Origin of the sequence: Rhizobium skierniewicense Ch11, assembly GCF_023757665.1 — a bacterium.
Classification (GTDB): Bacteria; Pseudomonadota; Alphaproteobacteria; order Rhizobiales; family Rhizobiaceae; genus Agrobacterium; species Agrobacterium skierniewicense.
This window is the reverse complement of the sequence record NZ_RXPG01000003.1, coordinates 57,672-115,218: the sequence shown is the minus strand read 5'-3', so window position 1 is coordinate 115,218 and position 57,547 is coordinate 57,672. Positions and strand designations below refer to the sequence as shown.

The window sequence follows — 57,547 nt, the reverse complement described above, 5'->3', positions numbered from 1 at the left end:
TGTACTCCCGCGTCAAAGTATGTCTTACGACCCATGATTCACAGGGCGTTACAGAGCGTGACATCATGCTCGCTGGTGCGATGCAGAAGGCCGCAGGCGGACGCGGCGATTGAAGATAAGGCGTGAGGCCTTATATTATCGGTTATGACCACAGGACACACGACCATGGATGATGTGAAGATCGGTGAGATTTTGCTGCCGGGCGAACCCGACAGGCAAGAAGAGACCGAACGTCAGGTGCGATCAAAATTCTGGCCAAAGATGAAGCGGGTGGCCAGCAAAGTGCCGTTTGCACGAGACGCGGCTGCCGCCTATTATTGCGCCATGGACCGCGAGACACCGTTCCGCGCAAAGGGCATCCTTCTGGCAGCACTCGGTTATTTCATTTTGCCGATTGATGTCGTACCCGATATCTTCGCGGTTGTCGGCTTTACCGACGACATCGCAGTTTTGACGGCAGCCCTGGCCATGATCCGGGCCCATATCAAGATGGAACATTATGAAGCGGCCGATGCGGCCATTGAAAGGCTTCAGCAGGAGTAACGGCTCTGTGATTGCCTGTTTTCGACCCTGTTGGGCGCTGACAAATTCTTGCCTGAATTCTTGTGTCATTGCTCATGAAACGAGCACGTAAGTGTTCGCGGGCTGGCGCTGGGAGCCGCCGATCTGTTACATCTTGATGCAAATTTCGAATTTTCGCATTGGTGTTGACGGTTTGGTAACCGATCTTTAGCCAATATCAGCATGACGGACTTCACCTAGCATCGGCCCGGCGCAGCCGTTCGGCCAACTGGAAGACAATAAACCCGGCAGGAAATTCAATGTTTGTAAGAAGTGTAGCAACCGCAGTCGCCATTTTGCTGACCAGTGTCGGCATTGCCTCTGCACAGTCGCCCACGCGCATCCAGCAGTTCAATGCATGGGGTGCCTATTCGTACAAGTCGGGTAACAGCACCGTTTGCTATGCTCTCTCCATTCCAACCTCCAAGGAGCCGGCGAGCGTCGAGCACGGCGATATCTTCTTCATCGTCTCGCAGCGTCCTGGACAGAATATTTCTTACGAGCCACAGGCAATGGTAGGATACAGCCTTCGCGAAGGATCCAAGGTCAATGTGACCATCGACAGCAAGACCTTCGTGATGTTTACCAAGGATAAGGCCGCATGGGTCGAAAATGCTGCAGAGGAGCCAGCGCTCGTTGCAGCGATGAAGGGCGGCAAGTCGATGACTGTAAAGGCCACATCCGCCCGCGGCACCGCCACCAGCTACGCCTACTCCCTTTCGGGAATTTCGGCTGCGCTGAAGCAGGTCGAAAGCTGTAAATAGGCATAGCCGAAATGTGTCTTGTAATGGCCGGTCCTTGACCGGCCATTTGCGTTTTTGCTGCTTTGATGCTAAAGGCGCGTCAACAAGATAGGCGGATGCGCGAAAAGCGCTTCGCCTTTGATTTTTCACCACATGCAGACCACAGTCCGCCGCTTTGTTTGCGCGGTTTCTCTCTGCAATGGCTGATGGGATGAAGCAATGTCCGTACTGGAAGCAAGCGCCGGTCTGGTGATCAAGAAACCGATGGTTGCCAATATCGATCTGTTGGATGGCAAACCGTCATTGATCGGCATCACGCGCGAAGAGATGGCCGAAGCGCTGATGGATATCGGCGTGCCGCAGAAGCAGGCTAAAATGCGCGTCAGCCAGTTGTGGAACTGGCTTTACGTGCGCGGCGTCTCCGACTTCGACCACATGACCAATGTGGCCAAGGACCTGCGCGAAAAGCTGAAGACCCATTTCACCATCGCGCGCCCCGAAATTGTCGAGGAGCAGGTTTCCAACGATGGCACCCGCAAATGGCTGATGCGTTTTCCGCCGCGTGGCGCCGGCCGTCCTGTCGAAATCGAAACTGTTTACATTCCCGAAGAAGGTCGCGGTACCCTCTGCATTTCCAGCCAGGTTGGCTGCACGCTGACCTGTTCCTTCTGCCACACCGGAACGCAGCGTCTGGTGCGCAATCTAACGGCGGAAGAGATTTTGGCGCAGCTTCTGGTCGCCCGTGATCGCCTTGGTGATTTTCCAGACCGCGAAGCGCCGCAGGGCACGATCATGCCAGCCGAAGGACGCAAGGTGTCCAACATCGTGATGATGGGTATGGGCGAGCCTCTCTACAACTTCGAGCATGTCAAAACAGCTTTGCTGATCGCGACCGATGGCGATGGCCTATCGCTCTCCAAGCGCCGCGTGACGCTGTCCACATCCGGTGTCGTGCCGGAAATCTTCCGAACCGGCGAAGAGATCGGCGTGATGCTGGCGATTTCGCTGCATGCCGTGCGCGACGAGTTGCGCGACATGCTGGTGCCGATCAACAAGAAATACCCGCTGAAAGAGCTGATCGACGCCTGCCGCAACTATCCCGGCGTGTCGAACGCCCGCCGCATCACCTTCGAATATGTGATGCTGAAGGACGTCAACGACAGTCTGGAAGACGCCAAGATGCTGACGCAGCTGTTGAAGGGCGTTCCCGCGAAAATCAATCTCATTCCGTTCAACCCATGGCCGGGCACCAACTATCAGTGTTCGGACTGGGAGCAGATCGAGAAGTTCGCCGATTTCATCAACCATGCGGGTTACGCCTCGCCGATCCGTACCCCGCGTGGGCGCGATATCCTGGCGGCATGCGGTCAGTTGAAATCGGAATCCGAGCGCATGCGCAAGACCGAGCGCATGGCATTCGAGGCGATGATGATCGCCAATCACGGCGCGGACGACTGACCAAAAAAAGAATTGATGGGTCTGTCAGGCTTCCCCGATTGATTTCGTTTTAACGCTTTCTTAAAGAGGGCCAGAAAAGCGAAACAACCGGAGGAATACCCCATGCGCGCACTCGTTCTGGCGCTCGCCGCCGCAACCGCTCTTGCCCTGCCTGCGAAAGCGCAAGACGTGACCGTTGCCGTGACCGCAATCGTCGAACACCCGGCGCTGGATGCTGCGCGTGATGGCGTAAAGGCAGCACTTGCGGAAGCTGGCTACAAGGAAGGCGAAAATCTGAAATTCGTCTATCAGTCCGCACAGGGCAACCCCGGTACCGCGTCGCAGATCGCCCGCCAGTTCGTCGGCGACGCGCCTGACGTCATCGTTCCGATTTCCACACCGTCTGCCCAGGCTGTCGTTGCCGCCACCCGCGATATTCCCATCGTCTTCACGGCCGTCTCCGATCCTGTGGGAGCCCAGCTGATCAAGTCCATGGAAAAGCCCGGCCGCAACGTGACGGGCCTTTCCGACAGGTTGCCGGTTGCCGAGCATCTGGCCCTGATCAAGGAAATCACGCCAAACGCCAAAACCATCGGCTATATCTACAATTCTGCCGAGGCCAACTCTGTTTCGACGCTCGATCTTTTGAAGGCCGAAGCGGAAAAGGCAGACTTGATGGTCGTGGAATCCGTTGCCACGAAATCTGCCGAAGTGCAGGGTGCCACCCGCGCGCTAGTGGGCAAGGCCGACGTGATCTACGTTCCCACAGACAACACCATCGTCTCAGCCTTCGAAGCCGCTGCCGGTGTTGCGACAGAGGCCAAAATTCCACTGTTTGCCGCCGATACGGATTCCGTGGCGCGCGGTGCGATCGCGGCACTTGGCTTCAACTATTTTGACGTGGGCAAGCAAACCGGTGCCGTCGTCGTTCGCATCCTGAAGGGTGAAAAGCCCGGCGATATACCAGCGACCGTTGCCGTTGGCACCGATCTCGTTCTCAACAAAACGGCCGCTGCAAAGGCTGGCGTGACGTTTCCTGAGAGCGCAACAAAGCGCGCGACAAAGATCATCGAATGAAAGACCATCTGCCCTCTCCATCATCCTCGGGCCTGTCCCGAGGATCTACCGGCGTTCAGTGACAGTTGAACGGCGCCAGATGCCCGGGACAGACCCGAGCGTGACGAAGGAGAGATTGGCGGGCGAAATGGCAGTCTGACGACTGTTTCAATTGCAGCTCACTGCAAGGCGGGCGACAAATCAAGGACTTATCTCGTGAGCCAAATCGCATTCTGGGGTGCCGTCGAACTGGGGCTGGTTTTCGCCTTCGTCGCTATCGGCGTTTATCTCGCATTCCGCGTGCTCGACTTTCCCGACCTGACCGTGGACGGTTCGTTTCCGCTGGGTGCTGCCGTGGCTGCGGTATTGATTGTCGCTGGTTTTAATCCATGGGTCGCAACAGGCATTGCCATGGTCGCGGGTGCGTCTGCCGGTCTGGTGACGGCAGTTCTGAACGTACGGTTCAAAATTCTTAATCTTCTCGCCTCGATCCTGACCATGATCGCGCTGTTTTCCGTGAACCTGCGCGTCATGGGCAAGCCGAATATCGCACTGCTCAATCAGGAAACAGTCATTGAACCCTTCTACGGGCTCGGGATCGCCGAATATCTGCTGCGTCCGCTCTTCGTCGGCGTGCTGGTGGTGATCGCCGTTATTCTCGTCTGGCGTTTTCTGGAAAGCGATGCGGGCCTTGCCATGCGCGCCACCGGTGCCAATGCCCGGATGGCGCGGGCACAGGGCGTAAAGACCGGCAACCAGATCTATCTCGGCATGGCGCTCTCCAACGCGTTGGTCGCGCTTGGCGGCGCGCTGTTTGCCCAGACCAATGGGTTTGCCGATGTGACCGCCGGTGTCGGCACTATCGTCGTTGGCCTAGCCGCCGTTATCATCGGCGAGACGCTGTTCGGTTCACGCGGCATTCTGATCGCCCTCATCGGCTGCGTGCTCGGTTCCATCGCCTATCGTCTGGCGATCCAGTTGGCTCTGTCCAGCGATGCACTTGGCCTGAAAGCCTCCGACCTCAATTTCGTGACAGCCGTGCTGGTCGCCGTAGCACTCATTTTGCCGCGCCTGCGCCGTGGAGGAGCATCGTCATGATTTCCCTGTCCAATATCGAGGTCGTCTTCGGACGCGGTACGCCGCTGCAAAAGCAGGCACTGGCCAAGATCGATCTGACCATTGAAGATGGCTCCTTCGTCACCGTCATCGGTTCCAATGGTGCTGGAAAGTCCACCCTGCTCGGCGTTCTCGCTGGCGATGTTTTGCCCACAGCGGGCAAAGTCACCATCGGCGACGTGGACGTGACGCGCAAACCAACGGCCAACCGTGCCGGTCAGGTCGCCCGCGTGTTTCAGGACCCGCTGGCGGGCAGCTGTGGGGCACTGAGTATCGAAGAGAACCTCGCGCTTGCCGCAGCACGTGGCAAGACCCGGGGGCTTCTGCCTGCCCTTGGCAGCGGACGACGAGCGTTCTTCAAGGAGCGTATCGCGTCCCTCAACCTTGGTCTGGAAAACCGCCTGAAGGACCGCATGGACCTTCTGTCCGGTGGCCAGCGTCAGGCCGTTTCACTGGTCATGGCCACTTTGGCCGGATCTGACGTCCTGCTGTTGGACGAACATACGGCGGCACTCGACCCCGGCATGGCTGAATTCGTCATGCAATTGACCCAGACGGTCGTCGAAGAGCGCAAGTTGACGACGCTGATGGTCACGCACTCCATGCGTCAGGCGCTGGATTACGGCAACCGCACCATTATGCTGCATGCGGGGGAAATCGTGCTGGATGTATCAGGTGAGAGCCGCAAGGGCTTGCAGGTTGAAGACCTGATCGAGATGTTCCGCAATATACGCGGCCAGACATTGGATGACGACGAATTGCTGATAGGTTAGAATCGCCATAGAAAAACGCCGTGCGCCTGGGGTAGCACACGGCGTTTCATTGCACCGAAAAATTACATTTTCGGCAGCAGAACCTTGTCGATGACATGAATGACGCCGTTAGATTGCTTGACGTCCGCAATCGTGACATCGGCTACGTTGCCGCTCTCGTCGGTCAGCGTGATCTTGTTCATGCTCTGCTTGGCTTTCAGAATGCAGCCACCGACCGTTTTCACATCATGTGTGCCGCCATCGTCCTTGATCATCTTTTCGATGGCTGTCGACATCGCGTCAGCAGCGACGACATGGCATGTCAGGATTTTGGTGAGCTTTGCCTTGTTCTCAGGCTTCAGAAGCGTTTCGACGGTGCCCTTTGGCAAAGCGGCAAACGCTTCATTGGTAGGAGCGAAAACGGTGAAAGGGCCTTTGCCCTGCAACGTTTCGACCAGACCGGCAGCCTTCACGGCAGCGACCAGCGTGGTGTGATCCTTGGAGTTCATGGCGTTTTCGACGATGTTCTTGTTTTCGGACATGGCGGCCCCACCCACCATCGGGTTCTTGGCTTGGGCTGCGAATGCGACGGTCGAAACGGCTGCGGCTAGCGCGATCATGCGCAGGCTGGACTTCATCATGGCGTTTTCTCCTCTGGTTCCGCCAATCGCCACCGGCGTTTTTGCAGGTGACGTATCCGGTTACAGGGAGACTTACGGGTGATGTTCAGACGAAGTTTCAGCCGTGGTGGTTTTTTCTTAAAAAAATAACGATTTTTTAAATTCAGAGCTGCCGCGTTGTCCCGCTAGCCAGAACCGGGCCGGTTGGTTTGCCAGTGGGTGAGCCTCCATAAGGCTCAAGGCTGACAGCCAGCGTCATGCCATCTTTAAGCTGGTCTCGCATCTTGACGGGAACGACCATTTCCGCGTCCTTGTGGGGATCGACCACGCCCAGCGAATGCGGTGTTCCATCGGCATTCACCAGCCAGAGCTCAAGCGACTTTTGCTGATTTTCACCGGCGGCCATCGGCGTCAGGACCATTTTTCCCGAGTGCGCGTTGTAGGCAACCATCACCGCCATAGGAACATCCGGTGAGGACAGTTCGGCCATATAAGACATGCGTGTGGGTTGCTCAGGTGTCCGCACATTGAAAGCGCTGACGAGGACAACCAGTGCAGCGGCGGCACTGGCCATGGCTGTCATGCCGCGCCAGAATGCGAGCGAACTCCACAGCCCCGATATCGATGCTTTTGATTGATGCGGTGTACCGAACAATCTCTTTTCTATCTTCGCCAATGTTGCGGCAGGCGGGGTGTCGGGTTCATAAGCACTGTTCAGGCCAGAGAAATGCGTCTCCCAGTTCTGTACCAGACGTGCAAACGCATCATCCGTCAGAATGCGCGTTTCGACCTTCTTGCGGTCAGTAAACGACAGTACGCCCAGAACATATTCTGCGGCAATCGCGTTATCGCGGGGGGCGTCCCCCTTATTTTGCTCGGATGCCGTCATCTCTCCATGCACTCTTTGAGTTTGATAAGGCTACGCCTCAACCATGTCCGCATCGTATTCAGGGGTACAGCGTAATGTTCTGCAAGCTCCAGATAGCTCATGCCATCCAGATATGCGCGCTTTACGGCATCTGCACGGGTGTCTTCCAGTTCCGCCAGACACAGGTCTATCGTCCGACCAGTGTCCTTGTTCAATGTCGCCTGTTCCGGGTCAGGTGAACCGTCAGTCAGATCAGGCACGTCATCCAGTTCACTCGCAACAGGTTTGCGCACGCGAATCATATCGATCGACTGATTGCGCGCAACCGTGGCCATCCAGCCTTCCGGCGTTCCTGCCATGGCCGAAAACAAGTGCGCACGCTGCCAAATCTTGACGTAGACCTCTTGCAACGCCTCATCGGCGTCTGTCCGGTCTTTGAGTATACGCAGGCAGATGGAAAAAAGTTTCGGGCTCGTCTGTTTATAGAGCAAAACAAATGCATTGCGATCCGACAATGCAACGCGGCCGATTAAAGTACCAAGGTCTTCATGCCGCATCATGCCATCCCGCCAAAGCCCATAGGTACGCCATGCCGCTATTTAGCCTGAGCAAAGAAAATCTTGAAGGCGAAAAGCGAAAACACACCGGCAATCGTATAATCCAGCCCGCGCAGGACCTTGCGATTGCTTTGCAGCCAGCCTGAAAGCCGATCCGCAGCAATGACGATAGCGATGCCGATCGGTAACGCGACGATGATCGACCAGAGACCGAGGAAAATCAGCTTTCCTGTGACGTGGGGGTCGGAGGCGCTGACGAATTGCGGCAGGAACGTCATGAAGAAGATGATGACTTTCGGGTTGAGCAGATTGACCCAGATACCGTTCAGCAGTGCAGACGTCAGCGAAGCCTCTGCCTTCTGCTCCTTCGGGCGCTCCATGACGAAATTCGAGCCTTTGCGGATGGCCTGAATCGCCAGCCAGACGAGATAGGCCGCCCCACCCGTTTTCAAAACCAGAAAGGCCGTGGGAGACGCAACGATGAGGGCCGCAACGCCGAAGGCAACAAGCATCGTATGCACTGTAATGCCGAGATTGGTGCCGACCAATGTCATGAAGCCGGACGCCCGACCTTCACGCAGGGACCGGCTGATCCACAGCGTCATGTCAGGACCCGGCGTCACCGCCAACAACAGAATGGCGACGGTAAAGGCAATCAGGGTAGGCAGGCTGGGTATGAAATCCACGGCGGCACCACATTTTGGAAAGTTGGATACGCGTTCATAACGCCGTTTCCAGAGCCTGCCAAGCCAGAGAAGGCAAGACCGCGCCCGAAGGCGCGGCAGGTATATCAGCTATTGAGAAAAGACTTGAAATCGTCGCTGTAATCGTCGTGCCAGCGCGACAGTGGCGGGCGGTTTTGAACGATGTCGTTGGCCGCCCAGAGGATACGTTTCTCGTCCGTTCTGCGATCCACATCGCCATCCGGGCACAGAATGTAAAAATCGCCGTTGCCGATGCTGTCGACCATGAAATCGACCGTCTGTTCGCTGGTCCATGCACCAGATGGCTTTTCGGTTCGGCCATTGGCGGTAAGACCGGTAAAGACAAAGCCGGGGATGAGAAGATGCGCGAAAATTTTGCTGTTCGGTGTGTTCCGCAGTTCGTGCTGCAAGGCTTCGGTAAAGGCCTTCACGCCGGCTTTGGAAACATTATAGGCGGGATCGCCTGGTGGCGTGGTGATGCCCTGCTTGGAGCCTGTGTTGATGATGAGGCCCTGTTCGCCATGGGCCAACATGCCCGAACCGAATACCCGGCTGCCGTTGACGACGCCCATCAGGTTGACACCGAAAATCTTGTCCCAGTTTGCCTGCGGCCCGAAGATGGCGCTGCCGGGCTGTACGCCCGCATTGTTCATTAGCACATGCACACGCCCGAAACGCTGAATGACGGCGCGCTCCAGCGCTTCCAGTTCATCGAGTTTCGAAACATCGGTGGGAATGGCGACGATCTGCGCCTCACCACCGTCGGAAATCTGCGCAATCTCGCTTTGGGCGTTGCTTAGCTTTTCACCGTCGAGATCGACCAGCACGACGCTCATGCCGAAGCCGGCGAACTTGCGGGCGGCGGCAAGGCCGATACCGGAGGCTGCGCCTGTCACCACGGCGACATTGTCTTGCACGAATGCAGGGTGAAGTTTTGTCATTGGTTTCTCCTTTTCGCTGACGCTTTAAAAGTTCGGCAGCGATGTCCCGTGGAACCATGCGCTCTCGTAACGCTGCCCACAGTCTAGTCCTATCGGCTCGCCAAGTCACATGAAGATGAGCCCGTTCCAACTTTGGACGATTTTGCATTTTTGTTGCACCAGCCGATAAACTCGCTAAAAGTGCCGAAATCCCAAGGAAATGGCGATATCCTGACGTCGCCGACACGCAAATGGATTTCACTGATGGCTCTTCCAAAAGACGTAAAGAAAGTCGTTCTCGCCTATTCCGGCGGACTTGATACCTCGATTATCCTCAAATGGCTCCAGACCGAACTGGGTGCGGAAGTCGTGACCTTCACGGCAGACCTCGGCCAGGGCGAAGAGCTTGAGCCGGCCCGCAAGAAAGCCGAGATGATGGGCATCAAGGAAATCTATGTTGAAGATGTGCGCGAAGAATTCGTTCGCGATTTCGTGTTTCCGATGTTCCGCGCCAACGCCGTTTATGAAGGCGTCTATCTGCTGGGCACCTCGATTGCCCGCCCGCTGATTTCCAAACACCTGATCGACATCGCCAAGAAGACCGGCGCCGACGCCATCGCGCATGGCGCGACCGGCAAGGGCAATGATCAGGTTCGCTTCGAGCTGTCCGCCTATGCGCTCAACCCCGACATCAAGATCATCGCGCCTTGGCGCGACTGGGATTTCAAGAGCCGTACGGATCTTCTGAACTTCGCCGAACAGCACCAGATCCCGGTTGCCAAGGACAAGAAGGGCGAGGCTCCTTTCTCCGTCGATGCCAACCTGTTGCACTCCTCATCCGAAGGCAAGGTTCTGGAAGATCCAGCGGTCGAGGCACCTGAATACGTGCATATGCGCACCATTTCCCCGGAAGCAGCGCCAGACAAGGCAACCATCATCAAGGTCGGCTTCCGCAAGGGTGATGCCTGCTCTATCAATGGCGTCGAGATGTCACCTGCGACAATCCTTGCCACGCTGAACGATTACGGTCGCGACAACGGCATCGGTCGTCTCGATCTTGTCGAGAACCGTTATGTCGGCATGAAATCGCGCGGTGTTTACGAAACACCCGGTGGCACGATCCTGCTGACGGCCCACCGCGCCATCGAATCCATCACGCTCGACCGGGGTGCAGCCCACCTCAAGGACGAGATCATGCCGCGCTATGCGGAACTCATTTACTACGGCTTCTGGTTCTCGCCAGAGCGTGAAATGCTACAGGCGCTGATCGACAAGAGCCAGGAGCATGTCGATGGTGAAGTCACGCTGAAGCTCTACAAGGGCAATGTCATGGTCATCGGCCGAGAAAGCGACAAGTCGCTCTATTCCGACACGCTGGTTACCTTCGAAGACGATCAGGGCGCTTACGACCAGAAGGATGCGGCAGGCTTCATCAAGCTCAACGCCCTGCGCCTGCGCACTTTGGGCAAGCGCAACCTTGGCAAGTAAGTCTGTTCAGATATGATGTCAAAAGCCCCGGTCTCCGGGGCTTTTTCATGTCCGCCTGCGCGACATGATCGCAAAAATGACGTAGCTGGCCACGGCACTCAATTCCATCAACGGAATGATCGTGCCGAAACTCGTCAGCGGTGACCCGAGCACGGATGCTGCGACACCGGCTGTAAAACCCGCACTCATCTGGATAAACCCCATCATCGCCGAAGCGGAGCCTGCGATGTGCGGAAAAGGCGCCATACCCATGGTGATGATATGCGGCGTCAGCAGCGCAAGGCCAAAAGTCGCCACCGCAACAGGCCCCATGATGGAGAGGAAAGAAGGCGCCAGCATCTGCACGGACAGAAAGATCAACACCCCACCCGTTGCCGACAGGCAAAGACCTGCCACCGCAGATCGACGATCGCCTATTCTGCGCGACATGAACCGCAGGGCGATAGAACCCAGAAAGTAAGCGCCTGACTGCATCAGCATTCCCACGCCAAAGGCTGTCGGCGACAAGCCAACATCGTTGATCAGTACGAAGGGCAGCATGGTCGATTGTGCATAGAGCGCGCCGACAGTGCCGCCCAGCACCAGTGCCGACAACAGGAATCGCGGTGACACCAGAAGCTCGCCATAGGCGCTGAACAGACGGCTTGGACGAAGGCGACTGGAGTCCGGTACCGTCGTTTCGCGAAGATAAAAACCAATGGCCGTAATCGAAATCAGTCCGAAAGCCAGCATCAGGACGAAGACCGATTGCCACCCGAAGGCCAGCAGAGACAGGCCTCCTATGGTTGGCCCCGCCGCCGGGCCAACCGCCAGCATGATGCCGATGAGGTTCAGGATGCCGATGGCCTGATGGCCACTGAACTGGTCGCGCACAACCGCCCGCGCAACGGTAACGCCAACTGACGCACCTATACCCTGAATAAGACGAGCAGCCAGCAGCACCTCCACACTGGGTGCGAAAGCGGCCAGCGTTCCGCCCGCCAGATAGATCAGCAAAAACAGGATCGTCGCCTTGCGCCGCCCAAAGGCATCCGACATGGCACCCGAGACCAGCTGCGCCAGGGCGAAGCCCCCGAAATAGAGTGTAAGGCTCATCTTGATGGCGGATTCCGACGTCGCGAAAGCTCTGACGAGTTCTGGCATGGCTGGCGTATAGATCGCCATCGATACGGGACCGAGCGAGGTCAGCATCGCCCCGAGAACCGCGGTGCGCCGCACGCTCATGGGCGTTGTGGGATGTTTCATGCAGAATTCTGCTTGTTCTTGTCGCTCACCGCTATCTGCAGGTTGTTCTGCAGGATCGCCAGAAGATCGTGAAACTGTGAAAAATCACTCTCGCTGAAATCAGCCGTCGCCAGACTGATCAGACTGTCCACTTCTTGGCGCACGGCCACCAGCAACTGCGCCGATGTGTCGGTGAGATAAATGCATTTGGAGCGGCGATCATCCGGATTGGGGCGGCGCTCAACAAGGTCGAGCGATTCCAGCCTGTCGAGATAGGTGCAGACCGTCATGGGTTCGAGCCCGATGCGGTTTGCAATATCGGCCTGTTTACTCCCATCGATGGCGGCAACCGTCAGCAACGCGCGCGCTTCTCCCGGTGTCAGTCCAAGCCCGGCCTCAGCGATGCGCCGCTCGAAGGCACTGTTGAGAAAACGTACACTGCTGTTCAAAAGGAATGCCAGCGACTGTTTTTCGAGTGAAGTGTTCATGGCACGCCTGCTTCGTAAGCCTCTCTTATAAAAAACTTCGCCGCACGATGGCAAGACGCACTGTTTACGCGCAGCTTTCGTGAGGCGGATAGCGTCCTTGCCATGCATGCGATTACGTGACGACATATTGAAACCCGACCTCAGCCATGCCCATATGCAGACAAATCGCATCTGCATGAGGACGAACCAATGACTTCAACCGCCGCGCACTATCCTGCCCTTACGGAATGGAACGGAAAAAACGGTTTGCCTCGGTTCGATGCTGTCAAAGACGAGGATTTTGCCGGTGCTTTCGATGAAGCCCTCGCCATCCACGATACCGAGATTGACGAGATCGCGGGCAACCCTGATGCCCCGAACTTCGCCAACACCATCATTGCTCTGGAAACCGCCGGGGAAGCGTTGTCACGGGTCTCGGCACTGTTCTGGAACAAGGCCGGTGCTCATACCAATCCTGCCATTCAGGCACTGGAGCGCGACATCGCGCCAAAAATGTCGCGGCATTACTCTCGGATCAGCATGAACGAAGCGCTTTTTGCGCGCATCGATGCGCTGTGGGAGAAACGCGAGACCCTTGGCCTGACAGGTGAGGAGACGCGCGTCTTGGAGCGGCACTGGAAGGGCTTTGTCCGTTCGGGTGCGAAGCTGGCGAAAGACCATCAGGAACGCCTTGCCGCCATCAACGAAGAGCTTGCTGGCCTCGGTGCAAAGTTCGGGCAGAATGTTCTGGCCGACGAAAAAAGCTGGAAGCTGCTTCTGTCTACGGAAGAAGAACTTGCAGGCCTTCCCGGTTTCCTGCGCGACGCAATGGAAAGTGCTGCGCGCGAGCAGGGCGAAGACGACAAATTCGCCGTTACCCTGTCGCGCTCGATCATCGAACCTTTCCTGACATTTTCCGAGCGTCGCGACCTGCGCGAACAGGCGTTTCACGCGTGGGTCGCGCGTGGAGAAAATGGCGGCGACACAGACAATCGCGAGACCGTAAAGCGCACGCTCGAACTGCGCGATGAAAAGGCAAAGCTTCTGGGCTACGCAAATTTTGCCGCCTATAAACTTGATAACACCATGGCAAAAACGCCGGATGCCGTAAACGCGCTGTTGATCCGGGTCTGGGAAAAAGCGGTCGAGCGCGCCGCAGAGGAAGAGGCAGAACTGGCCACCGTCATCAGCGACGAAGGCAAGAACCATGACGTCATGCCGTGGGACTGGCGTCACTATGCCGAGAAACTCCGGGCGAAAAAGTTCAATTTCTCGGAAGCTGAACTCAAGCCCTATCTGCAACTGGAAAAAATCATCGAAGCCTGCTTCGATGTCGCTCAGAGACTTTTCGGCATCCGCGCCATCGAGTCGAAGGACGTGACCGCCTACCACCCGGATGTCCGCACTTTTGAAATTCGCGATGAGCAGGGTGCTCTCGTCGCGATGTTCCTCGCCGATTTCTTCGCCCGTCCGTCAAAGCGATCAGGCGCATGGATGAGCGCTTTTCAGTCGCAGCACAAACTGCCCCTGAAGAACGGTATGACAGGTGAGTTACCGATCATCTACAACGTCTGCAACTTCGCAAAGCCGTCACAGGGAAAACCGGCGCTGCTGTCGCTCGATGATGCCCGAACCCTGTTCCATGAATTCGGCCACGCCTTGCATGGCATGCTATCCAATGTCACCTATCCCTCCGTTTCAGGAACGGGCGTCTCGCGTGATTTCGTGGAACTGCCGTCGCAGCTTTACGAACATTGGCTGACCGTCCCGGAAATCCTTGAAAAATATGCTCTTCACTATGAGACCGGCACACCAATGCCGAAGGCGCTGCTGGACAAGGTTCTGGCAGCACAGACATTCAACGCAGGTTTCAATACGGTCGAGTTTACCTCCTCGGCGCTGGTGGACATGGCGTTCCACACACGAGGCGCGGTCGCAGACCCGATGGCGGTGCAGGCCGAGGTTCTGGCATCGCTTGGCATGCCGAAATCCATGGTCATGCGCCACGCCACGCCGCACTTCCAGCATGTCTTTTCCGGTGACGGTTATTCGGCGGGCTACTATTCCTACATGTGGTCGGAGGTTCTCGACGCCGATGCTTTCGAAGCCTTCGAGGAAACCGGTGATTCTTTCGACGCCGACATGGCCCGCAAGCTGAAAGACAACATCTACTCCGTCGGCGGCTCCATCGACGCCGAAGAAACCTACAAGGCGTTTCGCGGCAAGATGCCAAGCCCGGATGCGATGTTGAAAAAGCGTGGTTTGGTTTCGGGCTGAGCTTGGCGACAGCCACCCGAAAACTGTCACAAAACTCTGCTATCGCGTTTCTGCAAGGGGCTTATGTCTTAGGCCCCCTTTCGCATTTGTAAAAAAAAGGTTATAGGGCCGCCAGACTAAATTGGCGCATCTAAGATATGACGCCCCAACTTCAGAGATATTGAACAATGGCAATTCGCAACATCGCGATTATCGCGCACGTTGACCATGGCAAAACGACGCTCGTTGACGAGCTTCTGAAACAGTCCGGTTCGTTCCGCGAAAACCAGCGCGTTGCAGAGCGCGTCATGGACAGTAACGACCTCGAAAAAGAACGCGGCATCACCATTCTCGCCAAGGCAACGTCTGTCGAGTGGAAAGGCGTTCGCATCAACATCGTTGACACTCCCGGCCACGCCGACTTTGGCGGCGAAGTCGAGCGTATCCTGTCGATGGTGGATGGCGCGATCGTTCTGGTCGACTCGTCTGAAGGCCCGATGCCACAGACCAAGTTCGTCGTATCAAAGGCTCTCAAGGTCGGTCTTCGCCCAATCGTTGCGATCAACAAAATCGACCGTCCCGATGGCCGCCACGAAGAAGTCATCAACGAAGTGTTCGACCTTTTCGCGAACCTCGATGCCACTGACGAACAGCTCGATTTCCCGATCCTTTACGGCTCCGGTCGCGATGGCTGGATGAATGTCAACCCGGAAGGTCCGAAGGACGAAGGTCTTGCACCGCTGCTCGATCTCGTGCTCAAGCACGTTCCTGAGCCAACGGTTGAAGAAGGTCCGTTCCGTCTGATCGGCACGATCCTTGAAGCCAACCCCTTCCTCGGTCGCATCATCACCGGTCGTATCGCCTCCGGTTCGATCAAGCCGAACCAGGCCGTCAAGGTGCTGGGCCAGGATGGCAAGACCATCGAAACCGGCCGTATTTCCAAGATCCTCGCGTTCCGCGGTATCGAGCGCACCGCGATCGATGAAGCCCATGCGGGTGACATCGTCGCCATCGCTGGTCTTTCCAAAGGCACCGTTGCCGACACCTTCTGTGACCCCTCCGTCACCGAAGCCATGACCGCACAGCCGATCGACCCGCCAACGGTTACGATGTCCTTCATCGTTAACGACTCACCGCTTGCCGGTACCGAAGGCGATAAGGTCACATCGCGCGTTATCCGCGATCGTCTGTACAAGGAAGCCGAAGGCAACGTTGCACTGAAGATCGAAGAAGCCGAAGGCAAGGACTCGTTTTTCGTATCAGGCCGTGGCGAATTGCAGCTGGCCGTTCTGATCGAGACCATGCGTCGCGAAGGCTTCGAGCTTGCCGTTTCGCGTCCTCGCGTCGTCATGCAGAAGGATGAAAACGGCCAGACCATCGAGCCGATCGAAGAAGTCGTCATCGACGTCGATGAAGAACATTCCGGTATCGTTGTTCAGAAGATGTCCGAGCGCAAGGCAGAAATGACCGAGCTTCGCCCATCCGGTGGCAACCGCGTTCGTCTGAAGTTCCTGGCTCCAACGCGTGGCCTCATCGGCTACCAGTCCGAACTGCTGACGGACACACGCGGCACAGCGATCATGAACCGTCTGTTCCACTCCTACCAGCCGTTCAAGGGTGCCATCGCTGGTCGCGTCCAGGGCGTTCTGCTGTCGAATGGTTCCGGTGAAGCGGTTGCTTACGCCATGTTCAACCTGGAAGATCGCGGCCCGATGATGATTGAGCCCGGCGAAAAGGTTTACGCTGGCATGATCATCGGCATTCATACCCGTGACAACGACCTTGAAGTCAACGTCCTCAAGGGCAAGCAGCTCACCAACATCCGCGCCGCCGGCAAGGATGAAGCCGTGAAGCTGACACCGCCGATCCGCATGACGCTCGACCGCGCCCTGTCCTGGATCCAGGACGACGAGTTGATGGAAGTGACGCCAAAGTCCATCCGTCTGCGGAAGATGTTCCTGGACGCCAACGACCGCAAGCGCTTCGACAAGGCAAAGCTTGCTGGCTGATTGCCAGCATAGTTTCAAACTCGAAGAGCCCGGCCATCGCGCCGGGTTTTTTGTTGTCCGGCCTCTTCTATAATTGCCGGACATTTATTCGCGGGACTGAGTCGGACAGCACTTGCCTCAAGGGTAAATATAGCGTTAATTTTTCGCTATCATCCACATGAATAGGCTGTGGGTAAGCTCAAAGCCGTTAACCTTTATGGCTGGTAAGTTTTCCGCGCCGGGATCAGAATCGCGTTATGAAAACGTTATCCATAGACATTCGCCGAGCAGAGCCGGACGATGCGCGCGCCATTTCCGACGCGCATAGATCCTCCTGGCAGCAGGCCTATGGGGGTCTTATTCCCCATAAACCGCTGCGGCAAATGCTGGATCGTCGCAATGAAATATGGTGGCGCAAGGCGGCGCGCGGTTCGGCCACGATGCTGGTGGTGGAGATAGCAGGCGTCATCGCGGGTTATGCGACACTCGGCCTCAACCGCGCCCGCGGTCTGCCTTATGACGGCGAAATCTACGAGATCTATCTGCGCCCGGAATATCAGGGCATGGGCCTCGGCTCTGTTTTATTTACCGAAGCGCGGCGTCTGCTCAAGTCTCTGGGCTGCAACGGCGCCGTCGTTTGGTGCCTGGAAGACAGCGCTGTCGCCACTCATTTCTTCCGTTCTCACGGGGGCAAGGACGTGGCAGAGGGCATGGAGGACTTCGCGGGCGTGCAACTGCGCAAACTCGGTTTCGCCTGGCTCTGACACCACGCGTTCCGTCCCCTACATGAGCGTACCACCTTCGCACGGAGTGGCCTTCAAATCGTACCGATTTTGCTCTAATGCAACCAAGAGCAATGTACTGACCTGCATAATTTCGGAGTGAGAGATGGAAAAATTCACAAAACTGACGGGTGTTGCCGCCCCTATGCCGGTCGTCAACATCGACACGGACATGATCATTCCGAAGGACTATCTCAAAACCATCAAGCGCACCGGTCTCGGCAAAGGTCTGTTTGCGGAAGCCCGTTACCTGGAGGACGGTTCAGACAATCCCGATTTCGTGCTGAACAAACCTGCCTATCGCAACGCCCAAATTCTTGTCGCGGGTGACAATTTCGGCTGCGGTTCCTCGCGAGAACATGCGCCTTGGGCTTTGCTGGATTTCGGCATTCGCTGCGTGATCTCCACCAGCTTTGCTGATATTTTCTACAGCAACTGTTTCAAGAATGGCATCTTGCCCATCGTCGTCAGCCCTGAGAACCTGGAAAAGCTGATGGACGACGCGTCACGCGGCTCTAATGCCGTCGTCACTGTCGATCTTGAAAACCTCGAAATCAGCGGCCCGGACGGTGGCACGATCAAGTTCGAATTGGATGAATTCAAACGCCACTGCATGCTGAACGGTCTCGATGACATAGGCCTGACGCTAGAACATGCCGGTGCGATCGATACGTTCGAAAAGACCAACGCCTCCTCGCGGCCCTGGGCATAGGCGCTTTCGCACGCATTCCAGGCCATCTGGTCTGCAACCCGTACCAAATCGGCGCCAGCCTTCCTTGAAATAGGCAATCTCCACCGCTAAGAAGCCCGCACCCCGCAACGTTACGCTGCGGGGTCACGATTTTTGACGCGCCCGCCGTTTGAAAACCATCCATGGTTTTGCTGCGTGGCCAAGGAGGATTATCATGACAGTGCGCACGCTTTTCCTGCTGCCCGGTGACGGCATCGGCCCTGAAGCCATGGCGGAAGTCCGCAAGCTGATCGATTATCTCAACAGCGAAAAATCTGCTGGCTTCCAAACCGAAGAAGGCCTTGTCGGCGGCAGTGCCTATGACGCGCACGGCGTGGCGATTTCCGACGCAGACATGGAGAAGGCGCTGGCCGCAGACGCCATTCTGTTCGGCGCAGTCGGTGGTCCCAAGTGGGATGGCGTACCGTACGAGGTAAGGCCAGAATCCGGCCTCTTGCGCCTGCGCAAGGACTTGGAGCTGTTCGCCAATCTGCGCCCGGCGATCTGCTACCCAGCTCTTGCTGCAGCATCGTCGCTAAAGCAGGAACTGGTCGAGGGCCTCGATATCCTCATCGTTCGTGAATTGACGGGTGGCGTTTATTTCGGCGAGCCGAAGCAGATCATCGACTTGGGCAACGGCCAGAAACGCGGCATCGACACGCAGATTTATGACACGTTTGAAATCGAACGCATTGCCAGTGTCGCATTCGAGCTGGCCCGCACCCGTGGCAACCGCGTTTGCTCCATGGAAAAGCGTAACGTCATGAAATCCGGTGTGTTGTGGAATCAGGTCGTCACAGAAACCCACGCTGCGAAATACAAAGACGTGCAGCTTGAGCACATGCTGGCCGACGCGGGTGGCATGCAACTGGTGCGCAAGCCAAAGCAGTTCGATGTCATCGTCACCGACAACCTGTTTGGCGATATGTTGTCCGATGTTGCGGCCATGTTGACCGGCTCTCTCGGCATGCTACCGTCCGCCTCGCTCGGCGCCCCCGACGCCAAGACCGGCAAGCGCAAGGCCATGTATGAGCCCGTGCATGGCTCTGCGCCTGATATCGCAGGCCAGGGCATCGCCAACCCCATCGCCATGATCGCGTCCTTCGCCATGTGCCTGCGCTATTCGTTCAACATGGTGGATGAGGCCACCAAGCTGGAAACGGCCATCGCCAACGTTCTGGACAAGGGCATCCGTACCGCCGATATCGTGTCGGATGGCAGCCGTCAGGTCAGCACGTCCGAGATGGGGGATGCGGTTCTGGAAGAGTTCAAGGCGCTTTTTGCGTAAGCGCTGTTGGCTGGGCAGGGGGCATCGCGCCTTGCCCAGCATTATCGTTCGATAAGAGGTGCTCATATCGCTTGTCCGTCAGCGTTTTTAGAAATGCCACGATAGCATCCACCCGCTTGTCATCCAGAGCAGGTGCCGCCGTCAGCTCCGTTATGGCGATATTTTCGGGCACCTCGGGTGCTTCCCACGCCTGACCCGTTTCCGGGTTAATCTGACGGCTGGGCTTCTTGCTTTTGTATTTCACGTAGAACAGCACGACCGTGCGCAGATCCTTGAACACGCCATTGTGCATGTAGGGGCCGGTTACGGCCACATTGCGCAGGGTCGGCACCTTGAATTTGCCACGCTGGGCCGGATCACCCGCCACGGCAGGGTTTTGGGCGAGACCCAGATCCACCGCGTCGGGCCTGGAGCCATTCGCCGCTCGTACCGCCTTGTTGGCGGGAACGCCGATATTGAAATATTTATGGTTGGTGAAGACACCATCGGACAGACCGTTTGCGCCCTTGATCTCATGGCATGTGTTACAGTTTGTGAACTGGCTGGATGACATCAAGACGCGGCCCAGCTCTTCCTGATCGGTCAGCTTTTCCTCACCACGCAAAAAGCGGTCATATCTGGAATCAAACGCAGAGAACGTATCGGAACGCTCGTAGGCGGCCAGCGCCTTGGCCATCGCCGCAAAGGCAGCATCATCGCTGGTGAAGACATCGCCACCAAACTGCGTGCCGAAAGCGGTGACGTAATCCGGGTTTTCCTTCAGCCGCTTTATGAGCGTGAGCTTGTCCGGCATGCCCATTTCAAACGGGTTCAATGGCGGGCCGCCTGCCTGATCTTCCAGCGTGGATGCGCGCCCATCCCAGAACTGACCGCCGACATATTCACCGGCAGCATTCTTGCCGAAGGTTGGAGAGAATTTCGCGTAAGCCGCCGTTGGCACGTTGCGGTCGCCCAAGGACGTGCCGTCATCACCCAGCGAAACATCATGCCCGACCTTGTCGGTCTCGCGCCCATCGGTAAAGCCCAAAGCCTCCATGTGGCAGGTGGAGCAGGACATGGTGCGGTTTTTGGACAGGTTGGGGTCAACGAACAGCGCCGCGCCCAGTTTTTCCCGCGTCGATAAATCGTCTCCGCCATGCGCAGGATCAACCCTCCCTATGCCGGACAGCAGCAAGGTGAGAATGCACAAAGCAAGAATGGAATTCAGATGCCTGATCATGGCTGAGGCCGGATGTCGTGGAACTGGGATGCTCTATAGCACCTCGTTACGGCAAAGCACAAAAACTTTCTGTGCTCGCTCCACTTTCCCGCAGCAGAGTGCCTCAGTCGATCTGGAAGTAGTTCTCGAAGGATTCCGGAAAGTTCTGCCGTGCCACCCGCTCGTCAATGATGAGCATGGATTCGTAGGACAGAGGGTCAAAATTCTTGTCCGCAGGCAGCACCTCGCGCCCGAAAAGCAGGCTGAGACGGGCCGCATCGAGGTTTCCTCGCTCGAACGGCTCGTTGCCGAACTGATGCCACAGCGCATGCATGAAGGCCGCGTCCACCTTGTGCTCGGCCGAGTCGTTGCGGGCACGTCGCGGAATGAATTTAACAGGTGTCACGCCGCGCGGATTGGCGCGGCGTATGGTGAACTGAATGCCCGTGCTCGGCATGCCGGATGGAAAGCCGCGGTGTTTCGTCATTTCAGGCAGCTTTGCCATCGTCTGTTCCTTATGCTTTGCCGATCTTGTCCTGTGTCTTCGTATCGAAGTCGGACGCATCGTGGCGTTCGTGCAATTGTTCCGAAGGGTCGCCATTCATCCTGTTGACCATGCGACCGCGCTTCACCGCCGGACGTTCCGCGATCTCGTTTGCCCAGCGCTGAAGATTCTTATAGCTCTTCACGTCCAGAAAGACATCCGCCTTTGGATAGGACTGCCCACGCGCCAGATTTCCGTACCAAGGCCAAACGGCGATATCGGCAATCGAATATTCCGAACCGGCGAAATACTGGTTCTCTGCCAGATGACGGTCCAGCACGTCAAGCTGTCGCTTGGCTTCCATCGCAAAACGGTCGATCGCATATTTGATATGCACTGGTGCATAAGCGTAGAAGTGCCCGAAACCGCCGCCCAGATAGGGGCCGGATGCCATTTGCCAGAACAGCCAATTGATCGCCTCGGTGCGGCCCTTGTGATCTGTCGGCAGAAACGCACCGAACTTTTCCGCGAGATAAAGCAGGATCGATCCGCTTTCGAACACACGTGTTGGCTCAGGCGTGGAACGATCCACCAGGGCCGGGATTTTCGAATTGGGATTGGCCTTGACGAAATCGGAGCCGAACTGGTCGCCATCGCCGATCTTGATCAGCCAGGCATCATATTCCGCGCCCGTGTGGCCTGCTGCCAGCAACTCCTCCAGCATGATACCGACCTTCTGGCCGTTTGGCGTCGCCAGCGAATAGAGCTGCAGCGGATGTCTGCCCACAGGCAACGCCTTGTCATGTGTCGGACCGGCGATGGGGCGGTTGATATTGGCGAACTGACCGCCATTGCCCTTTTCCCATTCCCAGACTTCCGGTGGTTCATAACCAGCGGGAAAGTTATTTTCGGGGGATTTCTCGGTCATGAAAATTTGTCCTTGTTCAACGGGTCGAGCCTAAGGGTTCAGCACTCACACGACAATATAGGAAGACGGCGGAATTCCTCCACCACCATATCGATGAGAAAAACTTAACCTTTGGCAATCGCGTGAAAAAACGTACCGGTCACCAACCCGCGTCTGCTCCCGGATGGCCCAATCACTTTGCCCTGCCCGTCTGCAATCTCTGCAAAGGCTTCGTCATGCCCCGGATCGATCACGCGTGCGTAATGAAATTCGTGACCACGCAACACCTCACCGGCACGCCCAAGGACGCCATCATTGGCAATCATTGCCTGCCGATAGCCGAGGTTCATCTTGCGGCTGGCAAAGCTGGTGGCGTGGGACAGAAGCCCCGTCATGCTATGCCTGATGCCCTCCGCATCTTCCAACGCCGCGCCCAGAACCATGTAGCCACCGCACTCACCGTGAACCGGCTTTGTCTGCGAAAACCGGGCTAGCCCCGCTTTGAAAGCATTGGCGGCGGCAAGCCGTCCCGCAAAAAGCTCTGGATATCCCCCCGGCAGCCAGCAGACATCGCAGGATGCGTCTGGTGCTTCATCCGCCAAGGGTGAAAACGGCAACATTTCTGCACCCGCTTGCCGCCAAAGACGCTGAAGATGCGGATAAAGAAAGGTGAAAGCCGCATCCTGCGCCAAGGCGATGCGCTGGCCGGGTGGATCAATCGCCGCATCAACCGATCCCTGCGGCACATCCACAGGGCGCGCCAGCGCCAGGAGAGCATCGAGGTCGACCGCGTTTTCCATGGCGTCGGCAAGACGTTCGATATGGGCGTCTATCTCCGGGTGTTCGCTGGCCTGCACCAGCCCCAGATGCCGCTCTGGTAACACCAGCGACGGATCACGCATCACACAACCGGCAACCGGCAGGCCGATCTTTTCGATGGCATTAGAACAAAGCGTGCGATGTCTTTCGCTGCCCACACGGTTCAGTATCACTGCGGCCATTTCGACAGCCGGATCGTAATGGGCAAAACCATGTGCCACGGCTGCCGCTGTCTGCGACTGGCCGGAAATATCCAGCACCAGCAAACAGGGAATACCGAACAGACGTGCCAGATCAGCCGCAGAGCCGGTTCGGTTGTCTGGCACCACGATACCATCAAACAGGCCCATGGCGCTTTCGATCAATACCAGCTCGGCGTCCTCAGCCTGCTGTGCAAACAGGTGTCGCAGCAAATCCGGCTGCATCGCCCAGCTATCGAGATTAAGTCCCGGCGTTCCGGCAGCAAAGGCATGGAAACCGGGATCGATATAGTCAGGCCCGGTCTTGATGCCCCGCACTTTGACCCCACGCCGTGCGAAAGCGCGCAACAGACCGATTGTGACGCTGGTCTTGCCGGAGCCGGACCGGGGCGCACCAATGATGAGCGCTCGCGCCGTCATGGCTTAGCCTGTTTGAAAATAAGCGGTCTCGACATGCACACTGCCTGTTGTTTCCCGATGACGGACAAACCCGTAACCGCTATAGAAACACGATGGAAACGGATGGAAAAAATCTGCGTCGCGGCTGGACGACCGGCGCTTGCGCCACGGCGGCGGCAAAGGCTGCCTGCACCGCATTGCTGACCGGTGACTTTCCATACCCTGTCGAGATCGAACTTCCAAGCGGCAAGCGCGTCGGCTTTTCGCTGGCAACCAGTGAAATTGGAGACGGCTACGCACGCGCTGGTGTCATCAAGGATGCAGGCGACGATCCGGACGTGACCCACGGTGCATTGATCGAAACGACGATACGGCGCGCACAGACAGGCAAAGGCATCACCTTCAAGGCGGGCAGGGGTGTGGGCACCGTCACCCGTCCCGGCCTGCCTCTCGCCATCGGCGAACCCGCCATCAACCCCGTACCCCGCAAGATGATTGTCTCTGCAATCCGCGAGGTGGCTGGGGAGAATGCGGATTTCGAAGTCGAGATTGCGGTGGAAAATGGTGAGGCACTGGCTGAAAAGACGCTGAATGGGCGGCTCGGCATTGTCGGCGGCCTTTCCATTCTCGGCACCACCGGCATCGTCATCCCTTTTTCCTGCTCGGCCTGGATCCACTCCATCTGGCGCGGCATCGATGTGGCGCGTGCCGAAGGCCTGCCGCATATTCTCGGCGCGACCGGCAACGCCTCGGAAAAAGCGGGACAGGCCCTGCACGGATTGCCGGAAACGGCGCTGATCGACATGGGCGATTTTATTGGCGGTATGCTGAAATATCTGCGCACGCATCCGGTCGAAAAATTGACGATCGCAGGTGGTGTCGCCAAGATGACAAAGCTGGCGCAGGGCATGCTCGATGTTCATTCCAAACGAGGCCTGGCCGATCTGCATGCGCTGGCGAAACTCGCCATGGACGCGGGCGCGGATGAGGCCCTGGCAGACCTGATCCGAAACGCCAACACGGTAGCGCACGCTTTCACGATGGCAGGCAGCGCCGGGATCAATCTCGGCAATATCGTTGCAGAGAATGCTTGGAAAACAGCGGCAGACGCGCTCAACCTACCTGAGACGGCGCTCGAAATTCTGGTGTTCGACCGGGATGGAGATTTGAAAGGGCGCTTCGGCTTTGCGCCCTCTCATCACGTCTCGGGTTTTCCGTCCGGCGAGCGGAACCGGCGCACATAATCCGTGCTGTACAACGCGCTCTCGCGAAAATCCTCCGATGCCAGCCCTTTCCCGACGAAGATCAACGCCGTGCGCTCCACCGTCTCTTCGGCAAGCTTGGCCTCTATATCATCAAGCGTGCCACGTATAACCCGCTCTTCCGGCCATGATGCCCGTACGACGATGACGACCGGGCAATCGGCTCCGTAAAGCGGTGTCAAATCCTCCACCACCTTGGCAATGGCGTGGATGGCGAGATGAATGGCAAGGGTCGCCCCTGTCGCGCCGAAAGCCTTCAACGTCTCCGTCTCCGGCATTTTAGAGGCACGGCCTGAAATACGGGTCAGCACAAGGCTTTGCGCCACTTCGGGCACCGTCAGCTCGCGCCGCAAGGTGGCAGCGGCAGCGGCAAAGGAGGGTACACCGGGCGTGACCGTATAATCCAATCCCAGCCGTTCCAGACGGCGGATCTGCTCGCCCATGGCGCTCCAGACGGAGAGATCACCAGAGTGGAGCCTCGCCACATCCTTGCCCTCACGCGCCGCCGCCACATATTCCGCCTCGATATCGTCAAGCGAAAGCGCCGCCGTATCGACGATCCGCGCACCACCAGGGCAATAATCCAGCAATGCTTTCGGCACCAGCGATCCCGCATAGAGGCAGACCGGGCAGGCGGCGATCAGATCGCGCCCACGTACCGTGATGAGATCAGGCGCACCGGGACCGGCACCGATGAAATGAACCGTCATTGTTCGTCTCCAGACGTGGCAAACGCCACCGTAATATCGCCGATCACCATACGCGCGGCGATAAGCCTTGAATGGGGTCCCAAAGCCGCCAGAGCCGCTGCTTCGCTAAGGCTGGGAGAGCCAGCATGTTTCAGGCTCGTTGCCGATTCTGTTATCGTACGGTGGCCTGCCTGTTCAAAATCGGCGCGCGCCACCACGACGAGCGCCATGCCCAGCCGTGTCGCCGCCTCCATCAAACCCGGCTCATCACCTTTTATGGGTGCCGTCACGATAAAATCGACCTTCGCGCCGTAGACCCGCGACGCCTCGTTTAGCGCGGCAATGATTGCCTCGGCGCTGGTTCCCCTGCGACATCCGATCCCGGCAACAATCACGGCTTGACCCAAGCCCATTGCGTCACCGGCATAGCCGCCCGCCAACCCTGCATGGAACCAACCGGGGACGCACGCGCAACCTCGAGCCTTATCAACGACCCGCCCAGCCGCGCCTTTGCACCAAGCAACATGGCTTCCATTTCCAGCGTCACCGCATTGGCCACCAGTCGCCCACCGGGTTTCAGCGCTTCGATCGCACCGTCCAGAACACCATGCTCGCTGCCACCGCCACCGATAAAGATTGCATCCGGCGCAGGCAGTCCCTCGAAAGCCTGCGGTGCCGGCCCGATCATCACCTCCAGCCCCGGCACGCCAAAGGCCTGCGCATTGCGCGTGGCGCGTTCAGCCCGTTCCGGGTGCTGCTCAATGCCGATGGCCCGCAGCGACGGATGCGCCAGCATCCATTCGATGCCGATGGAACCGGAACCCGCACCGATATCCCACAGCAATTCGCCATGACGCGGAGACAGTGACGACAACGTTACGGCCCGGATTTCCCTTTTGGTCATCTGGCCATCATGCTCAAACAATGCATCGTCCAGCCCTTGCGAATAGGGCAGGATACGCGCCGTTTCATCGGCAACGACCTCGATTGCCACGACATTCAGCGGATCGACATGAGAAGCCAAAAACTCCGCCGCCTTTCCATGCCGAACCTTTTCACGTGGCCCACCCAAAGTCTCCAGCAGCGTGAAATTCGAGGGCCCGAAACTGGCGTCGCACAAAAGTTGCGCCAACGGTGCAGGGGCTTTTTCATCCGATGTCAGCACGATAAGCTTCGCGCCCGGGTGCAGACGGGGACGAATGAGATCGATGGAGCGGCCATGCAGCGACACGCAGTCCACATCCTGCAACGCCCATCCAAGTCGCGAAGCAGCCAAGGAAAACGCCGATGGGGCAGGGTAGGAGACAACCTCCTCAGCAGCCACATGTCGAAGCAGTGTCACACCGACACCGTAAAAAAACGGATCTCCAGAGGCCAGTACGCAAACCTTTCGGCCTCGCAATGCCACAACCTCGGCTATTTCCACATCGAACGGCACCGGCCATGGCCTAGCTTCACCATGGATCGCATCCGCTGCCAGTGCCAGATGCCGCTTACCACCGAAGACGAGGTCAGCGGTTTCTATGGCGCCAAGTGCATTTCGGCCCAACCCTTCCAGTCCATCCTCGCCAATGCCGACGATGGAAAGCCAGGGCGCTATCGCCTTTTCAGTGGATACGCCATCGATTTCGGCATATTCAGACGCCATGACAGGCTCCATACTCATTCTTGGCGGCACGGCGCATGCCCGCATTCTGGCTGGAAAACTGGCTGAAGACTCCGGCTACCGTCTTTTGCTCTCTCTGGCTGGCCGCACCCGTGACCCGGTTGTGCAACCGGTGCCGATGCGAAGCGGCGGCTTTGGCGGTGCCAGCGGACTTGCCGCCTTTATCATGGAACATGACTTCGATCTGCTGGTGGATGCCACCCACCCTTACGCGGCGCGCATATCCGCCAACGCCGTTCAGGCCGCCGCGATCGCGCAGGTACCGCTGGTGACACTGCAACGTCCCGCATGGGAAAAACAGGCTGATGATAACTGGCAGAGTGTGGCCAATGTCGACAGCGCCGTAAGCGCTCTCGGGGCCGAGTGCACCAACGCCTTCCTTGCGCTGGGTCGTCAGGAGCTTTTGCCCTTCCAAGCCGCGCCGCAACACAATTACCTCATCCGAAGCGTTGATCCTGTCGAGCCGCCGCTCTGCGTGCCGCATGCGCGTTACATTACGGCGCGTGGGCCTTTCGCGGTGGAAGACGAAATCAACCTGCTGCGTGAAAACCGCATCAGCTTTATTGTCTGCAAGAATTCCGGTGGCACGGCAGCCTATGCGAAGATCGAAGCGGCGCGACAACTTGGCATCAAAGTGCTGATGATCGACCGCCCACCGCTCGGCAGCGGCATGACCGTGCCGAATATTGAATCTGCGCTGGCCGCCATCCGCCATCAGCTTTCCCTTTTGGATGAACGCGGCGAATAGACGATCGGCATTTGCCCTTCCCGGTCGATCAACCGTGTTTCCACCGAACCAACGATGATGCATGTCGCCATATCCGCCATGTCGCTTCGAGCGTCAGATAGCGGCACGACGCGCATTCTCTGATCCGCTCGCCCTGCGGCGCGCCCGAATATGACCGGCACTGAGCCGGGAAGATGAGCGCGTAGCACATCGAACGCCGTTGCCAACTGGTGGGGTCGCGCTTTGCTGACGGGATTATAGAACGCCATCACGAAACCGGCGTCAGCCGCCGCAATCAACCGCTTTTCGATCAGCGGCCAGGGTTTCAAATTGTCCGACAGCGAAATGGCGCAAAAATCATGCCCCAGCGGCGCGCCAGCTTTGGCAGCAACCGCTAGCATGGCGGTAACGCCGGGAACGACACGGAAATCGAGGTCCCGCCACTCGGCAGGGCCGGCTTCGATCGCCTCACACACCGCCGCCGCCATGGCGAAAACACCGGGATCACCGCCCGACACGACACAGACCTTGCCGCCACGAGCTGCCAGCGTCAGCGCCGCTTCGGCACGGGAGATTTCCTCGCGATTGTCGGATGCATGGCGGCGTTGATGCGGAGCAAGCGAGAGGCGATCAAGATAGGGAATGTAGCCGAAAAAATCTTCCGCCTCACGCACGGTATCCAGCGCTTCCGGCGTGATCTGCCCCAGATTGCCCGGGCCGAGCCCGACGACGGTGAGGCATCCGCTCATAGGGTCTCTCCACCCACTGGCCTATCTTTCCAGCCCGGAACCAGCACCAGCGAAAAATACGGCGCGGGCGAGCCATCATGCTCCACAAGCCGCATCGCGTGACCGTTTGCCATCGTGCCACGCTCCACATAAAGCGCGCTTTCGAGCTTGCCCGTCTTTTCCAGCGCGCGGCGGATTTTCGGCAGGTTGCGACCAACCTTCATGATGACAGCGCCATCTGTGCCGGAAAGACGGTCCGTCAGGCTGTCTTCGCCAAGCGTACCGGGTAGGACACTCAAGATGTCGTCACCCTGCACCAGCGGCAGACCAGCCATCGACCAGCAACCGGACATTGCGGTAATCCCCGCCACCACCTCCGCCGGATAAGACGGTGCGAGCCGCAAATGCAGGTGCATGTAGGAACCGTAAAACAGCGGATCACCCTCGGAAAGCACCGCAACATTGCGCCCTGCATCCAGATGAACCGCGATATCCCGCGCCGACTGGTCGAAAAATCCGGCAATCGCGCTGCGATAGTCATCACCGTTTTTATCGCTCTCCACCGTCACGGGATAGACCAGCGGCATTTCCAGCGTGCCAGAGCGGATGAAGCCATCGACAATGCCGCGTCCATTGCCCTTGCTGCCCTTCTTGCAGAAGAAGGCAACGACATCGGCAGTCTCGATGGCGCGCACCGCCTTCAGCGTCAAAAGTTCGGGATCACCCGGCCCGGTACCAACACCGATCAGCTTTCCCTTCAGCACCTTCTGCGCGTCTGGCTCGAACAATGCAGCGCTCATAGTCCGGGCCTCGCCACGGCATTTACCGCCGCTGCCGTCATCGCCGAACCACCAAGGCGCCCCTTGACGATAGCGTAAGGAATACACAGGGGGCTTTCCTCCAGCGCATCTTTCGATTCCATCGCACCGACAAAACCAACCGGCATGCCAATGATGGCGGCGGGGCGGGGCGCACCACGCTCCAGCATTTCCAGAAGGTAAAACAACGCTGTCGGCGCGTTGCCGATAGCGACCACCGCACCATCCAGCTTTTCGGCCCAGAGGTCGAGTGCGGCAGCAGAACGGGTATTGCCGATCTGCTTTGCCAGTTCAGGCGTGCGCGGATCGCGCAAGGTGCAGATCACCGCGTTGCGGGCGGGTAGACGCGCCCGGGTCACGCCATGCGCTACCATTTCGGCGTCGCATAAAACAGGCTTGCCCGCCTCAAGCGCACCGCGCGCGGCAGACACGAAATCTGGTGAAAACCGAAAGTGCTGTGCCGCCTCGACAAGCCCGCAGGCATGGATCATGCGAATGGCAATCTCGGCCTGGTCAGGCGTGAAGGCAGACAGATCAGCCTCTTCCCGCACCATCGCGAAGGAGCGCTCATAGATCGCGTTACCATCGCGAATATAGTCGTATTCAGTCATCGATCTTCCTGTCGGAGCGCCGCAACGATCTTCTGCCTGCCAAGACGGGAAAGCAGGGTGCGGGCATTTTCTCCGGGCTTATGTTCTTTTTCATATAAACGGGCAAGTCGCGAAAGTGCGACCCTTTGCTCCGTAAAGGGTAAAATCACATCTGGGGCGCCTGAAGCGCGACCGGAATAGGAAAAAGCCAATCCCTCGGAAGAGCCGGAAAAGGCCAAAGTCGCAGCGGTCGGGTGGGCACAACCCTTTCCACATCCAGAAAGATGGAGCGTGAGGGACCCATCCAGCAACCCGGCAATCTCGATGGCGGCGTCTTCTGCCAGTGCCCGCGTGGCGATGAAGGCTGAAGCACAAGCCGGTTTCCCGGTACAGGCGGCAATTGCCGAACGTGGATCATCGGCAGTCGTTACGAAACCTAACTCGGCGGCTCGGGCAAGGAGAGCTTGGCAGGCGTCCTCTGTGCCGATGAAAAAAAGCGTATGCGCTGGACCGGGCCTGACGTTCTTGATACCGAGCGCTGTAGCGTTGCCGCAGAGAGAGGACAGTGCCTCTGCTGATATCTGCCCAAAGGCTGGTGCCAGTGCTGCAGCAAAGCGGTTGTTTGTCAGTGGCGATATTGAGGGGCGATGGATGTCGTCTACCAAGCGCATCAAACCAAAAGGAGAGGAAACCCGTGCAGGTGGCACATCGACAGCATGCTCAATCAACCGATCTCCGCAAATCCGTCGAACCGTCTCAATCTCAAGATCACGCCCCCGCGCATTCCGCCCCCGTTCCGCCAGACAGGAAAGCAGCTCGATAACGACATCAACAGCATCATCCGCGCGCAGCAGACCCGCCTTCAAACTCTGGTCTTGCGCCCCACCCAGCATCAAAAACCAGAACAGGCCATCATCAAGCCTAATCGCCTTCAGCCTGATATCAGCGAGCAGTTCGGCCATCTCCACTTGCCCGCCACCATCAATGATAACGGACATTTTCGCCGCCAGACAATCATCAAGACCGAGCGTAGCAGCCGTTTCAGATACCCGGCTTACGATTGAGAGCGTCTCTGCAATTGCCGTCTCATCCATTCCTGCAAGCGGCGATGTCTCCACCGCCAACCCTTTCCGCAGCGGCAGACCAAGCGCCAGAACATCGACCTCCAGCGCCGCAGCACTTCCCGCCGTCAGTCCACGAAACTGCACGCCGCCGCGCGCTGTAAGATCGATCAACCCATTGCCGTAGCGAATGCCGAGAGCGCACAGGCGCTCCAAATCCGTAGCCGAAATCGCATCCGTAAACGCCACCCGAGACAGCAATCCGTCCCCTGTCTGCATGGGCGCTGACAAAGCGGGGCACACGCCACGGCGCGTAAAGGGCGTGATGTCCAGGGGGCGGGCGCTCATGCGCTTTCCCTCGTCTGTTTCGGGGCGATCAGCATTTCCAACTCCGCATCCACCGCATTGCGGCGACTGTGCCAGAGGCCACGACGACGGGCGGAGAGAAACCGTTGCGCCATAACCTCGGCTGCCTGCGGGTTTTCGCGCAGAATGAAATCGCGCACCTCTTCATCGCCGAAATAGGCGTCGTAAAGTGCTTCGATGAGGGACGACGACACCGCATGGGTCGTCTCGGCAAAACCGATCAGACGATCGACTGTCTCGGCAAATTCAGAGGCACCACGCGGGCCATGCCGCATCTGCCCGGCAATAAAGCGTGGATTGACAGCCCGAGCACGCACCACACGGGTGATGGCCTGCGCAATGGAGCGAGCCCGTGGCCGTGCCGGATCGGTCGTATCCAACGCAACGACATCTGCCGATTGGCCAAGCGCTGCCTTGGCCGCTGCAAAACCACCAATGAAAGCAACGTCCGAAGACCCATCCAGCAGGTCACGTCCCGGATCGTCCCCCGTATGAACCAGCAGGTCGGCTTTTTCGATCTGAGCGGCAAAACCAGCGTCGGTGAACACGCCAAGCCCATCCGCCCCGCCAAAAGCATGGCTTGCGGCATCGAGATAGATCTGGCCCAGCTCCTCGCGCCCATCCCAGCGGCCATTGGCCAGCTTTTCTTCGATACCCGCACCATACGTGCCGGGCGCTGAACCAAAGATGCGCGGGGGAATGTGGCCAAGGGCCGCCGCCTCTTCGCCCAATGGATTGTCACCCGGCGATTCTTCGCGCCGTGCAATCGCCTTTGCGGCAGCGTCGAGCAAAGCGATCAATGCCGGAAACATATCGCGAAACAGACCGGAAATGCGGAATGTCACATCCACGCGGGGACGTCCCAGCACCGCTGGCGGTAGCACTTCAATGCCGGTGACGCGACCTGTAGCCTGATCGTAGATCGGCCGCGCACCCATCAGATGCAGCGCCTGGCCCACATCTTCGCCGCCATTGCGCAGAGACGCCGACCCCCAGAGATCGAACACGATATGCTTCGGCCAATCACCATGGCGTTGCAGATGATGCCGCAACACCTCTTCGCCCGCCATACGGCCAAGGTCGAAAGCGGTTGGGGTCGGCATGGTCCGCGGGTCGGCAGCGTAGAGGTTACGGCCTGTGGGCAGCACGTCCAGTCGTCCGCGCGCCGGTGCGCCGGAAGGGCCGGGCCTGATATGCTGGCCATCGAGCGCTGCCAGCAACGCCGCTTTTTCAGTCTTCGCACTGTCTCGCCTCAGGGCATCAGGCTCATCATCCACACATCGACCAAACACATGCTGGCCATCCTTGATGGCGAAATCTTTCAGGTCGCAGAGAAACGCGTCAATGCGCGACAGCGCCGTATCGGCATCGTCCTGCGAGCCAACACCGGCATCTGCCGCAAGGCCGGTTTCCCGCGCTTTCTCGACAATAAGCGTCGCCAGCCGGTCGCGGCGGCGGCGATCCAGCCCATCGGCCTGAGCATATTCATCGACGAGCTGTTCCAGTACCATCTGTTCGCTCGAAAGCCCGGCATTCACCAGCACTGGCGGAATATGGCCGATGGTCACCGCAGCGATCCGGCGCTTGGCGACCGCCGCTTCGCCGGGATTGGAGACGATAAAGGGATAGATCACCGGCAGCGCACCGGTGACGATTTCAGGGAAACAGGTTTGCGACAGCGCCACTGTCTTGCCGGGCAACCATTCCAGCGTACCATGCGCGCCGACATGAATGATCGCATGCGCATCAAGGGTCTGCCGCATCCATGCGCCAAAAGCGATCAGCGCATGCCGGGGTGGTAGAGCAGGGTCGTGATAATCCGCCCGCCGGTCTTCGTTGCGGCCACGATCCGGCGCCAGTGCAACTGTTACGGAGCCGAATCGAGCGGCCCGGAAGTGGAAGATGCCGCCTTCAAAAGCATCATCCGCCTCGGCATCGTCCCACGTCTCATCCATGGCCACATTGGCAGTTCGGGGCATGGCGCGGCGAAAGGCTGAATACTCGGCCAACCCAAACGAAGCCGTCTCGTTTTCGACGCGGTCGAGCAAGGCCCGCGGCGTCTCGGGAATATCGTCCACCGTGTAGCCCGCGTCGCGAAGATCGCGCAGCATCTCCAGCACACTCTGGGGAACATCCAGACCCACCGCATAACCCGTGCGTCCCGGTGCGGCACCGGGATAATCCGGCATCAGGATGACAATTCGACGCTGCGATGGCGCCGTATGCTTCAGCCGCAGGAAAGCTGAAATGCGGTCCGCAACCTGGTTGACGCGATCGGCTTCTGGACAATGGACGAGCCCGCGACCCCCGTCAGGGTCGGGCTGCTTGAAGGAGATGGCGCCGGCCAGAATCCGGCCATCCAGCTCTGGCAGCACCACATGCATGGCGAGATCAGACGGATTGAGGCCCCGCACATTGTCCGCCCAGCCATCGCGACGCGTGGTGGCCATGATAACCTGAAACGTCGCTACGCCCAGCCGGTCGAACAGGCTATGGCCCTCTCTATCGACATGGCTGGCAAAGGCAGTCGCCGCAATCATCGCCGCCGGTTTCAGTGGCACGAGTGTCTCTTCCAGAAACCGGATCGTTTCCACATCCTTCAAACCGCCGACGAGGATCGGAAGCGGGGCGAATCCACGCTGACGTAAGGTCCCATATAGCGCGTCAATGGGAGCGACGTCAGCGGCCATCAGCATGGAACGATAGAACAGGATCGGCAGCAGAGGCGCGTCGTCTGAAAATCCACTCAGCGCCTCTGAAAGATCGACAACACCCTCGCCGGGTCGGTAGAACCCGGTTTTCGGCAGGGGCTCCGCTTCGATGTCTGGCCAGGTGGCGCCTTGCGCAAAAGCCGCAAGTCCTTTCGCCACGCGGTCCATATTCTGAGGCCCACCTTGGCGAAAGAACGACAGGATCTTGGCCTGCGTCGGCAGATCGACCGTGGATGCCGCTTCCAGTTTATCGTCACGCTCGCTGCATTCTCCCGGCAGAAGCACCAGCTTGATACCGCGTCGTCTCGCCATTCTGGCAAGCTCATCGACGCCATAACGCCAACGGTCGGCACCACCGAGAATCCGGATAAGGATCAACTTTGCATGTTCTGCGGTCTTCTCGAGCCACAGATCGACAGACATGGGATGCCGCAGCTCGAAAAGATTTTCGGACACGAATGACACCGAACCATCCGTGCTTCGCTGCCACGCACGCTCCAGACCTCCAAGATCGCTGGCCGAAAAGGACATCACCACCACATCAGCCTTGCCCTGATTGAGATCAACCGGCTCGATCAGGTCGTCCAGAGACGAAGATGTGGTGGCGAGGATGTGCATGGATCAGGCAGCCAGCATCCGCTCGATTTTCGCGCGGTCGAGACCCTTTTCACCAATCACGACCAGACGGCTGCGGCGCACTTCTCCCGTTGCCCACGGACGGTCGAAATAATGATTGACGCGTGAGCCGACCGCCTGCACCTGCAACCGCATCGGCTTGGCAGACACCTCGACAAACCCTTTTATGCGCAGAACATTTTCAGAGGCCGCTGTTTCGGAAATACGCGCAGCAAGCGCGTCTGCGTCCGTTACCGCATCCAGTTCCACAACAAAGCTGTCGAACTCGTCATGATCGTGGTCTTCTTCATCGTCGTGATGGGTGTGTCGGTTGTCGATATCTTCTTCCACCGCGAGTCCAAGACCGATCAGCACAGCCGGATCAATCACACCATTGGCGGCCACGATAATCTTGGCGGCCTTGGAAAGATGCGCGTTGATATGCGCCTTGGCCCGCTCCAACCCGGCGGCATCGAGCAGATCACCCTTGGTGAGAACAATCAGATCGGCGCAGGCAATCTGGTCCTCAAACACCTCTTCGACAGGATCGTCGTGGTCCAGCGCCTCATCATTCTGGCGCTGAGCAGCCAGTGCTTCCAGATCATGCGATACCATGCCGTCTGCAAGGGCGGCACCATCGGCCACGGCCACGACCGCATCCACCGTCACCCGGCTTTTGATCGCTGGCCACTGAAAAGCCTGCACCAACGGCTTGGGCAGCGCGAGACCTGATGTTTCGATCAGAATATGCTCGACGCGTGGCTCGCGGCTGAGAATCTGCTCGATGGCAGGCTGGAAGTCATCGGCTACCGTGCAGCAGATGCAGCCATTGGCCAGTTCCACGATGTTGTCTTCCGGGCAGCTTTCGATGCCGCAACCTTTGAGGATTTCACCATCAATGCCGACATCGCCGAACTCATTGACAATGATGGCGAGACGCTTGCCATCCAGCTTTTCGAGAAGGCCCCGCAGCAAGGTGGTTTTTCCAGCGCCCAGAAATCCGGTGATGATGGTGCAGGGAACGCGGTTGAGCGTGGTCATGATGTCTCCTCGGTGAAATGCAAAGGGGGAATGCGGGCAACAAGGCCGCGCTTCAAACTATCGGGTCGCCCACGCCACGGCATCAGGCCATCTGTTGCCTGCGACAAAAGACGCGCACCAACCACAAGATCGGCGGCATCGTCTTCACCGAGCGATCCGAACATATACGACCAGCCATCGGCGCTGCGCATGGCGGCACTCAGACCGCGCTTGCAATTGGCAAGGCAATTGACGCTGCGGATATCGACACCCTCTGCCCGCCCCAGATCAATGGCCGCCTGCGCAAGTGTCGCACCGGGACGCGGGTCCGCATTCGGATCGGCTTCGGACCGGCAGCTGCGGCAGACGTACACAACGACACCGGGCGCGGTCTCGCGATCTGCTCTGTCATTCACGCTGGGCGATGTTGATGTAATATCCAAAATTCTGCTTTCCGCGCCTTCAAAATAGTCCTGGGGTGCGGATATCGAAAAACAGCATGCGGCGACACGCACAGCCCTTGTTCGAACAACCGACTGACCGGAGCACCCCGCCCGGCAGACGTTTTTCCTGAAACGGCAGGTCTCCTGGCTCGCGGTTTGTACGCCCTTGCGCCGCCTTCCCGGACTGTGATGTCCAGTGGCTTTCCGGCGCGGGCTCACCGCTTACAGTTGCGGGGGCAGCCACGGATTGGTTTGCATAGCAAACTGTACCGTGTTCCCTCTTAGCTTTTCCCGTTGCCGGAAAAAGACCGTCAGTCCCTAACCCTTAGGCCCTGCGATGCTTGAGTGTCAATGCCACGCATCATTGCTCGCGCATGCGTTTTGGCTATAGTCGCCGCTTCGAAAAGCACGATACCCGGAAGGATGAACCGCCATGACCCGTGACATCAGCGACAGCGAAGCAGAACGCCACCGGGCCAAAATGGTCAATCGAAAGGTAGTTCAGGATGCTGAGGTCTCGGAAAAGACGATCGAAAAAGGCCTGCTGATGATCAACACCGGCCCCGGAAAAGGCAAGTCCACCGCCGCTTTCGGGCTTGCTCTGCGTATGCTCGGCACCGGCAGACGTGTCGGCATCGTGCAATTCATCAAGGGCGCATGGTCCACCGGAGAGCAGGGCGCTTTGGCTCTGTTCGGAGATCGCGTCGAATGGCGGACCATGGGCGAAGGTTTCACGTGGGACACTCAAGATCTGAAACGGGACATCGCTGCCGCATCCAAGGCATGGGAAGAAGCCAAGGTGCTGATGGCCGACGAAACCATCGGTCTTGTGGTTCTCGATGAACTCAACATCGCGTTGCGTTATGATTATCTGCCGCTGGAAGAGGTTCTAGAGACCCTCCAGAACCGGCGCGAAGGCTTGCATGTCATCGTCACCGGGCGCAATGCCAAGCAACCCCTGATCGATGCCGCCGATATGGTGACCGAAATGACGCTGGTAAAACACCATTTCAAGGCAGGCGTGAAGGCACAGTCGGGCATAGAGTTCTAATCCATGACAGCACGCGTCTTGATGTTCCAGGGAACCGGCTCGGATGTCGGCAAGTCGCTGATGGTGGCGGGTCTGGCCCGTGCCTTCGTGCGCCGTGGCCTATCCGTCATGCCGTTCAAACCGCAAAACATGTCCAACAACGCCGCAGTCACCGCGGATGGCGGCGAAATCGGCCGCGCACAAGCCTTGCAAGCGCGTGCCGCAGGCGTTCCGCTTTCGGTCCACATGAACCCGGTGCTGCTGAAGCCACAGAGTGAAACCGGTGCGCAGATCGTCGTGCAGGGTAAGGTCATCGGCAACGCCAAGGCGGCGGATTACCAGCACATGAAGGCGGGGCTGATGCCGCGTGTGCTGGAAAGTTTCGAGCACCTGAAATCTCAGGCCGACCTCATTCTGGTCGAAGGTGCAGGCAGTGCGTCGGAGGTCAATCTTCGCGCAAACGACATCGCCAATATGGGCTTTGCCCGCGCAGCCGACGTTCCGGTCATCCTGATCGGCGATATAGATCGCGGCGGCGTCATCGCCAGCCTCGTTGGGACGAAAACGGTTCTGGATGCAGACGATGCCGCGATGATCCAAGGCTTTATCGTCAACCGTTTCAGAGGCGACCCAAGCCTGTTTGATGACGGCATGCGCATCATTGCAGACAAAACCGGTTGGCACGGCATAGGCCTTCTGCCGCATTTTGCCGATGCCTGCCGCCTGCCTGCCGAAGATGCGCTGGGGTTGACCGCACCCGGACAGCGCAAACCCGACGCAAAAATCCGCATCGCGGTTCCCATCCTGCCGCACATCTCCAACTTCGATGATCTTGATCCTCTGGAAGCGGAACCGGATGTGGAGCTTTTGCGCATACGCCCCGGCCAGGCCATTCCCGGCAATGCCAGGCTGGTGCTGCTCTGCGGCTCAAAATCCACCATCGCTGACCTCGACACGCTGAAAAATGCGGGCTTCGATGTGGATATCAAGGCCCATCTGCGCCGGGGCGGTTACGTACTGGGCCTCTGTGGTGGTTATCAGATGCTGGGCAAAACGGTCGCAGATCCGCAGGGCATAGAGGGTAAGCCTCTTAGGGTGGAAGGATTGAACCTGCTCGATGTCGATACCGTTCTGACAGGCGATAAACGGCTGATCGCCGTCACAGGCAAAAGTTTCGACGGAATATCTTTCTCCGGCTATGAAATGCATGTCGGCGTGACCGAGGGGCAAGATGCAGCTCGCCCATTTTCCCGCATCGGCAACCATACCGAAGGCGCGATATCAGCGGATGGTCGCGTCTATGGCACTTACATTCACGGCCTGTTTGCAGATGACAACCAGCGGAGCGCCTGGCTACAACGGCTCGGCAGCGAAAGCTCGAAGTTCAATTATGAGAAGCAGATGGATCAGGTGCTGGACCGGCTGGCCGCTCACATGGAGCGCCACCTTGATCTCGATGCCCTCTTGGCTATAGCGCGATAAGAGCGGCGATTACGCCAAACAGGCCAATCAGCATCGCATCGGCTATGCGCGCCAGCTTCAAGGCCTTCCGAATGTCGGCAGCGGTCAAATCCCGCCGCCCACCTTCGCCCATAAACCGCGCTTCGATCATCTGCCCACCATATGAGCGTGGACCAGCCAATGCAAAACCAAGTGTGCCAGCCATAGCCGCTTCCGGCCATCCGGCATTGGGCGACCGGTGATGATGGGCATCGCGGAATATGGCGCGCAAGCCTTCCCCCGGCGAAGCACCTTTCACGAAAAAGGCGGCGAAAACAAACAGCAGGCCGGTCAGTCGGGACGCAGGCAGGTTGACCAGATCGTCCAGCCGCGCAGACGCCCAGCCAAATGCCTCATGGCGGGCAGAGCGATGACCGATCATGCTGTCTGCGGTGTTGATGGCTTTATAACCGGCACCTCCGGCCAAGCCCAAGAACCCGAGCCAAAGCGAAGGTGCGACGATGCCATCGGAAAAATTCTCCGCCAGGCTTTCAATCGCCGCGCGGCACACGGCGGCTTCATCCAGATTTTCAGGATCCCGCCCGACGATCATCGAAACCGCCTTGCGGCCACCTTCGATACCGTCGCGCTCCAAAGCCGAGGCCACAGCCGAGACATGATCTTCCAGACTTTTTTGCGCCGGCAGTGAAGCACCCAACACGGCCACAAAAAACAGTCCGAAAGGCAGAGCCAGAAGAATGGATTGCGACATCAGTGCAAGAAGCACGGTCAAGCCGAGGAAAAAGACCAGCGCCACGACACCCATGGCGATGCGGCGTAAAAATGTGTCACCTTCCCGGTTCCATTTTCTATCGAGGAGCGCGATAAGCGAGCCGATCCATGTCACGGGATGGCCGATGCGCTGGAACAACCAGTCGGGGTAACCGACAAGGCGTTCGATCAACAGGGACAGGAAAGCGAGAGCGAAAAACATGGGCGAGAAGATACCAGAGAAAGCGCAACCGGCGATCCGCCATGGCGGCAATCTGGGTCAGGCGCGTCTGCTTTTTCCACAAGCACCCGAACCCTGGATCGATCTTTCCACGGGGATCAATCCACACTCCTATCCGCATTCGCCCGTTCCCGCCAGCGCCTTTGCCCGCCTGCCGGAACCGCGCGCCGTGGAAACGCTGAAGGAGATCGCCGCAACGGCCTTCGGCGCGTCTTCCGCCGCACACATCGCCGCATCCCCGGGGACACAAATGTTGATGCCACTGCTTGCCCAGACCGCCGTTCAGCGCGGTGCGAGAACCTGTGGCGTCTTATCGCCCGCCTACGCCGAACACGCCCGCACTGCCCGCATCGCCGGACTCACTATTACCGAGGTATCAGATATCGAGGCCTTGGCCGCCTTCGATCATGCCGTCATCATCAACCCCAACAATCCCGATGGACGCGCGTGGAAGCGGCCAGAACTTCTCACACTGGCCGACGCCATGCGCCAAAAGGGCGGCATGCTTGTTGTGGACGAGGCCTTCATTGAGACGGGCTATGCCGAAAGCGTTGCGGATGTGGCGACCTCAGACAGCCTCGTCGTCTTGCGCTCCTTCGGCAAGTTTTACGGCATGGCAGGCATCCGCCTTGGCTTCGCCATTGGGCATCCAGATATTGCAGAACGTCTCGAATCCTGGTTGGGACCATGGGCCATCTCCGGTCCGGCTCTGCATATTGCGACTGAAGCTCTAGTAGATCAGGTTTGGCGAGATGAAATTCGACTCCGGCTAAGAGCTGAATCAGAGCGACTAAATGACCTATTGGGGGCAGCGGATCTTTCGATTGTTGGGGGAACATCGCTTTTCACGCTTATCCGCGACGATCGGGCGCCCACCGTCTGCACTCATCTCATGGAAAACGGCATTCTCACACGCAGCTTTGATGAAAGGTCAACCGAACTACGCTTTGGCCTTCCGGGTGAAGAGGCGGAATGGACGAGATTGGAAGCGGCGTTGTCTAACGTTTAGAGTCAAGTGACAGCCAACATTCGTCATCCTCGGGCTTGACCGAGGATTTAACGAACCCAGACGTCAAACGTGGTTAGATCCTCGCCACAAGGGCGAGGATGACGATGGAGAGGGCAACAAGTTGGCAAGGTTAGCCCTTGAACGTATAGGCCTCGATCGACTCCGGCTTCATCTCGACAGAGAATCCTGGCATCTTGGGGGGCATATAGGCCGCGTTCCTGATATCGCAGGGATCGATGAAATGCTCATGCAGATGATCGACATATTCAATAACTCGGCCTTCCTTCGTGCCGGAAACAACCAGATAATCGATCATCGACAGGTGCTGAACATATTCACACAGCCCGACGCCGCCTGCATGTGGCCAGACCGGCAGATCGTATTTCGCGGCGATCAGCAGGACAGCCAGCACTTCGTTCAGCCCGCCCATGCGGCAACTGTCGATCTGCACGATATCGATGGCACCTTCGGCGATGAACTGTTTGAACATGATGCGGTTCTGGCACATCTCGCCAGTCGCGACCTTCACAGAACCGATCGCCTGCCGTATTTTGCGGTGACCTGCAATATCGTCGGGGCTTGTCGGTTCCTCGATGAAAAACGGGTTGGCGAAGGCAAGCTTATTGACCCATTCGATGGCCTGATCGACCTCCCAGACCTGATTGGCGTCGATCATCAGGTAACGGTCGGGGCCAATCACCTCGCGGGCAATCGTCAGGCGGCGAATGTCGTCTTCCAGATCGCGGCCAACCTTCATCTTCACATGGTTGAACCCGGCATCGATGGCTTCCTGGCATAGCCGGCGCAACTTCTCATCACCGTAACCCAGCCAACCGGCGGATGTCGTGTAGCAGGCATAACCATCCCGTTTGAGAAGTTCGACGCGTTCTGCCTTGCCGGCCTGCGCTTTCTTCAGGATCGACAGCGCATCCTCGCGCGTCAGCACATCGGTCAGATAGCGGTAATCGACGATATCGGCGATTTGCTCCGGGCTCATATCGGCCACCAGTTGCCAGACGGGCTTGCCCGCCTGTTTCGCCAGCAGATCCCACACGGCATTGACGACAGCACCGGTGGCCAGATGCATGGCACCCTTGTCCGGCCCGATCCAGCGCAACTGGCTATCGCCGGTCAGATGCCGCCAGTATGTGCCGGGATTTTCCGAAACAGTGGAAAGATCGGTGCCGACGACCAGATGCCGCATTGCCTCGATGGCCATGCAGCATATGTCATTACCGCGGCCGATGGTGAAGGTCAGTCCGTGACCTTTCAAAGCTTCGTGATCGGTATCGAGAATGATGTAAGCTGCGGAATAATCCGGGTCCGGGTTCATCGCATCGGAGCCATCGAGGCTTTGCGATGTTGGAAAGCGTAAATCGAACACACGCAGATCAGTAATCTTGGTCATCGGCCATTCACTCGCAGTCAGGGATCAGAGAACGGGTTCATGCTGGAAAGGTCCAACCGCATAGCTCCGCCATCGCCCGGCGTTCAGCGCATCCGATGTCATTGTCTCAACTCCTCCAGCGTCGCTGCACGAATGCATCTGCGACGATGAAAAAAAGCACAGATAGGCTGCAAACACCAGCAATCAAAGCGGGCGTCAATATCGCAGGAAACAGGGGAGGGGCAATGAGCCTTGGCGAACGCGATCGATGCGCGTCAGCCAAAGCTTGTCAGTGAGGGCCTTAGTGGCGGAAGTGGCGCATGCCAGTGAACACCATCGCAACATTGTGCTCATTGGCTGCATCGATCACGTCCTGATCGCGCATGGAACCGCCCGGCTGGATAACCGCTGTCGCACCGGCAGCAATGGCAGCCAGCAGTCCGTCTGCAAATGGATAGAAGGCTTCAGAAGCCACGGCGGACCCCTTTGTCAAAGGTTCGGAAAGCCCCATGGCTTTCGCGGCATCCTCAGCCTTTTGAGCGGCAATGCGCGCCGAATCGATGCGGCTCATCTGACCGGCGCCGATACCCGCTGTCTGACCATCCTTGGCGTAGATGACGGCGTTGGATTTGACGTGCTTGGCAATCTTGAAGGCAAATTTCATGTCTTCGAGTTCCTGCGCTGTCGGCGCACGCTTGGTCACCACCTTCAGATCGAGGTCCTCGACCATGCCGTTGTCGCGGCTTTGCACCAGAAGACCACCGGAGACGGTTTTAGCGGTAATGCCTGGCGCACGCGCATCCGGCAGGCCGCCAGCAGACAACAGACGCAAGTTCGGCTTGCGGGCAATGATCTGCCTCGCCTCTTCGGTCACATCCGGCGCGATAATGACTTCGGTGAAAAGCTGAATGATCTCTTCGGCCGTTTCGGCATCCAGCGTGCGGTTGAGCGCAATCACGCCGCCGAAGGCGGAGACGGGATCGCAGGCCAGTGCGCGCTTGTAGGCATCCAGCATAGTGGTGCCGGTTGCCACACCGCAGGGGTTGGCATGTTTGATAATGGCAACAGCGGGTGCCGTCTCCGGCAGAAACTCGGACACGAGCTCATAGGCTGCGTCCGTATCGTTGATGTTGTTGTAGGAAAGCTGTTTGCCCTGCAAAAGCTTGGCTGTGGCCACGCCGGGGCGCTTGTCGCCCGTGAGGTAGAAGCCCGCGCTCTGGTGCGGGTTTTCGCCATAGCGCATCTTCTCCTTCAGCACACCACCAATCGCCCGATAGTGGGGGGCTTCTATCGAAAGTGCTTCGGCAAACCAGTTGGAAATGACCGCATCGTAAGCCGCGGTGCGGGCATAGGCCTTGGCGGCAAAACGCTGGCGAAGCGCATAGGTCGTTTGCCCGTCATCTGCCTGCAAGGCTTCCAGCAGTTCTGGATAGTCGCTCGGATCGGTCAACACCGTCACATAGGCATGGTTCTTGGCAGAGGCACGGATCATCGCCGGGCCGCCAATATCGATGTTCTCGACGGTTGTCGGATAATCACCGCCCTTGGCGCGAACCTCTTCGAACGGATAAAGATTGATCACGGAAAGATCGATCGCCTCGATACCATGGGCGCGCATGGCTTCTACGTGGTCGGCATCGTCGCGAATGGCAAGCAGACCACCATGAACATTCGGGTGCAACGTCTTGACGCGGCCATCCATGATTTCGGGAAATTGGGTGATATCGGAAACATCGGTCACCGGCAGACCCGCATCTGCAATCGCCTTGGATGTTCCACCTGTCGACAGAAGCTTGACGCCCATGTTGACGAGGGCACCGCCCAGCTCGATGATATCCGTCTTGTCGGAAACCGACAGCAGGGCTGTGCGGATCTTGACCTTGTCGGGAGCGGGAATTTTTTTGGAAACGACAGCCATCGGGAGAACTCCGTGATGCGTGGAGGACAGGCCGGAGAGCAATCCATCCGGCGGTTGCCGCCGCGTTAGCACAGCTTTGCGCATTAATAAACAGAGCCGGGCATCGGCTTGGGCCGCCAATGGTCGTTTTTAGGCCGGCACAATGCCATTGACCGCTAGAGTTTCTTTTCGATGATCCAGCGAATGTCCGTCATATCGGGAAGGTGAAACGGGATTTCGATCTGCTGCGACGGTCGGATGCCCGAGGCATCCGCCATGAAGACGTCTTCCGCAATCGTCACGGTCTGGCCAGGCGCGGAAAACACCCAGCTTGTGCCATCGCCTGCGCGCATCATGACGGATTCGTCATCCAGCCGGACAAGTTCGATAGACGGATGAATATGAAAGCGCGACACGGCATCAGCAGAGACGGGCGGGCGTTTAACGTCCTGTTCCGGCTGGACGCTATCGCGCCCCTTGATCTTGCTGCCAGCAGCGTTCATTTCCAGCTCGCGCTCGTAAAAATAGCCAAACGCGCTTCGGTAGCCGTCATGCGACGCGCGCAGCACATCGGCACCTTTCTGATCCGTCTCCCGCTCGACCACGACATCGGTGATACCCGATATCATGACCGGGCCGAGCAGGCGTGAGCGCGACAGACGCGACGACGAGGTGTCATTGATCGTCACGGTCGAATGCGCCGCAGTCGAGCGGCTTGCACGCTTGAAGGCATCGACGGCAAATGGCGGAAATCCGGAATTGACGATGAAGCGGTTTCGAGACGACGACATCTCGAACGACAGACAACCGCAATGCGCGCCTCTGGATAGCGCCATGGACTTCGGAATGCCCGCATCGACCACGACCACCGTATCTGCCGCAGACAGGCGTTGATAGGCGATGTCGGACAGCGCGCGAGAAGGGCGCCCGGAGGTCTCGTCATAGCGCAATACCGAGGCCAGCTCATTGGCAAGCGTGACAGTCGCACCGTTAAACAACGCCAGATCGCCATCCTGATGACGGAAGAAGCGAATGGCGGGAAACATGCGGTCGATGGCGGGTACAAGCCCTGGCGGCACGTCATGGCCGAGATTGATGTAGCTTTGACGCAGCGGGAGAAGGTCGAGCATCAAATCCAGTATCACGCGAGGGTTTCGTGATACATGGCCGCCATCCGGCATGATCTGCCGCTCGAGTTCCCGATCGAGCCTGAACCCATGGCGGGCTATTCTGGCAGCACGGTTGGGAAGCGAAATCGAAGCGATCGCTAGGGCGATCCGAATCTTAAGGCGTGTTTCTCCATCCGGTGCGTGTTTCGCGATGAGGTTGAGATAACGCACATGGTAGCCAAGGCTTTTAAGAAAGCGACGGTAAAAGCCAGCATCGGCGTTTTGCAAAATCACGGGCGAATGCGACAGCCAGGCAATCAGCCGCTGCGCTGCGGTTTCCGGCGCCCAAGCCGCGCCGCTGATCTTGCGCCCATGCGTCGAAATCCAGTCGGAGACCAGAATACGCGCTCGCGCGCAGGCCTCGTCGGCTTTGCTTGCACGCACATGCCGCAGCCAACGAAACGCATGCAGCCTTTCTTCAAAGGCGGGCGAGGGCATCTCCAGCACGAAGGGAGAGACGCCACCCGTCTCCAATATCCGCCCTGCCAGCGCGATACGGCCCAGAACCAGTTCCTGAGCAACATAGGGATCGACGGCACGCAGGTCGGTCGGCGCTGCCACGAGACCGTTTGGCACACGATCGGCGACACGCAGGAACTGCAGACGCACAGGTGCACTAAAGATCATGCATCGATCCCACAGGGTACGTATAAAAAACCCTGTTACGCTCAAGCTGCTCTTCAGGGATCCTACCAAACGCGTGTTTCCCGCCTGCGCGAAGATGACTTATGTTTCAAAAGGTGAGTGTTTTTGGATTGGAACGGAAACATCAGTCAAATTTTCACGAAATACTTCATATTTTGTAAACGAACGGCTTTTTTACGAATGATTCCAGACCGGACGCCGCATGGAATTACGACATCCGCCCATCAAGCCGTTGTTTAAAATACGCAAACTGCGGCGGACGCAGCACGACGATCGGGTGATGAAAACCAAGATACCCTATGCATTCACCCGCAGCATCGCAGCATAGAACCCATCTACACCACCGAACATATCAGGGGTCGTGCGAAGCTCGCCCTTGGTGTTCATGGCAGCCTCCATACCTGGGAAATCCGAGATCAAAGCGGGCACACGCTCAAGTCGCCCGTTGTTTGCCAACACGCGCTCGACCATCTCTTCACCCTCTGAAGGATCGAGCGAGCAATTGGAAAACACGACAATACCGCCCGGTTTGACCAGGTTTATGGCATGACGCAGCATCTGCTCCTGCAAGGTAGCGAGCTTGGCAATATCGTTTTTATCCTTCGTCCAGCACACATCGGGATGCTTGCGCAAGGTGCCTGTGGACGAGCAGGGCGCATCCAGAAGAACCGCATCGAAAAGCTCATCCGGCTGATATTTCAGCATATTGCTTTCGATGGTCGTCGCCTTTAGTTTCAACCGACCAAGATTTTCACGTAGCCGTTTTAGACGATTGCCGGATTGGTCGAGCGCCGTCACGTCGGCACCCGCCAGCACCAGTTGCGCCGTCTTTCCGCCAGGTGCCGCACACAGATCGGCAACACGCTTGCCGGTGAGATCGCCCATCAACCGCACCGGCATGCTGGCTGAAAAGTCCTGCACCCACCATTCACCCTCATCGAACCCATCCAGGGCGGAAACAGACCCCTCGAAAGACGCTAGCCGGACGCTGCCATTGGGCATGACCGTGCCGTTCAGCCTTTGCGCCCACTGATCGGGGTCTGACTTGACGGTGACATCGATCACGGAAGGTATGAGCTGCGCTTCTGCCATCTTATGGGCCGCATCGCCGCCGTAGACGGAATTCAGACGGTCGAAAAACCACTCCGGCAGCACAGGGACAGACGAGATTGCCTGGATGATCTCTTCCTTTTCACGCCCCAGTCGCCGCAACACTGCGTTAACCAGTTTCACGAACCGCCGGTTTCGCGGATCACGATGCGCCTGTTCGACCGCCAGATCGACCGCAGAATGATCGGGAACATCGAGATAGATCATCTGCGTCGCACCGACCACCAGAACATGATGAAGTGAGCGCGCACCTTGAGGCAGAGGTCCATCCAGCAGCATGGAAAGAGCAGCCTCGATCCGAGGAAGGTGCCGTAAGGCTGTGTTGACGATAGCTCGTACGAGTGCTCGGTCGGCCAGGCTGAGCGCCCGATAGGCCGGATTGCCATTCTCGGCGTCCAGCATTCCATCGAGCGAGGTTTTCTTGTCCAGAACCGCCGACAGAATTTTAACGGCAGCCGTGCGAGCGCCCAGTCCGGGCTTCCAGCCATCATTGCCGGCTTCGTCGTCACGTCCTCCGCCAGACAGTTTGCGTGTATGCTGCTTTGCAGACTTGGCAGAAGAATTCGATGTCAAGACCAAGGACCTTTACGCTCATTGTTTTGGCCGCTCGCAGCACCGACATTGGGCACGGAGCGTGATTTGCGGACGGACTTACCACTTGTCGGCTGATAGGTCGATGCCTGCGCAAACTCCTGCGTCATGCTGCGTAGGGCAGCAATACGGTTGTCGGTATTGGGATGGGTGGAAAAGAGATTGTCCATCCGCTCTCCCGATAATGGATTGATAATGAACATATGCGCTGTCGCAGGATTGCGCTCGGCGTCTGGATTATGAATCTGCTGAGCCGCGCCTGCGATTTTCTGCAATGCGGAGGCAAGCCACAAGGGGTTGCCGCAAATCTCCGCGCCACGTCGGTCTGCGGAATACTCACGGGTCCGGCTGATCGCCATCTGCACCAGCATCGCCGCCAGGGGTGCGACAATCATCGCTGCCAGCACGCCTATGAAACCAAGCGGATTGTTGTTTTCACGGTTTCCGCCAAAAAAGAACGCGAAGTTGCCGAGCATGGAGATTGCACCGGCAAGCGTCGCTGTGATTGTCATCGTCAGCGTGTCACGGTTCTGGATATGCGCCAGTTCATGTGCCATGACACCGGCCACCTCTTCCGGCGTCAAGCGTTCCATCAGCCCCGTCGATGCCGCCACCGCAGCGTTTTGCGGGTTGCGCCCCGTTGCAAAGGCGTTGGGCTGCGGGCTGTCGTAGACATAGACCTTCGGCATAGGAAGCCCAGCATTGTGGGAGAGGTCGCGGATCATCGCGAAGAAATCAGGCGCGTTGTGCTCGTCCACCTCCTGCGCATTATAGGCGCGCAAAACCATTTTGTCGGAGTTCCAATAGGAAAACAGGTTCATGCCAGCCGCGAACAGGAAGGCAATCATCATGCCACCGGCGCCGCCGATGAGAAATCCAATACCCATGAACAACGCGGTCATGAACGCCAACAACATCGCCGTACGCATCATGTTCATCCAAAAATCTCCGTTCAAAGGTAAAATGGCTTATCAACGCCACCAGACTTCTATAATCTGGTTATAAGAAAATGCTTTTCAATATCCCGTCATGAGGGCTCACAGATCATGCAGAACCCAGACAACGACAACGGTGACAATAAAAAGCGGGAGCTATCGCCTGCCGCGCAACGAGCCTTGCAGGAGGCGGAGGAGCGCCGCAAGAAGGCGAAGGCCATGGAGCTGCCGCCCGAGATCGGTGGACGCGAAGGGCCGGAGGCTGTTCGCTTTGGAGACTATGAAATCAAGGGCCGTGCCATAGACTTTTGAGCAAGACCCACCGAGCCTTGCTTCGTTGAAAATACCAATAATATCAAATATTTAGATTTATTTTTGCTCGAGCAGTCGGCAAACGCTCTCCAGCTGCTCGAGTGTCCGGTAATTGATGCGGATATGCCCACCGTTTCCCTTGTGGTTGATTTTCACATCCAGGCCCAGTGCATCGGACAGCGTACGCTCCAACGCAACGGTATCGGAGTCCTTCTCGTGCTCTTCTCTGCGCGGGAGCGTCGGATTGAGCTGCATATGAATATCGGCCTGTGCCATACGTTCTGCGTCACGAACCGACAACCCCTTCGCTACGATCGAGCGGGCGAGAAAGGTTGGATCCGACGTCGAAACAAGCGCACGCGCATGGCCGGCCGAAAGCGAACCCTCTGCCAGCATACCCCGCACGGCTTCCGGCAGCTTCAAAAGACGCAGGCTATTCGCGACGTGACTGCGGCTCTTGCCGATAATTTCCCCAAGATCGTTTTGCGTATATCCATGCTCGGCAATCAACTGATCGTAGCCCATCGCTTCTTCAAGCGGGTTGAGATCGGAACGCTGAACGTTTTCGACAATAGCGAGCTCCAGCGCCGTGCGGTCGTCGACGTCACGGACAATGACGGGAACATCCGTGAAGCCCGCGAGTTGTGCGGCTCGCCAGCGACGTTCACCGGCAATAATCTCATAGCGGCCTTCGGCCACCGTCCGCACAACGACAGGCTGAACGATGCCGTGCTGACGAATAGAGGATGCGAGATCCTGTAACTCGCCTTCATCGAAATGTCTGCGCGGGTTGCGGGCGCTGCGCGCGATAAATTCAATCGGTATCGTGCGGTCAGCCGCCACGGCTTTCTGCGGTTCACCGACAGGAAGAGGCTGGTCCATTTCACCGATCAATGCGGCGAGTCCGCGTCCCAGTCGACGCTTGGAAAGATCATCACTCATTTTCAAACTCCGTAAAACCAATGAGGCATCGCACGAGAAAAGCCCGTTCAGACGCATGATGGAATGATAAGCGGTCCAAAGACGCCGTTGAGAAAAATTTTTTGGTTGCGTCAGGCCGCTTTACGAATACGTTCGCGCTGGATGACTTCGGATGCCAATTGCAAATAGGCTTGGCTACCGGCGCATTTGAGGTCGTAGAGGATGGCAGGTTTACCATAGGACGGCGCTTCGGACACACGCACGTTGCGCGGAATGAGCGTGTGGTACACCTTTTCACCAAGATGAGTGCGCACATCGGTGACGACCTGCTGCGCAAGATTATTGCGCGAATCGAACATCGTGAGGACGATGCCCTGGATATCGAGCCCTGGATTGACCGTCGCTCTGATTTGATTGACCGTATCCAGCAATTGACTCAGTCCTTCGAGAGCGAAGAATTCGCATTGCAACGGTACGAGCACCGAATGCGCAGCCGCCATCGCGTTCATCGTCAGCAAATTGAAGGAAGGCGGGCAATCCACGAGAATGTAGGAATAGGCTCGTGCTTCATCCGATTGAAGGGCATTCTTCAGCAGGAAAACACGGTTCGCAGCATTAGCGACCTCCATCTCGAACCCCAGCAGGTCCATCGTGGACGCGATGATATCGAGGTTTGGAACCGCGGTCGGCACGACGACCTCCGATACGGTATTCGTGCCAATCAATAGATCATAGGAGGACAGCGTGCGAGAACGCCTGTCGATGCCGAGACCTGTGCTGGCGTTGCCCTGTGGATCGAGGTCGACCACCAGCACGCGCTCGCCTATGGCCGCCAGCGCGGTTGCCAGATTGATGGCAGTTGTCGTCTTACCGACCCCGCCTTTCTGGTTTGCAATCGTGATGATCCGGTTTTTATCAAACATAGGGTGCACCTGCTGGTCAATCAGCGTTTCGCTGCGAGCTGACTGATTTCAAGCACCACAGAACTCGCTTCAACGCTGCTATTATGTATTAACAGATCAAAATCCCAACGACCACGCGCTTTTTCGAGCTCGGCCTCATAATCCCTGCCTTTATTCAGAAAACAGCGCAGGTCAACATTCTGGGCGGCCCAGGGCTCGATATAATCCAGGAGAAGATCAAGCTCGGCGAGAGCACGCGCGGAAATCACGTCACAGGGGCCGACGATGCCGTGCGCAGATTCGATCCGAACAGGATGCACCGAGCCACGAGCACCCGTTTCCTTGAGGGCAACTCGCAGGAAAGCAGCCTTTTTATTGTTGCTTTCGATGAGATTGACCCATCCTTCCTTCAATTCAGCGAGAAAAATAGCAGTAATGATACCTGGAAATCCACCACCACTACCGAGGTCTGCCCATGTCAAAGGCTTCGGTGCCAACTGAAAGATTTGAGCACTATCGGCGATATGCCTTGACCAAAGGTCCCCAAGTGTAGACGGCGCCACGAGATTGGTCGTGGCATTCCATTTCCTGAAAAGTTCAACGAAGTGTTCAAGACGATCCAATGTTTCACGTGAAACACTTCGGCCGTTTATGTTCATATTGGGACTCGTTATGGCTGTGCACGCAACTTTGAAGTTTGGCTATATGAGCCTTTTTTGACCAACGCAAGAATCAACGACACGGCCGCAGGTGTCATTCCATCCACTCGTGCCGCCTGGGCGATATTCATGGGTCTGGCGCGTTGAAGCTTCTGCTTGAGCTCGTTAGACAATCCTGAGAGAATTGAGAAGTCAAAGTCTTCAGGAATCTTGCGATCTTCATCGCGTTTGATATCGACAATATCCGCACTTTGACGCTGCATGTAGACAGCGTAACTGGCCTCGATCTCGAGGACCTCTGCCACCTTGCGATTCATAGTCGACAGCTCCGGCCACTCCGCCTCCAGCGTCTTTAGCGTAATGTCGGGATAAGCGAGTAATTCGTATGCCGTTCTTCGCTTACCATCATTGTTCAGCTTTATGTCGTGTTTTGCCGCCTGCGTTGGCGTGATCGACAAAGCATTCAACCGTGCTCGTTCCTGATCAATATTATTGAGAAAGGCAGCAAAGCGGCTGGAGCGATCCCGCGCGACGATGCCCGCCTTGATACCGAGTGGTGTGAGGCGCAAATCAGCATTATCGACACGGAGCGACAGACGGTATTCAGCCCGTGACGTGAACATACGGTAGGGCTCGGTCACACCCTTTGACGTCAGATCATCGATCATGACACCGATGTAAGATTCAGTCCGGCTGAAATGAATGGCATCACTGCCGCCTGCGAACAGGGAGGCATTGAGGCCGGCGACAAGACCTTGCGCCGCAGCCTCCTCATAGCCCGTCGTGCCATTGATCTGACCAGCCAAAAATAGCCCCGGGACCTTACGACATTCCAACGAGGGTTTCAGCTCCCGGGGATCGACATAGTCATATTCGATCGCATATCCAGGCTGAAGGATCTGAACGTGTTCCAGTCCGGGTATTGTCTTGATGAACATCTCCTGCACGAAGGCTGGCAGAGACGTGGAGATACCGTTGGGATAGATTGTGTCGTCATCCAGTCCTTCCGGCTCCAAAAAAATCTGGTGGCCATCACGCTCTCCAAAGCGGACGATCTTGTCTTCGATGGATGGGCAATAGCGAGGTCCGACACCTTCGATTTGCCCTGAATACATGGCCGACAGATGAATATTGTCTTGAATGATCTTGTGACCAGCGGGGGTGGTCCTGGTAACTCCACATTCGATCTGAGGATTTGTGATTCTGTCGGTCATGAAGGAGAAAGGAACAGGTTCTTCATCCGCACCCTGACGCTCAACTGCGTCCCAATCGATTGTCTTACTGCTCAGGCGAGCAGGTGTTCCGGTTTTGAGCCGACCCATCGCAAGTCCCGCACGCACAAGGGTATCCGATAATCCTAAGGATGGTTTCTCACCCACGCGCCCCGCTGGAATCTTTTCGGAACCGATATGAATGAGACCGCGCAGAAACGTTCCACTGGTCAGAACGACTGCCCGGCACGCAATCTTTCGACCATCCGACAGAGTGACTGAGGTTATGATGCCGGTTTTCATGTCGATATCGAAAGCGTCACCCTCGATGATCGTCAGATTCTCGATAGCGTTGATTTCCGCTTGCATCGCCTCTCGGTAAAGACGACGGTCTGCCTGTGTACGGGGACCACGCACAGCAGGCCCTTTCTTACGATTCAGCATGCGAAACTGAATGCCGCCCTGATCAGCGACACGCCCCATAAGGCCATCGAGCGCATCAATTTCCCTGACGAGATGGCCTTTTCCGAGACCGCCAATGGCCGGATTGCACGACATAACGCCGATCGTCATTTTGTTATGGGTCAACAGCGCCGTGTTGGCACCATGTCGGGCCGCTGCAGCAGCAGCTTCACTGCCAGCATGGCCACCACCAATTACAACGACATCATATGTCATCATAAATCTCTTTATCCCTGTCGCGCCCATGGGCTACGAGATGTTTCACGTGAATCATTTGCCGACACAGAACTCGGAGAATATCACACCGAGCAAATCTTCGACATCGACACGCCCGGTGATACGACCGAGAGCCGTAGCGGCAAGACGCAGATATTCCGATCGGATCGCCAGATCCATGCCGTCTGATGCCAAAGCATCACTAACATAGTTGCGCGTCTCTTCAAGTCGTTTCTTGTGGCGTGCCCTAACAGGTCCCAGTGTGAACGACGCGCCAACGCGCTCTTCAATTGCCGCTGCGATGGCGGAGCGAAGATGATCCAGCCCTGTTCCGGTTCTGGCAGACAGCGCAATATCGCACTGGCTAGTGACGGTTTCGATCATATCACATTTGGTTGCGATCTTGAGAATTCTCTTATTGGCGTCGATCGGGAATTGTTGCGGAACCGAATCGATATCGGATAGAAACAAAATGAGGTCGGCATTCTCGGCAGTGAGACGCGCACGCCTTATACCTTCTTGCTCCACAACATCATCGCTTTCTCGCAGTCCGGCTGTGTCGAACAGCGTCACCAGGTATCCGCCGACGTTGAGATCGACGCTGAGAACGTCACGCGTCGTTCCGGCGATATCCGTGACAATTGCCACGTCACGTCCGCTCAACGCGTTCATAAGAGTCGATTTGCCGACATTAGGAGCGCCGACGAGGGCCACTTTAAACCCGTCGCGGATGATTTCACCACTCGAACCTGCGTTTAAATGGAGATGCAATTCATCCTGGAAAGCCGAAACATCTCTCCAAACCTGGGCCGATACCGAATCTGGAACGTCTTCTTCGTCCGAAAAGTCCAACTCGGCCTCAATCAAGGCCCGGCACCGCGTCAGACGTTGCGCCCACCCATCATAAAGTTCAGACAGCCTGCCACTCGTTTGCTCAACAGCCAGACGCCGCTGCATCTCTGTTTCTGCTGTGAGAAGATCCGCAAGCCCCTCGACTTCGAGAAGGTCCATCTTGCCATTATCGTAAGCGCGCTTGGAAAATTCACCCGCCTCCGCTGGACGCACTGCCGGTATGGCGTCCAGCTCTGAAAAGACCGCTGCAACAACCGCTTTACTACCATGGACATGCAATTCGACACAGTCTTCGCCCGTGAAAGAGTTCGGAGCAGGAAAATTGAAGACAAGCGCCTGGTCTATCGGATCATCGTTGCGGTTCCGAATCGTTTTCAGAGCGGCTCTGCGGGGCAGGGGTAAATCACCTCGGATCAATCTCTCCAACGCATGATGTGCCTGTGGACCGCTGATACGCAAGATCGCCACACCGGCGGGTAGTGAGCCGCTGGAGAGAGCGTAAATCGTATCATTGGATGGCAACATTGGTTTTCAGTCCTTCAAACGCTGGAAGTCAGGCTGTCATCACGGTTATACTAATCCCGTTCAAAAGAATGGCCGCGCCCGTTTGATCGGACGCGGCCTTATAGCCTTACAGGAAGAATCCCGCTTTAAGTGTTCATCGAATCGAAGAAGTCGCCATTGTTCTTGGTCTGCTTCAACTTGTCGATCAGGAACTCGATGGCATCTGTCGTCCCCATCGGCGCCAAGATACGACGCAGAACGAAGATTTTCTGAAGATCCTGACGCGGAACGAGGAGGTCTTCCTTACGGGTGCCGGATTTGAGGATGTCCATGGATGGGAAGATACGCTTGTCGGCGACCTTGCGGTCCAGCACAATTTCCGAGTTGCCGGTTCCCTTGAACTCTTCGAAGATTACTTCGTCCATGCGGCTACCCGTATCGATCAGAGCCGTCGCTATGATCGTCAGCGAGCCGCCTTCCTCGATATTTCGGGCGGCACCGAAGAAGCGCTTTGGACGCTGCAAGGCATTGGCATCTACACCACCCGTCAAGACCTTGCCGGAAGACGGAACGACGGTGTTGTAAGCACGGCCGAGGCGTGTGATCGAATCGAGCAGGATGACGACGTCACGGCCATGTTCGACAAGACGCTTGGCCTTTTCGATAACCATTTCGGCAACCTGAACATGGCGAACGGCAGGCTCGTCGAAGGTAGAGGAGACGACCTCACCCTTCACGGAACGCTGCATATCCGTCACTTCTTCTGGCCGTTCGTCGATGAGAAGAACGATCAGGTAACATTCTGGATGATTGGCCGTAATCGAGTGGGCAATATTTTGGAGAAGTACAGTCTTACCGGTACGTGGTGGGGCAACGATGAGGCCACGCTGACCTTTACCGAGCGGTGTAACGAGATCCATCACCCGGGCGGACAGATCCTTGGATGTCGGTATTTCGAGTTCCAACTTGAAGCGCTCATTCGGATAAAGCGGCGTCAGATTGTCGAAATGCACCTTATGGCGGATTTTCTCTGGATCGTCGAAGTTGATGGTATTGACCTTGAGAAGGGCGAAATAACGCTCACCTTCCTTGGGTCCACGAATCGGTCCTTCGACGGTATCGCCCGTTTTCAGCGAAAATCGGCGGATCTGTGATGGCGAGATATAAATATCATCCGGGCCTGGCAGATAGTTGGCATTGGCAGATCGCAAAAAACCGAAGCCATCCTGAAGGACTTCAACGACACCTTCGCCGATGATTTCAACATCCTGACTGGCAAGAACCTTGAGGATTGCAAACATGAGCTCCTGCTTGCGCATCGTGCTCGCATTTTCGACTTCCAGGGATTCGGCAAACGTCAGCAAATCGGTAGGGGATTTGCTCTTGAGTTCCTGAAGCTTCATTTCAGCCATGAAGAGAAAGACCGTCTTTAAAATATGTGTGTGGGGGAAGGCTTGTTCGCGAATCAGGTACTGTGGGTGGCCCGCAGACGGCTGAATAATTCACATGCCATTGAGATAAGTGACCGGAAAATAGCGTTTCAGCCTTCAAGCTGCAAGAGGAAAGCACCAATTCCGAGAAATTTATCGTGAACGGCCATTATCCGAATGGTTTCACAACCACCAGTATGACAATGGCGATCATCAGAAGCGTTGGAGCCTCATTCATCAACCGCCAGTGACGGGCGGTACGCGTGTTCTCATCACGGGCAAAACGCTTGGCGCTGCGGCTGAAATAGACATGGGTCGCGGTCATCAGCACCACCAGCGCGATCTTCGCATGCAGCCAGCCACCCTGGAAACCATAAACCGACCAGGCGAGATAAAGCCCCAACACCCAGGAAATCATCATGGCAGGGTTCATGATGATCTTAATCAGACGTTGCTCCATCACCTTGAAGGTCTCGGACTTGTCCGAACCCGTCTCCGCATCGGTGTGGTATATGAAAAGCCGCGGCAAGTAGAACAACCCGGCCATCCAGGAGATGACGGCGATGATATGCAGCGCCTTGATCCAGAGATAGGCATCCGCGGGATCGGCATGCAGGACAGCGGCAATCAGTCCCACAAAAACTACAAGAGCGGCGCCCGCGCGCAAACGCGCCTTGCGACCTGATGTGTCGGACGTCGCTTTTTCCCGTGTCATCGCCGCGCCTCATGAGATCGCACCCGCGCCACCAGTTTCGCTACATTTTCCGGATCGGCCTGCGGCGTGATGCCATGGCCCAGATTAAAGATCAGTGGACCATTGCCAAGCTGTTCCAGGATCGTATCGATCCCGTCTTCCAGCGCCTTACCGCCAGCCACCATGCGCATCGGGTCCAGATTGCCCTGCACAGGCCCGTCTTTTTGAAGGTCACGGGCGAAGGAAAGCGGGATGCTCCAATCGAGGCCAATGGCATCAGCCTTGGTTTTCTGACGGTAATCTTTCAGCATAATACCGGCACCCTTGGCAAATGCGATGATCTTGGCGTCCGGCCGGCGAGCCCGAACGGACTGGATGATGCGCGCGACCGGCTTGATCGCATAATCTTCGAATTCCTTCTCACCCAGAACACCCGCCCAGGAGTCGAAAATCTGCACCGCATCGGCACCCGCATCCAGCTGGGCTACGAGATAGTCGGCAGACACCTCCGCGAGAAACGCCAGCAGATGTTCCATAGCCTGCGGATGTTGGTAGCCAAACAGGCGCGCGGGCGCCTGGTCGGGTGTTCCGTGTCCGGCAATCATGTAGGTGGCGACCGTCCAGGGAGCGCCACAGAAGCCGAGCAGTGTGGTCTTGGACGGAAGTTCCGCCCTCAATCGTCTCACCGCCTCAAACACCGGTGCAAGATGCGGCAAGATATTATCGGCCTTCAGTGCCGAAATCTCATCCGTAGTAATCGGGTCCATTGCCGGACCCCGCCCTTCGGTGAAGGTGACATTGCGATGGAGCGCGTCCGGGATCACGAGAATATCAGAAAACAGGATAGCCGCATCGAGTTCAAAGCGACGGATAGGCTGAAGCGTGACCTCCGTTGCCAG

At 57.5% G+C, this 57,547-nt stretch carries 54 protein-coding genes and 1 riboswitch (2 of these 55 only partly in view); of the genes, 19 read left to right on the top strand and 35 right to left on the bottom strand.

Annotated features, from left to right (window positions below):
* The 7 genes from EKM04_RS02215 to EKM04_RS02185 form a co-directional block, all read left to right on the top strand.
* Positions 1-113, top strand: the end of a protein-coding gene (locus EKM04_RS02215) for a 4a-hydroxytetrahydrobiopterin dehydratase (protein ID WP_183896422.1). 193 nt of this gene lie to the left of the window's left edge; the window shows 113 of its 306 coding nt (coding positions 194-306); its start codon lies off the left edge, out of view; its stop codon occupies positions 111-113.
* 52 nt (positions 114-165) lie between these two features.
* Positions 166-543, top strand: a complete 378-nt coding sequence (locus EKM04_RS02210; RefSeq protein WP_174154343.1) for a YkvA family protein — start codon at positions 166-168, stop codon at positions 541-543.
* Between the two features lie 278 nt (positions 544-821).
* Complete coding sequence (locus tag EKM04_RS02205) at positions 822-1,325, top strand: invasion associated locus B family protein (RefSeq protein WP_174154344.1); 504 nt, start codon at positions 822-824, stop codon at positions 1,323-1,325.
* A gap of 243 nt (positions 1,326-1,568) precedes the next feature.
* A complete protein-coding gene (gene rlmN / locus EKM04_RS02200; RefSeq protein WP_412762975.1) occupies positions 1,569-2,762 on the top strand; it encodes a dual-specificity RNA methyltransferase RlmN in 1,194 nt (397 codons plus the stop codon).
* A gap of 102 nt (positions 2,763-2,864) precedes the next feature.
* The gene (locus EKM04_RS02195; protein ID WP_183896424.1) at positions 2,865-3,818 is read left to right on the top strand and encodes an ABC transporter substrate-binding protein; all 954 of its coding nucleotides are present in this window, start codon (positions 2,865-2,867) and stop codon (positions 3,816-3,818) included.
* 195 nt (positions 3,819-4,013) lie between these two features.
* On the top strand, positions 4,014-4,895 hold the full coding sequence (locus EKM04_RS02190; protein WP_183896426.1) for an ABC transporter permease: 882 nt from the start codon (positions 4,014-4,016) through the stop codon (positions 4,893-4,895).
* Positions 4,892-5,686: an ABC transporter ATP-binding protein gene (locus tag EKM04_RS02185; protein ID WP_183896428.1), complete on the top strand. Its 795-nt coding sequence runs from the start codon at positions 4,892-4,894 to the stop codon at positions 5,684-5,686. Before EKM04_RS02190 ends, EKM04_RS02185 begins: the two co-directional genes overlap by 4 nt.
* Before the next feature lie 62 nt (positions 5,687-5,748).
* Here EKM04_RS02185 and EKM04_RS02180 read toward each other — a convergent pair whose 3' ends face one another.
* The 5 genes from EKM04_RS02180 to EKM04_RS02160 all read right to left on the bottom strand — a co-directional run bounded on the left by EKM04_RS02180 (position 5,749) and on the right by EKM04_RS02160 (position 9,355).
* Complete coding sequence (locus EKM04_RS02180) at positions 5,749-6,306, bottom strand: fasciclin domain-containing protein (protein ID WP_174154349.1); 558 nt, start codon at positions 6,304-6,306, stop codon at positions 5,749-5,751.
* A 142-nt stretch (positions 6,307-6,448) separates the two neighbouring features.
* A complete protein-coding gene (locus EKM04_RS02175; RefSeq protein WP_183896430.1) occupies positions 6,449-7,174 on the bottom strand; it encodes an anti-sigma factor in 726 nt (241 codons plus the stop codon).
* Positions 7,171-7,710: a sigma-70 family RNA polymerase sigma factor gene (locus tag EKM04_RS02170; protein ID WP_183896433.1), complete on the bottom strand. Its 540-nt coding sequence runs from the start codon at positions 7,708-7,710 to the stop codon at positions 7,171-7,173. Before EKM04_RS02170 ends, EKM04_RS02175 begins: the two co-directional genes overlap by 4 nt.
* Positions 7,711-7,748: 38 nt before the next feature.
* Entirely contained in the window at positions 7,749-8,396 is a 648-nt protein-coding gene (locus tag EKM04_RS02165) for a LysE family translocator (protein WP_183896434.1), read from the bottom strand.
* A 104-nt stretch (positions 8,397-8,500) separates the two neighbouring features.
* A complete protein-coding gene (locus tag EKM04_RS02160; protein ID WP_183896436.1) occupies positions 8,501-9,355 on the bottom strand; it encodes an SDR family NAD(P)-dependent oxidoreductase in 855 nt (284 codons plus the stop codon).
* Positions 9,356-9,598: 243 nt separating this feature from the next.
* On the opposite strand from EKM04_RS02160, the gene EKM04_RS02155 reads away from it, so the two are divergent.
* Complete coding sequence (locus EKM04_RS02155; RefSeq protein WP_183896438.1) at positions 9,599-10,822, top strand: argininosuccinate synthase; 1,224 nt, start codon at positions 9,599-9,601, stop codon at positions 10,820-10,822.
* A 45-nt stretch (positions 10,823-10,867) separates the two neighbouring features.
* Here the strand turns inward: EKM04_RS02155 and EKM04_RS02150 are convergent, their stop codons facing one another.
* Positions 10,868-12,046, bottom strand: a complete 1,179-nt coding sequence (locus EKM04_RS02150; protein ID WP_183896584.1) for a multidrug effflux MFS transporter — start codon at positions 12,044-12,046, stop codon at positions 10,868-10,870.
* Between the two features lie 17 nt (positions 12,047-12,063).
* Complete coding sequence (locus EKM04_RS02145) at positions 12,064-12,534, bottom strand: MarR family winged helix-turn-helix transcriptional regulator (protein WP_183896440.1); 471 nt, start codon at positions 12,532-12,534, stop codon at positions 12,064-12,066.
* Between the two features lie 189 nt (positions 12,535-12,723).
* On the opposite strand from EKM04_RS02145, the gene EKM04_RS02140 reads away from it, so the two are divergent.
* From EKM04_RS02140 to leuB, 5 genes are all read left to right on the top strand, one after another.
* The gene (locus EKM04_RS02140; protein ID WP_183896442.1) at positions 12,724-14,790 is read left to right on the top strand and encodes a M3 family metallopeptidase; all 2,067 of its coding nucleotides are present in this window, start codon (positions 12,724-12,726) and stop codon (positions 14,788-14,790) included.
* Positions 14,791-14,957: 167 nt separating this feature from the next.
* Positions 14,958-16,778 (top strand): translational GTPase TypA, encoded by a 1,821-nt coding sequence (typA, locus tag EKM04_RS02135; protein WP_174154357.1) that lies wholly within the window; start codon positions 14,958-14,960, stop codon positions 16,776-16,778.
* A gap of 236 nt (positions 16,779-17,014) precedes the next feature.
* Positions 17,015-17,521, top strand: a complete 507-nt coding sequence (locus tag EKM04_RS02130) for a GNAT family N-acetyltransferase (RefSeq protein ID WP_183896444.1) — start codon at positions 17,015-17,017, stop codon at positions 17,519-17,521.
* A gap of 124 nt (positions 17,522-17,645) precedes the next feature.
* A complete protein-coding gene (gene leuD / locus EKM04_RS02125) occupies positions 17,646-18,251 on the top strand; it encodes a 3-isopropylmalate dehydratase small subunit (protein ID WP_183896446.1) in 606 nt (201 codons plus the stop codon).
* Positions 18,252-18,444: 193 nt separating this feature from the next.
* The gene (leuB, locus tag EKM04_RS02120; RefSeq protein WP_174154360.1) at positions 18,445-19,557 is read left to right on the top strand and encodes a 3-isopropylmalate dehydrogenase; all 1,113 of its coding nucleotides are present in this window, start codon (positions 18,445-18,447) and stop codon (positions 19,555-19,557) included.
* On the opposite strand, the gene EKM04_RS02115 is transcribed toward leuB, so the two are convergent.
* From EKM04_RS02115 to EKM04_RS02100, 4 genes are all read right to left on the bottom strand, one after another.
* A complete protein-coding gene (locus tag EKM04_RS02115; RefSeq protein WP_183896448.1) occupies positions 19,538-20,776 on the bottom strand; it encodes a cytochrome-c peroxidase in 1,239 nt (412 codons plus the stop codon). The two genes, leuB and EKM04_RS02115, sit on opposite strands and share 20 nt — an antisense overlap.
* Before the next feature lie 103 nt (positions 20,777-20,879).
* Positions 20,880-21,260, bottom strand: coding sequence for a hypothetical protein (locus tag EKM04_RS02110; protein ID WP_183896450.1), 381 nt, complete (start codon positions 21,258-21,260; stop codon positions 20,880-20,882).
* 10 nt (positions 21,261-21,270) lie between these two features.
* A complete protein-coding gene (gene yghU, locus EKM04_RS02105) occupies positions 21,271-22,167 on the bottom strand; it encodes a glutathione-dependent disulfide-bond oxidoreductase (RefSeq protein WP_183896452.1) in 897 nt (298 codons plus the stop codon).
* A gap of 104 nt (positions 22,168-22,271) precedes the next feature.
* Positions 22,272-23,585, bottom strand: coding sequence for a cobyrinic acid a,c-diamide synthase CobB (locus EKM04_RS02100; protein ID WP_183896454.1), 1,314 nt, complete (start codon positions 23,583-23,585; stop codon positions 22,272-22,274).
* Between the two features lie 92 nt (positions 23,586-23,677).
* On the opposite strand from EKM04_RS02100, the gene EKM04_RS02095 reads away from it, so the two are divergent.
* Entirely contained in the window at positions 23,678-24,808 is a 1,131-nt protein-coding gene (locus tag EKM04_RS02095; RefSeq protein ID WP_183896456.1) for a cobalt-precorrin-5B (C(1))-methyltransferase, read from the top strand.
* Here EKM04_RS02095 and cobM read toward each other — a convergent pair.
* Genes cobM through cbiE form a run of 3 tightly spaced genes read right to left on the bottom strand, consistent with a single transcriptional unit; the run spans position 24,763 to position 27,163 of the window.
* On the bottom strand, positions 24,763-25,536 hold the full coding sequence (gene cobM, locus EKM04_RS02090; RefSeq protein ID WP_183896458.1) for a precorrin-4 C(11)-methyltransferase: 774 nt from the start codon (positions 25,534-25,536) through the stop codon (positions 24,763-24,765). The two genes, EKM04_RS02095 and cobM, sit on opposite strands and share 46 nt — an antisense overlap.
* Positions 25,533-25,928, bottom strand: a complete 396-nt coding sequence (locus EKM04_RS02085) for a cobalamin biosynthesis protein (protein WP_183896459.1) — start codon at positions 25,926-25,928, stop codon at positions 25,533-25,535. The genes cobM and EKM04_RS02085 overlap by 4 nt, the downstream gene beginning before the upstream one ends.
* Positions 25,907-27,163, bottom strand: coding sequence for a precorrin-6y C5,15-methyltransferase (decarboxylating) subunit CbiE (cbiE, locus tag EKM04_RS02080; protein ID WP_183896461.1), 1,257 nt, complete (start codon positions 27,161-27,163; stop codon positions 25,907-25,909). Before cbiE ends, EKM04_RS02085 begins: the two co-directional genes overlap by 22 nt.
* Here cbiE and EKM04_RS02075 point away from each other — a divergent pair.
* Positions 27,162-27,929 (top strand): cobalt-precorrin-6A reductase, encoded by a 768-nt coding sequence (locus EKM04_RS02075; protein WP_183896463.1) that lies wholly within the window; start codon positions 27,162-27,164, stop codon positions 27,927-27,929. The two genes, cbiE and EKM04_RS02075, sit on opposite strands and share 2 nt — an antisense overlap.
* Here the strand turns inward: EKM04_RS02075 and EKM04_RS02070 are convergent.
* Genes EKM04_RS02070 through EKM04_RS02040 form a run of 7 tightly spaced genes read right to left on the bottom strand, consistent with a single transcriptional unit; the run spans position 27,896 to position 36,260 of the window.
* Positions 27,896-28,657 (bottom strand): precorrin-3B C(17)-methyltransferase, encoded by a 762-nt coding sequence (locus tag EKM04_RS02070; protein WP_183896465.1) that lies wholly within the window; start codon positions 28,655-28,657, stop codon positions 27,896-27,898. The two genes, EKM04_RS02075 and EKM04_RS02070, sit on opposite strands and share 34 nt — an antisense overlap.
* Positions 28,654-29,436 carry a precorrin-2 C(20)-methyltransferase gene (locus tag EKM04_RS02065; protein WP_183896467.1) on the bottom strand — a complete coding sequence of 261 codons (783 nt, stop codon included), beginning with the start codon at positions 29,434-29,436 and terminating at the stop codon, positions 28,654-28,656. The genes EKM04_RS02070 and EKM04_RS02065 overlap by 4 nt, the downstream gene beginning before the upstream one ends.
* Positions 29,433-30,065, bottom strand: a complete 633-nt coding sequence (locus EKM04_RS02060) for a precorrin-8X methylmutase (RefSeq protein WP_183896469.1) — start codon at positions 30,063-30,065, stop codon at positions 29,433-29,435. Before EKM04_RS02060 ends, EKM04_RS02065 begins: the two co-directional genes overlap by 4 nt.
* Complete coding sequence (cobG, locus tag EKM04_RS02055) at positions 30,062-31,453, bottom strand: precorrin-3B synthase (RefSeq protein ID WP_183896471.1); 1,392 nt, start codon at positions 31,451-31,453, stop codon at positions 30,062-30,064. The genes EKM04_RS02060 and cobG overlap by 4 nt, the downstream gene beginning before the upstream one ends.
* Positions 31,450-34,800 carry a cobaltochelatase subunit CobN gene (cobN, locus tag EKM04_RS02050; protein WP_183896473.1) on the bottom strand — a complete coding sequence of 1,117 codons (3,351 nt, stop codon included), beginning with the start codon at positions 34,798-34,800 and terminating at the stop codon, positions 31,450-31,452. The genes cobG and cobN overlap by 4 nt, the downstream gene beginning before the upstream one ends.
* A 3-nt stretch (positions 34,801-34,803) precedes the next feature.
* On the bottom strand, positions 34,804-35,841 hold the full coding sequence (gene cobW / locus EKM04_RS02045) for a cobalamin biosynthesis protein CobW (protein WP_183896586.1): 1,038 nt from the start codon (positions 35,839-35,841) through the stop codon (positions 34,804-34,806).
* A complete protein-coding gene (locus EKM04_RS02040; RefSeq protein WP_174154375.1) occupies positions 35,835-36,260 on the bottom strand; it encodes a DUF1636 family protein in 426 nt (141 codons plus the stop codon). The genes cobW and EKM04_RS02040 overlap by 7 nt, the downstream gene beginning before the upstream one ends.
* Before the next feature lie 117 nt (positions 36,261-36,377).
* A riboswitch (cobalamin riboswitch) is annotated at positions 36,378-36,588 on the bottom strand.
* A gap of 105 nt (positions 36,589-36,693) precedes the next feature.
* On the opposite strand from EKM04_RS02040, the gene cobO reads away from it, so the two are divergent.
* The gene (cobO, locus tag EKM04_RS02035; protein ID WP_174154376.1) at positions 36,694-37,311 is read left to right on the top strand and encodes a cob(I)yrinic acid a,c-diamide adenosyltransferase; all 618 of its coding nucleotides are present in this window, start codon (positions 36,694-36,696) and stop codon (positions 37,309-37,311) included.
* A 3-nt stretch (positions 37,312-37,314) separates the two neighbouring features.
* On the top strand, positions 37,315-38,772 hold the full coding sequence (locus EKM04_RS02030) for a cobyric acid synthase (RefSeq protein WP_183896475.1): 1,458 nt from the start codon (positions 37,315-37,317) through the stop codon (positions 38,770-38,772).
* Here the strand turns inward: EKM04_RS02030 and cbiB are convergent.
* Complete coding sequence (cbiB, locus tag EKM04_RS02025; RefSeq protein WP_183896477.1) at positions 38,759-39,724, bottom strand: adenosylcobinamide-phosphate synthase CbiB; 966 nt, start codon at positions 39,722-39,724, stop codon at positions 38,759-38,761. The genes EKM04_RS02030 and cbiB overlap by 14 nt on opposite strands.
* Between cbiB and cobD the strand changes: the two genes are divergently transcribed.
* Positions 39,723-40,751 carry a threonine-phosphate decarboxylase CobD gene (gene cobD / locus EKM04_RS02020; RefSeq protein WP_183896479.1) on the top strand — a complete coding sequence of 343 codons (1,029 nt, stop codon included), beginning with the start codon at positions 39,723-39,725 and terminating at the stop codon, positions 40,749-40,751. The two genes, cbiB and cobD, sit on opposite strands and share 2 nt — an antisense overlap.
* Positions 40,752-40,881: 130 nt before the next feature.
* Here cobD and EKM04_RS02015 read toward each other — a convergent pair whose 3' ends face one another.
* The 5 genes from EKM04_RS02015 to htpX all read right to left on the bottom strand — a co-directional run bounded on the left by EKM04_RS02015 (position 40,882) and on the right by htpX (position 48,488).
* Positions 40,882-42,159: an L-fuconate dehydratase gene (locus tag EKM04_RS02015; RefSeq protein ID WP_183896480.1), complete on the bottom strand. Its 1,278-nt coding sequence runs from the start codon at positions 42,157-42,159 to the stop codon at positions 40,882-40,884.
* 280 nt (positions 42,160-42,439) lie between these two features.
* Entirely contained in the window at positions 42,440-44,056 is a 1,617-nt protein-coding gene (purH, locus tag EKM04_RS02010) for a bifunctional phosphoribosylaminoimidazolecarboxamide formyltransferase/IMP cyclohydrolase (protein WP_183896482.1), read from the bottom strand.
* Between the two features lie 155 nt (positions 44,057-44,211).
* Positions 44,212-45,831, bottom strand: coding sequence for a heparinase II/III family protein (locus EKM04_RS02005; protein WP_183896484.1), 1,620 nt, complete (start codon positions 45,829-45,831; stop codon positions 44,212-44,214).
* Positions 45,832-46,146: 315 nt separating this feature from the next.
* Positions 46,147-47,538 carry an RsmB/NOP family class I SAM-dependent RNA methyltransferase gene (locus EKM04_RS02000; protein WP_412762974.1) on the bottom strand — a complete coding sequence of 464 codons (1,392 nt, stop codon included), beginning with the start codon at positions 47,536-47,538 and terminating at the stop codon, positions 46,147-46,149.
* The gene (gene htpX, locus EKM04_RS01995) at positions 47,529-48,488 is read right to left on the bottom strand and encodes a zinc metalloprotease HtpX (protein ID WP_183896488.1); all 960 of its coding nucleotides are present in this window, start codon (positions 48,486-48,488) and stop codon (positions 47,529-47,531) included. The genes EKM04_RS02000 and htpX overlap by 10 nt, the downstream gene beginning before the upstream one ends.
* Positions 48,489-48,596: 108 nt before the next feature.
* On the opposite strand from htpX, the gene EKM04_RS01990 reads away from it, so the two are divergent.
* A complete protein-coding gene (locus EKM04_RS01990) occupies positions 48,597-48,797 on the top strand; it encodes a DUF1674 domain-containing protein (protein WP_183896490.1) in 201 nt (66 codons plus the stop codon).
* A 57-nt stretch (positions 48,798-48,854) separates the two neighbouring features.
* Here EKM04_RS01990 and EKM04_RS01985 read toward each other — a convergent pair whose 3' ends face one another.
* The 8 genes from EKM04_RS01985 to hemE form a co-directional block, all read right to left on the bottom strand.
* On the bottom strand, positions 48,855-49,739 hold the full coding sequence (locus tag EKM04_RS01985; RefSeq protein ID WP_183896492.1) for a ParB/RepB/Spo0J family partition protein: 885 nt from the start codon (positions 49,737-49,739) through the stop codon (positions 48,855-48,857).
* A gap of 110 nt (positions 49,740-49,849) precedes the next feature.
* Complete coding sequence (locus EKM04_RS01980) at positions 49,850-50,641, bottom strand: ParA family protein (protein WP_183896494.1); 792 nt, start codon at positions 50,639-50,641, stop codon at positions 49,850-49,852.
* A 20-nt stretch (positions 50,642-50,661) separates the two neighbouring features.
* Positions 50,662-51,279, bottom strand: a complete 618-nt coding sequence (rsmG, locus tag EKM04_RS01975; RefSeq protein ID WP_183896496.1) for a 16S rRNA (guanine(527)-N(7))-methyltransferase RsmG — start codon at positions 51,277-51,279, stop codon at positions 50,662-50,664.
* A gap of 11 nt (positions 51,280-51,290) precedes the next feature.
* Entirely contained in the window at positions 51,291-53,171 is a 1,881-nt protein-coding gene (gene mnmG, locus EKM04_RS01970; RefSeq protein ID WP_183896498.1) for a tRNA uridine-5-carboxymethylaminomethyl(34) synthesis enzyme MnmG, read from the bottom strand.
* Between the two features lie 51 nt (positions 53,172-53,222).
* Positions 53,223-54,545 (bottom strand): tRNA uridine-5-carboxymethylaminomethyl(34) synthesis GTPase MnmE, encoded by a 1,323-nt coding sequence (gene mnmE, locus EKM04_RS01965; protein WP_183896500.1) that lies wholly within the window; start codon positions 54,543-54,545, stop codon positions 53,223-53,225.
* A gap of 125 nt (positions 54,546-54,670) precedes the next feature.
* On the bottom strand, positions 54,671-55,936 hold the full coding sequence (rho, locus tag EKM04_RS01960) for a transcription termination factor Rho (protein WP_174154391.1): 1,266 nt from the start codon (positions 55,934-55,936) through the stop codon (positions 54,671-54,673).
* 187 nt (positions 55,937-56,123) lie between these two features.
* Positions 56,124-56,669 (bottom strand): protoporphyrinogen oxidase HemJ, encoded by a 546-nt coding sequence (gene hemJ, locus EKM04_RS01955; protein WP_183896502.1) that lies wholly within the window; start codon positions 56,667-56,669, stop codon positions 56,124-56,126.
* Positions 56,666-57,547 carry the 3' portion of a uroporphyrinogen decarboxylase gene (gene hemE / locus EKM04_RS01950; protein WP_183896504.1) on the bottom strand. It continues 153 nt past the right edge of the window, so the window shows 882 of its 1,035 coding nt (coding positions 154-1,035); the start codon falls outside the window, past its right edge — the gene reads right to left on this strand; its stop codon occupies positions 56,666-56,668. The genes hemJ and hemE overlap by 4 nt, the downstream gene beginning before the upstream one ends.

Bases quoted from the DNA above. Each gene is read 5' to 3' on its own strand.
- EKM04_RS02005 (WP_183896484.1), bottom strand. From the start codon at position 45,831: ATGATCTTTAGTGCACCTGTGCGTCTGCAGTTCCTGCGTGTCGCCGAT.
- mnmE (WP_183896500.1), bottom strand. From the start codon at position 54,545: ATGTTGCCATCCAATGATACGATTTACGCTCTCTCCAGCGGCTCACTA.
- EKM04_RS02205 (WP_174154344.1), top strand. From the start codon at position 822: ATGTTTGTAAGAAGTGTAGCAACCGCAGTCGCCATTTTGCTGACCAGT.
- EKM04_RS02140 (WP_183896442.1), top strand. From the start codon at position 12,724: ATGACTTCAACCGCCGCGCACTATCCTGCCCTTACGGAATGGAACGGA.
- leuD (WP_183896446.1), top strand. From the start codon at position 17,646: ATGGAAAAATTCACAAAACTGACGGGTGTTGCCGCCCCTATGCCGGTC.
- EKM04_RS01980 (WP_183896494.1), bottom strand. From the start codon at position 50,641: ATGTTTGATAAAAACCGGATCATCACGATTGCAAACCAGAAAGGCGGG.
- EKM04_RS02180 (WP_174154349.1), bottom strand. From the start codon at position 6,306: ATGATGAAGTCCAGCCTGCGCATGATCGCGCTAGCCGCAGCCGTTTCG.
- EKM04_RS01985 (WP_183896492.1), bottom strand. From the start codon at position 49,739: ATGAGTGATGATCTTTCCAAGCGTCGACTGGGACGCGGACTCGCCGCA.
- cobO (WP_174154376.1), top strand. From the start codon at position 36,694: ATGACCCGTGACATCAGCGACAGCGAAGCAGAACGCCACCGGGCCAAA.
- EKM04_RS02085 (WP_183896459.1), bottom strand. From the start codon at position 25,928: ATGGGCTTGGGTCAAGCCGTGATTGTTGCCGGGATCGGATGTCGCAGG.
- EKM04_RS02060 (WP_183896469.1), bottom strand. From the start codon at position 30,065: ATGACTGAATACGACTATATTCGCGATGGTAACGCGATCTATGAGCGC.
- yghU (WP_183896452.1), bottom strand. From the start codon at position 22,167: ATGACCGAGAAATCCCCCGAAAATAACTTTCCCGCTGGTTATGAACCA.
- mnmG (WP_183896498.1), bottom strand. From the start codon at position 53,171: ATGATGACATATGATGTCGTTGTAATTGGTGGTGGCCATGCTGGCAGT.
- EKM04_RS02160 (WP_183896436.1), bottom strand. From the start codon at position 9,355: ATGACAAAACTTCACCCTGCATTCGTGCAAGACAATGTCGCCGTGGTG.
- EKM04_RS02095 (WP_183896456.1), top strand. From the start codon at position 23,678: ATGGAAACGGATGGAAAAAATCTGCGTCGCGGCTGGACGACCGGCGCT.
- typA (WP_174154357.1), top strand. From the start codon at position 14,958: ATGGCAATTCGCAACATCGCGATTATCGCGCACGTTGACCATGGCAAA.
- EKM04_RS02155 (WP_183896438.1), top strand. From the start codon at position 9,599: ATGGCTCTTCCAAAAGACGTAAAGAAAGTCGTTCTCGCCTATTCCGGC.
- EKM04_RS02015 (WP_183896480.1), bottom strand. From the start codon at position 42,159: ATGACCAAGATTACTGATCTGCGTGTGTTCGATTTACGCTTTCCAACA.
- EKM04_RS02175 (WP_183896430.1), bottom strand. From the start codon at position 7,174: ATGACGGCATCCGAGCAAAATAAGGGGGACGCCCCCCGCGATAACGCG.
- rlmN (WP_412762975.1), top strand. From the start codon at position 1,569: ATGGTTGCCAATATCGATCTGTTGGATGGCAAACCGTCATTGATCGGC.
- EKM04_RS02145 (WP_183896440.1), bottom strand. From the start codon at position 12,534: ATGAACACTTCACTCGAAAAACAGTCGCTGGCATTCCTTTTGAACAGC.
- EKM04_RS02075 (WP_183896463.1), top strand. From the start codon at position 27,162: ATGACAGGCTCCATACTCATTCTTGGCGGCACGGCGCATGCCCGCATT.
- purH (WP_183896482.1), bottom strand. From the start codon at position 44,056: ATGGCTGTCGTTTCCAAAAAAATTCCCGCTCCCGACAAGGTCAAGATC.
- EKM04_RS02100 (WP_183896454.1), bottom strand. From the start codon at position 23,585: ATGACGGCGCGAGCGCTCATCATTGGTGCGCCCCGGTCCGGCTCCGGC.
- EKM04_RS02070 (WP_183896465.1), bottom strand. From the start codon at position 28,657: ATGAGCGGATGCCTCACCGTCGTCGGGCTCGGCCCGGGCAATCTGGGG.
- EKM04_RS02150 (WP_183896584.1), bottom strand. From the start codon at position 12,046: ATGAGCGTGCGGCGCACCGCGGTTCTCGGGGCGATGCTGACCTCGCTC.
- htpX (WP_183896488.1), bottom strand. From the start codon at position 48,488: ATGAACATGATGCGTACGGCGATGTTGTTGGCGTTCATGACCGCGTTG.
- cobG (WP_183896471.1), bottom strand. From the start codon at position 31,453: ATGAGCGCCCGCCCCCTGGACATCACGCCCTTTACGCGCCGTGGCGTG.
- cobN (WP_183896473.1), bottom strand. From the start codon at position 34,800: ATGCACATCCTCGCCACCACATCTTCGTCTCTGGACGACCTGATCGAG.
- EKM04_RS02115 (WP_183896448.1), bottom strand. From the start codon at position 20,776: ATGATCAGGCATCTGAATTCCATTCTTGCTTTGTGCATTCTCACCTTG.
- EKM04_RS01990 (WP_183896490.1), top strand. From the start codon at position 48,597: ATGCAGAACCCAGACAACGACAACGGTGACAATAAAAAGCGGGAGCTA.
- cobD (WP_183896479.1), top strand. From the start codon at position 39,723: ATGGGCGAGAAGATACCAGAGAAAGCGCAACCGGCGATCCGCCATGGC.
- leuB (WP_174154360.1), top strand. From the start codon at position 18,445: ATGACAGTGCGCACGCTTTTCCTGCTGCCCGGTGACGGCATCGGCCCT.
- cobM (WP_183896458.1), bottom strand. From the start codon at position 25,536: ATGACGGTTCATTTCATCGGTGCCGGTCCCGGTGCGCCTGATCTCATC.
- EKM04_RS02185 (WP_183896428.1), top strand. From the start codon at position 4,892: ATGATTTCCCTGTCCAATATCGAGGTCGTCTTCGGACGCGGTACGCCG.
- EKM04_RS02195 (WP_183896424.1), top strand. From the start codon at position 2,865: ATGCGCGCACTCGTTCTGGCGCTCGCCGCCGCAACCGCTCTTGCCCTG.
- cbiE (WP_183896461.1), bottom strand. From the start codon at position 27,163: ATGGCGTCTGAATATGCCGAAATCGATGGCGTATCCACTGAAAAGGCG.
- EKM04_RS02065 (WP_183896467.1), bottom strand. From the start codon at position 29,436: ATGAGCGCTGCATTGTTCGAGCCAGACGCGCAGAAGGTGCTGAAGGGA.
- EKM04_RS02130 (WP_183896444.1), top strand. From the start codon at position 17,015: ATGAAAACGTTATCCATAGACATTCGCCGAGCAGAGCCGGACGATGCG.
- rho (WP_174154391.1), bottom strand. From the start codon at position 55,936: ATGGCTGAAATGAAGCTTCAGGAACTCAAGAGCAAATCCCCTACCGAT.
- EKM04_RS02030 (WP_183896475.1), top strand. From the start codon at position 37,315: ATGACAGCACGCGTCTTGATGTTCCAGGGAACCGGCTCGGATGTCGGC.
- cbiB (WP_183896477.1), bottom strand. From the start codon at position 39,724: ATGTTTTTCGCTCTCGCTTTCCTGTCCCTGTTGATCGAACGCCTTGTC.
- hemJ (WP_183896502.1), bottom strand. From the start codon at position 56,669: ATGACACGGGAAAAAGCGACGTCCGACACATCAGGTCGCAAGGCGCGT.
- rsmG (WP_183896496.1), bottom strand. From the start codon at position 51,279: ATGAACATAAACGGCCGAAGTGTTTCACGTGAAACATTGGATCGTCTT.
- EKM04_RS02110 (WP_183896450.1), bottom strand. From the start codon at position 21,260: ATGGCAAAGCTGCCTGAAATGACGAAACACCGCGGCTTTCCATCCGGC.
- EKM04_RS02210 (WP_174154343.1), top strand. From the start codon at position 166: ATGGATGATGTGAAGATCGGTGAGATTTTGCTGCCGGGCGAACCCGAC.
- EKM04_RS02170 (WP_183896433.1), bottom strand. From the start codon at position 7,710: ATGCGGCATGAAGACCTTGGTACTTTAATCGGCCGCGTTGCATTGTCG.